The organism is Azospirillum sp. A29, from assembly GCF_042604625.1.
Classification (GTDB): Bacteria; Pseudomonadota; Alphaproteobacteria; order Azospirillales; family Azospirillaceae; genus Azospirillum; species Azospirillum palustre.
The window spans coordinates 282,157-337,805 of the sequence record NZ_CP170469.1 but is presented as its reverse complement, the minus strand read 5'-3'; the positions used below and the strand labels follow the sequence as shown (position 1 = coordinate 337,805).

Below are 55,649 nucleotides of genomic sequence, written 5' to 3'. Positions count from 1 at the left end.
TCGACATGGACCGCCAGAACCTTGTAGGCGGCGAACTCCTCCACCGCGTGGCGCTGGTAGAAGTCCCAGGCCGCCCGGCTGCCCGACAGGCCGTCGCGCACGACGAAGGGCAGCTCCATCGTCTCGATGACCGGGAAGCGGCCGGCCGAATAGCCGGGGGCGGTCCAGACGATGTCGGCGACGCCGTTCTTCGCCAGATCGACCAGCTGTGCCGGCGTGCCGCCGAGCTGCATCGCCGGATAGAACTGGCAGGTGATGCGTCCGCCCGACTGCTCGCCCAGGGCCTTGCACCAGGGCTCCATCACCTGCTTCTGCGCCGGCGCGCCCGGCGGCAGGAAATGCGTGATCTTCAGCGAGACGCCGTCGGCGGCTGTGGCGGGGTTGGCGACGGCAAGCGGCAGCAGCGTGGCCAGGGCGAGCGCCGCCGGCCGGATCGTTTTCAGCATGGGGTTTCCTCCACCGATGCGCGGGGGGACTGGGCGGACCGAAGGGTCTGCCCGTCCTCTTGTCGGCGCGTTGTTCATTGATGGTGTGTGATGCTGTTAACGAGTTAAACATTAACATGTTAAACAGTCAAGCGCGTTGTGCGTGGCTTGGGCGCACTGGTTGCCTCATACCAGGGCACGCTTGAACTGACCTCTTCAAGCGTGCCCTGGCCGCCGCGACTGCGGCGGCGCGCCCCCATGGGCGCGGAAAAGCCTGCGTGGCGTCTGAACGCAATACGGCAAGTCAGGTCATTGGCTTGCCGGTATCGGACGCTTAGTCCATTGCCGGGTAGAGACCGCGGGTGCCCGCCATCAGCCGCGTCAGGCCGAGAAGGGCATCGAGGCTGGGGGTCGCCTGTCCCAGCCGCCCGGCGATCTCCTTCACCGCCCCCAGCAGCGCGTCGATCTCCAGCGGCTTGCCGGCTTCGGCATCCTGGAGCATCGACGTCTTGAAGGCGCCGAGCCGGCGGGTCACCGCGTTGCGGTCCTCGCCGCTCTGCTCGACCGGGCAGCCGATCAGGCGGCCCAGTTCGGCGGCCTCCGCCATCACCGACAGGCAGAAGCCGCTGACCAGCGGATCGTCGAGAATCCGGTCGCAGGTGGCGCCGGTCAGTGCCGACACCGGATTCATCGTCATGTTGCCCCACAGCTTGTACCAGATGTCGGTCTGGATCCGTGGGGAGGACTGGACCTCGAACCCCGCCGCGGTCAGGAGATCCGCCAGCCTGCCGAGGCGGGGCGACGGGCTGCCGTCCAGCTCGCCGACGATCAGCCGGTTGCCGAAGCCGTGGCGCACCAGACCGGGTTCGGCAACCGAGCAGGTGGCATGGACGACGCAGCCGACGACCGCCTCATCCGGGATGGCGGCGGCGATCCGTCGGCCGGGATCGACGCTGTCGAGCGGCATCCCGGCGAGCGGCCCGCCGAAGCGGTGGAAGAACCACCAGGGCACGCCGTTCATCGCCGGCAGAACGATGGTCTGCGGCCCGATCAGGGGCGTCAGCGACGGGGCGAGGCCGGGCAGCGACTGCCCCTTCACGGCGATGACGACGAGATCCTGCGGCCCCAGCGCCGTCAGATCGTCGGCCACCCGGACGGACGCCGCGACCTCCCCGTCCGCGGTGGCGAGCCTCCAGGGACCGGCGCGGAGCGCATCGGCGGTGGCGCCGCGCGCCAGGACCGACACGTCGCAGCCGGCCTGGGCCAGACGGATGCCGATGAGGCCGCCGATGGCGCCGGCCCCGATGATGCAGGTCTTCATCGACGTCCTGTCTCCGCGGTCTATAGGGATGATCAGCGCCGCCGCAGCGTTTCCGACGGCGTCTCGCCATAGCGGCGGCGGTAGTCGCCGGCGAAGCGTCCGAAATTGCCGAAACCCCAGCGCAGGGCGATGTCCGCCACGCTTCCGGTTCCCCGGCCTCCGGTTCCTGTTCCTTGCAGCAGATCGTCCCGCGCGGCGGCCATGCGGATGTCCCGCAACTGCTGCATGGGGGACTGGTCGCGGAAATTGCGGAAGCCGGCGGTCAGGGTCCGGATGCTGACGCCGGCCGCCTCCGCGATCTCCGCCAGGGTCAGCGGCTCCCCGGCGTTGGCGCGCATGAACTCCTCGGCCGCCCGGACATGGCGCGGGGCAGGGGCGGCGGGCGTGCCCGCCATCTGCTCCGCCCCGCTATGCTCATGCCCGGTCAGCAGCATCAGCATCGCGGTCTCTTCCAGCTGTCTCCGCAGAAGGTCGGGCAGGGCCGGGGTCGGGGCCGGCTCGGGTCCGGCAGAAGGTGCGGTGCAGGACAGCACCATCCGCACCACCGACTGCCAGCGCGCATGCATGGCGGTTTCCGGCCGGATGCAGGGTGCGAATTCCAGCGGCCGGACGGGGGCCTTGCCGGTCAGCCGCTCGTACAGGCCGTCCAGCGCCGCGGTGCCGAGGCGGAGATGCAGCCGCTCGCTGTCGGCGCTGAAGCGCTTCCTCACCGGCGATCTCGCGGAATCGACGACCATCAATCCCGGCCCGCCGCTGAAGCTCTGCCCCTGCGTGTCGATTTCGGACCAGCCGCTGACCTGCGTCGTCACCAGGATGAAGCGGCCGGTCGGCACCTGCGACAGTTCCACCCCGGTGTTGAAGCGCAGCAGGGCCATGCCTCCCGACCAGCCGACCCGCAGCCGCATGCGGAAATCACGCGGCGGCCCGATCACCCGCATCCGGTGCGGGGTGTAGTTGCGGAACAGACGCTCCGAGGCGCAGTCGGGGTCGCTGGTGACCCAGTCCCCCGTCCGGTCGCCGGGCTGGTCGCCCGCTTGGGAGGCCAGGGCCCGTTCCGCCTCCAGCCCCAGCAGCCGGGCTTCGGTGGCCGACCGGCTCGTTTCGTCCTGATCGCATCCGTCCCCACAGCTTCCGATCATTGTTCGCGAGCCCCTTTGTGGAGTATGCGAACAATAAAGCGGTTAACATGTTAATTAGTCAAGGGCCTTGGGCTTCGCTCTGTCAAGACCGGTAGGTCGGGTCGATGCGGTCGATGATGCGGGTGAGCGCTGCGAAGGCATCCTCGCCGGCCCCGTATTTCGGATTGAAATTCAGGCTGTCGGTAACGCATTTCTCCAGCACCGCCACCGGGATCTGCCGCGCCCGGCCCATCGAATGGGTGGCCAGCTGGATCTCGCAGGCGCGGTTGACCAGCCACATCAGCGAGAAGGCCTGGGCCAGCGTGGATCCCACCACCACCGGACCATGGTTGCGCAGCAGCAGGACCGGCTTGTCGCCGGCGCTGGCCAGGATGCGCCGCCTTTCGTCGAGATGGACGGTGATCCCTTCGAAATCATGGTAGGCGATCTTGCCGTAGAGCTGGGCGGCGTAGAAGTTGGTGAAGGCCAGCCCGTCCTCCAGGCAGCAGACCGCCTGCGTCTGGGTGGTGTGGACATGCATAACGCAATGGGCGTCCGGCAGGGTCGCGTGGATGGCGCCGTGGAAGGTGAAGCCGGCCGGATTGATCGGCCAGTCCGAATGGCCGACGATGTTTCCCTCCACATCGACCTTCACGAGATTGGAGGCGCGGACCTCCGAATAATGCAGGCCGAACGGGTTGATGAGGAAGTGGCCGGGTTCATCGGGAACCCGGAGCGAGATGTGGTTGTAGATCAGCTCCGACCAGCCGAGATGGTCGAAGATGCGGTAGGCTGCGGCCAGCTTGACGCGGGCCTGCCATTCGGCCGGGCTGAAACGGGCGGGCTGTTCGAAATAGCGGGGCGCTGTGCTCATGTCCGGTCTCGCTGTTCCTGGTTGTTACGCTGAAATCGGCAGGGCCGTCGGTGGGGCCGTCAGTTTGGCCGCGGGGCCAGTTGACGGGCCGCGGCGGCGAGGGGGGCGGCGTCGATGCCCTTGGCCGACGCCTGGGCGATCCATTCGGCGGTGACCGGCTCCAGCTTCTTCAGCACCTCGTCGTAGGCGCTGCCCGACAGCACGGTGACCGCCTGCCCCTGTGCCTTCACCCTGTCGCGCGTCGCGGTGATGGTGGCGTCCCAGGCCCGCCCGAAGCGCTCGACGAGGACCATGCCGCTGTTCTTCTCAAGGATCGCCTTGAGGTCCGCGGGCATGGCGTCGGAGCTCTTCCTGTTCATCAGCAGGGCCAGGACGGTGGCGCCCAGGACGGGCTCGTCGTGTGAGGTTTCCAGATGGAAGCGGGTGACCTCGTCCAGCTCGGTCGGGCCGATGACCTCCCAGACCGCGGACGCACCGTCGACCACGCCCTTGGAGATCGCCTCGGTCATCTGGGCGGGCGGCATCGCGACGGGGGTGGCGCCAAGCTCCGTCAGGGTGCGGGCGATGGTGCGGTTCGGCGCGCGCAGCTTCAACCCGGCGAAATCGGCCGCCTTGGCGACCTGCCTGTTCGCGGTGTGGACGGTCATGCCGCCGTCGCCATGCAGGGCGAGCAGCTTGTAGGCGGCGTATTCGTCCTGAAGATGCGCCTGATAGAAGGTCCAGATCGCCCGCCCGCCCGCGACGACGCCGACCGGCAGCATGTCCGGAAGCTCCAGCACCTCGGTCTTGGGGAAGCGGCCGGTGGAATAGCCGGGGGCCGTCCACACGATGTCGGCGACGCCGTTGCGCGCCAGATCGACCAGCTGGGCCGCGGTGCCGCCCAGTTGCAGCGCGGGATAGAACTGGCAGCGGATGCGGCCGCCGGACTCCCGGCCGAGATCGTCGCACCACGGCTCCAGAACCTGCCTTTGCACCTGCGCCACGCCGGGCAGGAAATGCGCGATTTTCAGCGTCACGGTTTCGGCCGCATGGGTGCCGGCCGACGCCATCAGTCCTGTTGCAAATACGATTGCCGACGTGAGCGTGCGCAGACTGCTCATCCCCAGACCTCCCGTTGACTTGGCTTTTCTGTCCGCCGGCGGTGTTCGCGACGGTGTTCGCCAAGGGTAGGCGGGGCTGGCGTCCTGCTCTATCCGCGCCGGGCAGGCGCTGTCCGGAACGGGCGGAAATTCTGCGATGGAACCTTGCGCGGCTGGCCCATGCTGCGACGCCATTTCCGCTTTGGACGGAACAAGGCGCTCTATTGCGGTTCCAGGCGGTTCCCGCCGCGGGCGGCGCCCGTTTCGATCCCAGGGATCTGCGTGATCCGCTCGGCAAGAAAATCGACCAGCAGCCGGACGCGCGCGATGCCCGCACGTTCCGGCACGATCAGCATGCTGAGCGGCACGGGAGGCGGCTCATAATCCGGCAGCACCCGCGCAAGCCGTCCGGCCGCGAGAAAATCCTCGACAAGCCAGAGATGGGCGGGAGCGATGCCGCGGCCGGCCGCGAGCGCCTCGCGCACGGCGAGCCCATGATCCGTCTGAAGCCGTCCGCCGAAGGGCAGTGAGTGGCGCTCCCCCCGCCCTTCGAGAACGAGAAGGTCGCTCCCGGCGATGTTCGACATCCGGATGCCTTCGTGCGTGCTCAGATCCCGCGGATGCATCGGTACCCCGCTCCCCGCGAGATACTGCGGCGCCGCCACCAGCAGGCGCCTCGATTGGCCCAACGGCTTCAGCTTCAATGAACTGTCGGTGAGCGGTCCGAGACGAAGCGCAATGTCGACGCCGTCGCGGACGAGATCGATGCGCTCGTCGCTGAGGCTGAGATCGACTGCGATGTCCGGGTACAGATCCTGGAACGCGAAGATCAGACGGCTGACATGCAGGACACCGAGTGCGGCCGTACAGGAGATGCGGATCGTGCCGGCCGGCGCGCCGCGGGTGCTGCGCGCCTCCTCGCTCGCGAGATCCACCAGCCGCAGGATCTGCACGCACTGTGCGTGGAACCGGCTGCCCTCGTCCGTCACCGTCACCCGCCGCGTCGTCCGGCTCAGCAGCGGCACGCCCACGGCCGTCTCCAGTTCCCGCAGATGGCGCGTCACCGTCGACTGGCCGATGCCCAGTTCGCGGGCGACCGCCGACAGGCTTCCCCGTTCGGCCACGCGGACGAAGGTGCGCATACGTTCGAGCGTGACGTCCAATTTATCCGCATTCCAGCATAATCATATCCATTCCCATCATATACCGGATCGCTACTCTCCATGATACCTGCTCACCGGTTGCATCACCCAGCCGGAGCCGGCCATGAAAATCCTCATTGTCTTCGCCCACCCCGAACCGCGTTCGCTCAGTGCGTCGTTGCGCGACGTCGCCATCCAGGAACTGGAAGCCCAGGGCCATGAGGTGCAGCTGTCCAACCTGTACGACATGGGTTGGAAATCGGAGGTCGATCGGGACGACTTCCCGACGCTTCCGGCCGAAGAACGGCTGAAGGTGCCCGGCTCGTCCCGCGGCGCCTTCGATGCCGCGGCGCTGACCGCGGATGTCAGGGCCGAGATCGGGAAGCTGCGCTGGGCGGACACGCTGATCCTTCAGTTTCCGCTCTGGTGGTTCTCCATGCCGGCGATCCTCAAGGGCTGGGTCGACCGGGTCTATGCCAACGGCTTCGCCTATGGTGTCGGCGAGCACAGCGACCGGCGCTGGGGCGACCGTTACGGCGAAGGCGCCCTGGCCGGCAAGCGCGCCATGCTGATCGTAACCGCAGGCGGTTGGGAGGACCATTATTCGCCGCGTGGGATCAACGGGCCGATGGACGATCTGCTCTTTCCGATCAACCACGGGATCCTCCACTATCCGGGCTACGAGGTCCTTCCGCCGTTCGTGGTCTACCGTGCCGACCGCCTGGACGAGGCCGGCTTCGAGCAGGTCGCGGAGCGGCTGCGCCGGCGGATGCGGACGCTTGCGACGACGCCGCCACTCCCCTTCCGGCGTCAGAACGGCGGCGATTATCTGATCCCGTCCATGCAGCTCCGGCCGGGCCTCGACGCTCCGGGCGCTGCCGGATTCACGCTCCATCTCAGCCACGACGGCCCGGGCAAGATCGATTGAGGCAAGGGCGCAAGGCTCCCACGGGCGACGCGGGGTTCGCGATACCCCGAATTTCTCGGGCCTACCTCCACGAGGGTGTGGTTTGTCCGGCACGCCCGCAACTACGCTGGAGAAGCAGCGATGCCGGCGCCCACCTGCGGCCGGTTTGCCCCGGATCCGTGCCTGCTCCTTGTCCATCCGGCCGATGGCGCCTTGTTCCAGTCGACGCCCTGAGAACACGGGCCCAGAACCCGTGCGACGACCAAAAGAACGATTCAATGGGAGGAATCATGAAGACCGGTCTGAACACCGCGCTTTTTCTGGCGGTTGCATGCCTGACGATGCCCGCCGGAGCCCAGGACTACCCGCAGCCGCCCGGCAACCTCGAGAAGTTGCAGCAATTCAAGACCACCGGCGACGTGACCGAAATCCCGGTCGTTCCGCAATCCGGTCCGAAGGCGGCGGCGATCAACAAGTCCCTGTCGCGGATCAAGCTGCCGCAGGGCTTCAAGATCGCGCTTTATGCCATCGTGCCCGACGCCCGTCACATGGCCGTCGGGCCGCAGGGCGTGGCTGTCTTTGTCGGAACGCGCAAGACCAAGGTCTACGCGGTCACCGATCGGGACAAGGACCGCGTCGCCGACGAAGTGAAGGTCTTTGCGCCGACGATCAATTTCTCGGTGCCGAACGGGGTCTGCTTTTCGAAGGACGGATTCCTGTTTGTCGTGGAGCAGAACCGGGTGCTGACCTTTCCCGCCGCCGAGTTCTTCTATGAGGGCGCCGACGTCGCCGCCTTCCAGGTGGCGAAGGGCGGCGAACTCATTCCCAAGGAGGAGGAAAGCTACAACCACACCGCCCGCGTGTGCCGGGTGGGTCCGGACGACAAGCTCTACATTGCGCTCGGGCAGCCCTTCAACGTGCCGGCATCCGACAAGCTCGACCTCTACAGGAAATGGGGGATCGGCGGCATCGTCCGCATGGACCGCGACGGAAAGAACCGCGAAGTCTATGCCTGGGGGGTGCGCAATTCCGTCGGCATGGATTTCAACCCCAAGGACAAGGCGCTCTGGTTCACGGACAACCAAGTGGACGGCATGGGCGACGATGTCCCGCCGGGCGAGTTGAACCGGGCGGAAAAGCCGGGCCTGAACTTCGGCTTCCCTTATTATGGGGGCGGCAAGATCCGCACAGTCGAATACAAGGATCAGCAGGCACCGGCAGACGCGGTGTCGCCGCAGGTCGAATACGACGCGCATGCGGCCGATCTCGGCATGACCTTCTACAGCGGCACCCAGTTCCCGGCGAAGTACCGCGGCGGCATCTTCGCCGCCGAACACGGGTCGTGGAACCGCACCAAGCCCATCGGGGCGCGGATCATGTTCACCTCGCTCAAGCCGGACGGCACCGCGGACAAGACCGAGGTCTTCGCCGAAGGCTGGCTCACCTCGGACGGCGAATATCTGGGGCGGCCGGTCGATGTGGCGGTGATGGCCGACGGCTCGCTGCTGGTGTCGGACGATTTTGCAGGAGCCGTCTACCGGATCTCCTATGGGCAATGAGGGGCGGGGCGGTCGGCCGGGAGGATGAGGATGCGATACCGGTGGAGCGTGCCGATCCTGCTGGGACTGGCCGGCTATGCGGCCAGTGCCCATGCCGGAGATCCCGGGGCGGGAAGAAAGAAGGCCATCCAGTGCCAGACCTGCCACGGGCTGGACGGGCTCTCCAGGATTCCGGAAGCGCCCAATCTGGCCGGGCAACCGGAAATCTACCTCCGCAAAGCGCTCACCGATTACAAGACGGGGGCCCGCAGGAACGAGATGATGTCGGTGGTCGCCCCGTCGCTGAGCGAGGCGGACATCGACGATCTCGCATCCTATTTCAGCGCCATCCGGATCGAGGTGACGCCGCCATAGCGCCGCAGGACCGGTGCGGGACCTGACAAAACCCTTCCGGGATCAGGGCGACCGGTCGATGACTCCGCTCAGGTGAATGGCGAGTTCGACCGAGAAGCGACGATCCGGGCTTTCGACATCGATGCCGAACAGCTCCTCGATGCGTGTCAGCCGATAGCGCAGGGTGGTGACGTGCACGCCGAGCTGGTCGGAGCAGGCCTTGGTGCGGCACCCCGTCTTCAGATAGGCGGACAGCGTCTCCAGATAGGGCGTCCCATGCTGACGGTCGTACTCGATGAGGGCGCCGATGCTGTCGGCGACATAGCCGCGCACCTCGTGGGTGTTCGCGGCAGCCAGCAGCATGGGCAGTGGGCCGAACTGCCGGGCATCGAGGACGCCGGGGCGGCCGAACTCCTCGGCGATACGGATCATCCGCCAGGACCGGTCCCACGCCTCCGCATAGTCCGGCGGGGCCATGCAGCGACTCGTCAGCACGACGAACGGCTCGGCATGCAGGATGTCGGCGACGGACCGTGCGATCTGCGCCATCAGCCGCTTGACCGGTCCGTGGCTCCGCTCGTCGACGGCGGGAATGAGGCAGACCAGTCCGGCCGGAACGGTGACGAGCGTGCCGGCGATCCCGTGCAGCGACAGCAGCCGCTGGACCGGGAGGTGGAGGTCGGCCGCGGCACTCACTGCCCGCGGACTGCGGCCGGGCAATCCGACCAGGATCATCTGGGTCGGCAGATCGAGGTTGAGGCCGAGCCGCAGCGCGCGCTGTCCGATGTCCAGCGGATCCCGCCATCGCCGCTCCACCAGCTCCAGGAACAGCTCGGTCAATGTCCGGTTCTCGTAGCGGAAGCGGATGACGTTGCGCAGCATCTGGATGCCGAGGGCGTGCTTGATGCCGTCGAGCAGGAGCTGATCGGCCTGACCGTAAGGCTGCGGTCCCGGAAAGATCATCAGCACGCCGACCACCTCGCCGTCGGCGGTCAGCGGGTCGATGCGCGGCGCCGTGCGGATGCGCTTGCCGTTGACCTCCCAGAACAGGGTCGCCCCGGTGGCGGCGGGCCCGGTGGCAACGGGATGGTCGATGGCATCGCGCGCCGCCTTCATGATCGAGGGGCCGAGGTCGGCCGCGACCGCCGCCTGCCAGTCGGCGTCGCCGATGTCGCTGCCGCAGGGCGCCCGGTCGGCGGTGACGAGGTTGGCGGTGAAGTCGACGATGACGATGGAGTAGGGCAGCAGGTCGCGGATGCGGGGCAGCAGGGTCGCCATCGCCCCGTCCTCCAGCGCCTGGCGCAGCAGCGAGGTGTTCACTTCCAGCGCCCGTTGCAGGCGTTCGGCGGCCAGGGTCTCGGCACGCAGCCGGTGCTGGCGCTCCACTGCGATCTCGCCGAGCTGGACGATCATGCCGATGAAGGCCAGATCCTCCTCGCTCACCTCGATGATGCCGCGGGACACGACGCTCAGCACCAGCGGCCGGCCGCTGTCGTCGGTGCAGTTCATCGGCACGACCAGCACGCTGTGATAGTCGCGCTCGAAGGCCTCCCGGCGATAGCCGGGGAACTCCTCCGATACGCGGGCGTCGGGGATGAAGATCGGCTCGTTCCGCCGCAGGGCGACCAGGGACGGGCTGGTCGCCAGCTCCCAGCGGTCGGGCAGCGGGCGCTGGATCAGCGTCGGGTCGTGGCGGACGACGACCAGGGCGTAGCCATGCTCGACGTCGACCGCCATGATCGACCCCATCGACCAGTTGGCATGGCGGCAGGCGGCCAGGACCAGGCGCTGGAGCACCGTCGCCAGATCCCCGCCCGAATTGATCAGGCTCGCCACCACGCGCAGCGACTGGATGCGCGACGTCTCGACCATGTTCCTCCGGCGAAAGGATGGGCCCAGGCCCGGTTTCGACCGACTCTAACCCGATGACGGCACTCGGAAAAAGCGGAACGTCAGCGCCCTTCCGGCGGCCCGCTGCCTGAGGGGTCAATAGCCCTCCGGGGGCCGGAAATCGCCGCTCCCGTCAGGCTGTCGGGCGGCAGCGGGCGGAAGGCAGGCGGGCCGGGTGCCCGCTCCCGCTCCCGCACGGCGCGGCGGATCAGGACGAAGGCGGCCAGCGCGGTGCAGCCGGCGGCGGCGTAGACGAACAGTCCCGACGGGCCGAGCCTGTCCATCAGCAGGGCGCCCGGCACCGGACCGACCATCGCTCCGGCGGCCCAAACCACCAGCAGGCCGCTGACCGTGGGGACGATGCGGCCCGGCGGCACCACGTCGCAGGCGTGGGCGACGCACAGGGCGTAGATGCACAGGACCTGGCTGCCCCACAGCGCGAACCCCGTCCACACCAGCCAGGCCGGGCTGCCGGCCGGCAGCAGCGCCAGCCCGGCGGACAGCACGGCGCCGGTCGCGGCCACGGCGGCGATCACGACGCGGCGGTCCCGCCGGTCCGACAGCGCGCCGAGCGGCCATTGGGCGAGAAGGCTGCCGCCCTGGAGGGCGACGAGCAGGGCGGCGGCGGCCGGTTCCGACAGGCCGATGCGCAAGCCATACAGCGGGGCGAACGCGATCATCGTGCCGGTCACCACGCCGACCGCGAAGCAGCCGACCAGGGCCGACGGCGCCAGCTTGAACAGCCCGCTGAGGTCGAGCGAGACGGCGGTCGGCAGGGCCGGGCGGACCGGCCGGGTGACGGCGACCGGCAGGACCGACAGCAGGATCAGCAAAATCAGCAGCCGGAAGGGCTGGTCGCCGCCGGGGTCGAGCAGGAGGGGGCCGGCCATCAGCGCCAGCTTGGTGGTGACCATGTAGACCGCCAGGATCCGCCCGCGATTGCCGTCCTGCGCTCCGGCGCCGATCCACCCCTCGATCACCGTGAACAGCCCGGCGAAGCCGACGCCGGTCAGCGCGCGCAGCAGGACCCAGCCGACGCTGCCGCCGGCCAGCGGCAGGGCGAGCGCGAGGATCGCCATCAGCGCCGCCAGCCCGGCATAGGCGCGGACGAAGCCGAGCTTGCGGACGACCCTCGGCGCCGCCAGACAGCCGGCGGCGAAGCCGACGCCGTAGGCGGACGCCACCATGCCGATGTCGGCCGCCGACAGCCCCTGCGCCTGCATGCGCAGCGGCAGCAGGGCCTGGAGCAGCCCGTTGCCGGCCTGCATCAGGACGGCGGCCGCCATCACCGGCAGCAAGGGCGGCATCAATAGCCGCGCCCCCGCTCGACCCGGTTGGCCAGCGGCCGTCCGTCGCGGAAGGCCGCCAGGGTCGCCGCCACCTGTTCCACCGCCTGCGCCGGGTGGGTGGCGGCGGCGCTGTGGGGGGAGACGCGGATGCACGGATGCCGCCAGAAGGGATGGCCGGCCGGCAGCGGCTCCTCGCTGAACACGTCCAGGCTGGCGCCGCCCAGCCGGCCGCTATCGAGGGCGTCGAGCAGGTCCGCCTCGACCAGATGGTCGCCGCGCCCGGCATTGACCAGCACGGCCCCGGCCGGCAGGCGGGCGAACAGGCGCCGGTCCAGGATGCCGCGGGTGTCGGCGGTCAGCGGCAACAGGCAGACCAGCTGGTCGCACCGCGGCAGCATCGCCTCCAGCCCGTCGGGGCCGGCGAAGCACTCCACGCCGTCCAGCCGCTTCGGCGACCGGCTCCAGCCGAGGACGCGGTATCCCAGCGCCCCCAGGACGACGGCGGCGGCCCGTCCCAGCTCCCCCAGCCCGAGCAGCCCGATTGTGACCTCGCGGGCCGGCCGGTAGGGCAGCCACCGCCAGACCCCCGCCGCCTGCGCGGCGTCGAATTCGTCGGAATGGCGATGCCAGCGCAGCACCTGGAGGGCGACGAAGCCGGCCATGTCGTCGCTCAGGCTGTCCGCCACCATGCGGACGAGCGGCACGTCGGGAAGCGATGGGTCGGCCAGCAGCGTCTCGACCCCGGCGCCGAGCGACATCACCAGCCGCAGCTTGGCCAGTCCGGCGAAGATGCCGGGCGGAGGCTGCCACACCAGCGCCATGTTGATGTCGTCCGGGTCGCCGACCTCCGGCCAGACCCGCAGCGTCACGTCGGGAAGGCGGCGGCGCAGGGCCTCCCGCCACAGGCCGGCATTGTCGATGCCCGAACAGAACAGCAGCGTCATCGGGCGGCGTTGCAGCGGCATGTCGGTATAGCCTCGATCCATTCGAAAAGCCGGGCGTGGGCGGGAGCGGGCGCGCTGGAGCCTCAACGGGTGCCGGCCTTTTCCGCGTCCATCTCCTCCATGTCGAGGAAGCGGTCGCCGATGCGCGGATGGGCGCGGCTGCCGTCCGATGCGCCGATGGCGACCAGCAGCTCGTCGGGACCGGGGGAGTCGGGAACCTGGAAATTGGCGGTCAGGAAATGCGCCCGCTTGCCGGTCTCCGTCTTGTGGATCATCGGCAGGGCGAGCAGGGCGCCGGGGGCGTTGCGGGTGTTGGTGAAGCTGAGGAAGGTGGTTCCCTGCGCCGCTTCGCGGAACATGTTGCCGAAGCGCAGCGTGTGGATCAGGGCGGAGGCGTGCTCGATCTCGCCGTTGACGCCGACCGACGCGGCCTTGCCATAGGCCTCGATGCGCGCGGCCGGCATCAGGGCGACCAGGCGCCGCGTCATCTCGGCCCCCAGCACCGGGGCCACCCGCAGGATTTCCGGCCGCAAATTCTCGACGAAGCCCTGGCCGGCCCAGGGGTTGCGCAGCACGGCGGCGACGACGACCGACGTGATCGGCCGTTCGGCCGGCTTGCCGCCCTCGACGATGGTCTCCTCGATGAAGGTGGAGATCTTGCGCAGTCCGATGTCCATCATGTCCTGTCCGATTCTCTGATGTCCGGTCCCGGAGCCGGCCGGACCGGGGGCGGCCGGCGGCTTCGGGGAGTGGAAACTGGGGAGCGTTGGATGTCGAGTCAGCTCGCCGCCCTGGCGCTGGCGACCCACTGCTCGAAGGTCGGCTTGTTGGCGGCGAGCCACTCCTGGGCGAGCGCGCGGATATGGCTTTCGCTGGCGCCCTTCTCGCTGATGCTGCGCTCCCAGGCGGCCCACATCTGCAACGGGAAGCCGATGTTCTCGACCAGCGCCTTTACCGCCGGGTTGGCGGCGATGAAGTCCCGGTTGGCGACGGTGTTCCAGTTCCAGGAGGCCATGGCCATCCGGCAGGGATCGGCGCCGCCGGCGCAGCCCGACACGCCGCTGACCAGTGCCGTGCCCTTGTTGGGCACCGACGGGGGCAGGGCATCGAACGGGGTGGGCAGCCAGACCACGTCCTTGCCGGGGACCAGCGTGTTGGTGACCCAGGACGGGCTCCAGGCGTAGAAGAAGGCGGGCTCGCCGCGGCGGACGCGGGCGACCGCCTCCACCATCAGCGGCTCGTACTTGCCGCGCACCGAGGTCACCGTGTCCTTCAGGCCGAACTTGTCGAGCTGGAAGTCGACCACGTCGCCGCAGCTCCAGCCGGGATCGCAGTTGACCAGATCCGCCTTGCCGCCCTTGCCGAACAGCGCGGCGATCTTCGGGTCCTTCATCTGCTCCAGCGAGGTGATGTGGTGGGCGTCGGCCGTCTTCTTGTCGATCAGGTAGCCGTTGACCCCGCCCTCCTTGATCAGGCCGCCGCCGACGATGGTCGCCTGCTGCTCCACCTTGCGGAAGGCGGGCTCGCGCTGCGGGAAGTTGATGTCGGTGGCGATGTCGAGGTCGCCCTGTGCCGCCGCCTGGAAGAACAGGGTCGTGCTCAGCGTGCTGAGCTTGACCGAATAGCCGAGTTCCTTGAAGGCGGCGGTGACGATCTGGGCGGTGACGTAGTTGGCGCCGAGGCTGTCCGACTGGGCGTAGCGGATGGTCTTGCCCTTGCCGGGCTGGTCGGCGGCCAGGGACGGCTGGACGCAGGCCGCGGCGAGGAAGGCGGCGACGGAGAGGGACTTGGCGACCGACTTTGTGAAGAAGGGCATGGCGGTTTCCTCGAACGGGGTCGGGACGGGATTCGGGTGGAATGGGGCTTGCGGTCTGGGATCTGGATCACTGGTCCGGACTGGAGATCGCCGGCTTGGAGGTGGCCGGGCCGGCGGCCGTCTTGCCGTCGGCCGGACGGCCGGAACGGACGAGGGCACGCAGGCTGCGGAGCAGCGGGCGCCCGCCGGGGCCGCCGGGCTGGGCCATCTTCTGGGTGATGCGGTCGAGCATCATCGCCAGCAGGACGATGGCGATGCCGCCCACCGCGGCGCGGCCGACGTCGAGCCGCCCGAGGCCCTGGAGCACCACCAGCCCGAGACCTTCCGCCCCGATCATGGCGACGACGACCGACATCACCATCGCGGTCAGCACCGTCTGGTTCAGGCCGCCGAGGATGGTCGGCACGGCCAGCGGAAGCTGGACCTCCCACAGCAGCTGCCGCCTGGTGGCGCCGAAGGCAAGGCCGGCCTCGACCATCTCGGTCTCGACCATGCGGATGCCGAGGTTGGTGAAGCGGATCAGCGGCGGGGCCGCCGCCGTCACCACCGCCACCTCGCCCGGCACCGTGCCGACGCCGAACAGCATCACCACCGGCACCAGATACACGAAGGTCGGGGTGGTCTGCATGATGTCGAGGATCGGGCGGACGACGCCCCACATCCGGTCGCTGCGGGCGCAGCCGATGCCGATGGGGATGCCGACGGCCGCGCAGATGACGATGGCGGTGGTGATCAGCGACAGGGTGGTCATCGCCTCCGACCAGACGCCCAGCGCGGCGATGGCGACCAGGGCGACGGCGCTGAAGCAGGCGACCCCCAGGCTGGCCAGCCGCCAGGCCAGCAGCACCGCCACCGCCACGATGGCGAGGAAGGGGATCTCCTGGAGCAGGAAGATGTTGAGGTTCAGCACATACTCGACCGGCCATTTGATGGCGAGGAAGAGCGGGCGAAGGTTCAGCGCGATCCACGCGACGCCGTCCTGGATCCAGGCGTCGACCGGGAAGACGTTGAGGTCGTTTGCGTCAAGCATGCAGGCCTCCCGCTGGGTGAGGAGGGGCGGAGGCGATGCCCGCCAGGATGCGGTCGGCGGCGAGCGTGCCGGTCAGCCGGCCGTCCTCGTCGACCACCGCCATCGGCCGTCCGGCCCGGTGGGCGCGGGCGGCGTCGAGAAGGCTGTCGCACTCGCGCACCGTGACGAAGTCCTTGCGCAGGGCGCCGATGCTGTTATTTCCGAGGCTGCCAGTCCTGAAGCCGGCTGTTTCGCGCAGGCCCCGCAGCGTGTCGGCGTCGAGCGCGCCGACGACATGGCCGCCGTCGTCGAGCACCAGCCCGCCGCCGTCGCCCGTCTCGGCGAGGCACAGGCCGGCGGCAAGCGGGACGGGCTGCACCGGGGTCATCGCCCAGCGGGCGTCGAACAGGCGCGAGCGGTCGACCTCGCGGGTGAAGGCGGCGACATAGTCGCTGCCCGGCTCCAGTACAATCGACTGGGGGGTGCCTTCGCGGACCAGCTCGCCGTCGGCCATGATGGCGATCCGCGTGCCGAGCTTCAGCGCCTCCTGGAAATCGTGGGTGATGAACAGGATGGTCTTCTTCAGCGTGCGCTGGAGGCGCAGCAGCTCGTCCTGCATCTCGGTGCGGATCAGCGGGTCGAGCGCGCTGAACGCCTCGTCCATGATCAGCACGTCGGCATCGGTGGCGAGCGCGCGGGCGAGCCCGACCCGCTGGCGCATGCCGCCGCTCAGCTCGTGGGGGTAATGGTTGCCCCAGCGCGCCAGCCCGACGATCGACAGCACCTCCTCCGCCCGGCGCCGCCGGGCCTGGGGGGAGACCCCCTGGAGCTTCAGGCCGAATTCGGTGTTCTCGGCGACGGTGCGGTTGGGCAGCAGGGCGAAATGCTGGAACACCATGGAGATGCGCTTGCGACGGATGTCGCGGAGTTCCGCCTCGCCGGCGGCGACGATGTCGCGGCCGTCCAGCAGGATGCGGCCGGCGCTCGGCTCGTTCAGCCGGTTGATGCAGCGGGCCAGGGTGGACTTTCCCGATCCCGACAGCCCCATCACCATATAGATGGCACCGCTCGGAACCGACAATGAAACGTCGTTCAACCCTACAACCGTTCCGGTTTTAGCCAGAACATCGGCTTTTTTTGCACCTGCGGCCAACATCCGCAGGGCCGGATCGGGAGATTTGGAGAAAACTTTATAGAGATTCTCTACCCTCAGTCGTTCTGTCACAACCGTCTCCCATCGTTGTGTTCGGTGGGCTTTCCCTGTCTTTAAGATTTTTACTTGTGCCCATTAGGAAGACTTGCGCGTCTTCCTGTCTTCCTGCGAAACAGAGGAAAAGTAGCCCTATCGTTCCTGCGAAACGGAGCGTGACGCTGCCGGTTCGTCACTTCAGGGGTGAGAAGGCGGTCGGCAGCAGGATGCGGTTTTCCGCCGTCTCGATCAGCGCCGCCAGCTTCGGGATGAAGGCCTGCCAGCGCGGATCCTCGGAAAGCTGCTGGCGGCGGGCGGTGCGGTCCTCGAAATCGGCATAGCCCCACATGTGGACGACATGGTTGAGCGGGCCGATCTCGCTGACGAAGTAACCGATCAGATTGCCGAGGATCGGTTGCTGGATCGCCAGCCCTTCGGTCTGCACCAGCGCCAGATACTCGCGCAGCTTGCCAGAACGGATGCGGTAGATGCGTTCCTCGACGATCATGGCGTGCCTCCCGTGCCGTCCCCGGCGATCTCCTGGCGGATTTTGCGGGCGATGCGGAAGCACTCGACCCCGGCGGGAATGCCGCAATAGACCGCGATCTGGATCAGCGCCGCCTGCAACTCGGCATCGGACAGGCCGTTGCGGATGGCGCCGCGCAGGTGCAGCTCGAACTCGTGCATGCGGCCCAGCGCCGCGATCATGCCGAGGTTGAGCAGGCTGCGCTGGCGGCGGTCGAGCGCGTCGTCGGCCCAGCACTGCCCCCAGCAATATTCGTTGACCATCTGCTGGAAGGGCCGGGAGAAATCGTCGGCCGCCGCCATCGCGCGGTCGACATAGGCGTCGCCGAGCACGTCGCGCCGGACGCGTTCGCCCGCCCGTTGCAGGGGTTCATCCATGGCTTGCGCCCTCCTTCGGCTGCTCGGTGGACGTCAGGAAACGCCCCATCAGCCCCGCCACCGCGTCCGGCGCCTCGATCAGGATCGAATGGCGCAGGCCCGGCAGGATGTGCAGAGCCGAACCGGGGATGCTGTCGTGCATGGTCTGCGCCATGCGCGGGTTGGAGCCGATGTCCTCCTCCCCGGTGGCGATCAGGGTCGGGCAGCGGATCTGGTCGAGGAAGCCGCCGAAATCGGTTTCCGCCAGGACGCGGTAGGCGGCGGCGTAGCAGTCGGGATCGTTCCCGGCGTTGCGTTCGCGCAGGCCCCGGATCAGCTCCGGGTTCCGCTCCTGGAAGTCCTCGGTCAGCCAGCGCGACAGCGAGGCGTCGTAGTGCGAGCCCGGCTGTCCGGCCTGCAAGGCCGCCAGACGGTCCAGCACCCGCCGGCGCTCCTCCGGATTGCGGCCGGCGACGGTGGACAGCAGCACCAGCCGCTTGACGCGCTCCGGATGGGTCAGGGTCAGGCGCTGGGCGATCAGCCCGCCCAGCGAGAATCCCGCCAGGTTGAAGCGGCCGAACCCGACATGATCGGCCAGCGCCAGCGTCTCGCCGACGAAATCGTCGATCTCGTAGCGGCCCTTGATCCTGGTGGAGCCGCCATGGCCGCGCAGGTCGAAGGTCAGGATGGTGAAGCGGTCGGCGAGCCGCTCCACCACACCGCTCCAGGCCTCCAGATAGGAGCCGACGCCATGGATGCAGACCAGCGGCTCCGGCCCCCGGCCGTCGAGCCGGTAGTTCAGCGTCACCGGCCCGACCGTGAAGTGACGGGAATCGGCCATGGTCAGCGCCCCGCCGTGGCCAGGCGCGGCTCTGCCGCGGCAAGGCGGCGCTCCTCCTCGAACCGGCGGTCGCGTTCGCGTTCGGCGAAGACCGGCAGCACCTCGCGGGTGAAAAGGTCGAGCGTCTTGCGCTGGAGTTCGACCGGCAGGTTGAAGGACAGGCCGAGCGAGAACTGGTCGACGCCCGCGGCCTCGTAGTCCAGCAGCTTTTCGATCACCTCGTCCGGCGTGCCGAACATCAGGTTCTTCAGGACGTTCTCCGGCTTGTAGTTGTCGCGGCCGGCGACGCTTTCGTACGACACCGCGGTCGGGAAGCCGTTGGTCACCGTCCCGATGTTCTGGAACAGATTCTCGAAACTGCGGCCGTAGTCGATGCTGTGCCGCACCGCCAGCTCGGCCTCCTCCGGCCGCTCGTAGCAGCATGTGCGGCGCTGCATCATGAAGCGCGGGCGCGGCACCTCCGGATGGTCGGCCACCGCCTTGCGGAACTTTTCGCCCAGCACGGCGATCTCGGCCGCCGGGGCGGCCAGCGGCGTCGACAGGATGCTGGCGCCGATGCCGACGGCCCAGTCGAAGGTGCCGGGGTCGCGGGCCGCCACCCAGATGCGCGGGTGCGGCGCCTGCAACGGCTTGGGCACCGAGGTCGCCAGCGGGAACTTCCAGTAATGGCCGTCATGGGCGTAGTCGCCGGCCCACAGCTTCTGCACCGCCGGCACCAGCTCCTTCATGTAGGCGACGCCCTCCTGCTGGGGCATGCCGCCGGCCATGCGGTCGAACTCGTACTGGTAGGCGCCGCGGGCGATGCCGAACTCCAGCCGGCCGCCGGTCAGGTGGTCGCACAGCGCCGCCTCGCCGGCCAGCCGGATCGGGCTCCAGTAGGGGGCGACGATGGTGGCGGTGCCGAGCCGGATGCGCTCGGTGTGCTGGCCGAGCCAGGTCAGGATGGTGAAGGGGTTGGGGGAGATCGTGCACTCGATGGTGTGGTGCTCGGCGGTCCACAGGGTCTCGAAACCGCCCTGGTCGGCCATCTTCACCAGTTCCAGCATGGTGCCGGTCACGTCGCTCATCGGCGTGTCGGGTGAGAAGCGCTCCATGGAAAGCGCGACGGCGAACTTCATGTCCTTGTCCTTTTCTCGGGGGAGGAGAAGCCCGGTCGGGGCGGATCAGCGCAGCCGGATGACGAAGGGGTCCTGCATGGCGCCGGAATAATCGATGACGACGTTCTTCGACCGCGAGAACTCGCGCATCACGTCGAAGCCGCCGCGCCGGCCGTAGCCGCTCTGCTTGAAGCCGCCGTTCGACGACATGTAGGCGGCGGCGCGGTAGGTGTTGATCCAGACGGTGCCGGCGTCGATCCGGGTGGCGAAGCGCATGGCGCGGTCGATGTCGCTGGTCCAGATGCCCGACGCGAGGCCGTAGCGGGTGTCGTTCGCCATGGCGATCATCTCGTCCTCCGAGGCGAAGGGCACCACGCCGACGACCGGGCCGAAGATCTCGTCCTGCATGAAGCCCATGTCGTTGCGCGCGTCGGCCAGCACCGTCGGCTCGAAGTACCAGCCCTTCTCCAGCCCCGCCGCCTGGGGCCGCCGTCCGCCGGCGGCCAGCCGGGCGCCGTCGCGCTGGCCCGAGGCGACATAGTCCTCCACCTTGGCGAGCTGTGCCGACAGGGCGAGCGGGCCGATGTCGGTGGTCTCCTCCATCGGGTGGTTGACGGTGATGCGCCCGGTGCGGGCGACCAGCGCCTCGACGAAGCGGTCGTAAATGGCGGCCTCGACGAAGCAGCGCGACCCGGCGACGCAGGTCTGCCCGGCTGCGGCGAAGACCCCGGCGACCACGCCGTTCACCGCCCGCTCGATGTCGACGTCGCCGAACACCACGTGGGGCGACTTGCCGCCCAGCTCCATCTGGCAGGGCACGAGGTTGGCGGCGGCGGTGGCGGCGATGCGGCTGCCGGTCTGGGTGCTGCCGGTGAAGACGATCTTGGCGATGCCGGGGTGGCGGGTCAGTGCCTCTCCGGCGGTGGCGCCGCCGCCGGTCACCACATTGACGACGCCGTCCGGGAAACCGGCCTCGGTGACCAGCTCGGCCAGCGCCAGGGTGGAGGCGGTGGCGTGTTCCGACGGCTTGATCACCACCGTATTGCCGATGGCAAGGCAGGGCGCCAGCGTGCCGGTCAGCAGCATCAGCGGCGAGTTCCACGGCGTGATCATGCCGACGACGCCCAGCGGTTCGCGCAGGTTGAAGTTCAGCATGTCCAGCTTGTTCACCGGGATGGTGTCGCCCTGGAGCTTGTCGGCCATTCCGGCGAAATAGACATAGCTGTCGGGGATGGCGCGCATCTGGGCGCGCATCTCCTTGATCAGCTTGCCGTTGTCGCGGGTCTCCATCAACGCCAGCTCCTCGGCGTTGGCGAGGATCAGCTCGGCCAGGCGGCGCACCAGCTTGCCGCGGTCGCTCTGGGTCATCCGCCGCCAAGCCGGATCGGCGAAGGCAGCCCGCGCCGCGGCGACGGCGGCATCGACATCCTCGGCACCGGCGTCGGCCAGCTCGTACCAGGGCTCGGCGGTGGTGGGGTCGTAGCTCGGGATGTAGCGGCCGCTTTTCGGTTCGACGAACCGTCCGCCGATATAGAGGGCGCGGCGGGTGCCTTCGAGCGACCTGCAGGTGGTGTGCATCGCGGTCTCGTATTTCTTGTGAAGGGGCGGCGGGGGAGATCAGCCGTTTTCGGCGAAAGCACCGGGCCAGGGGGAGGGGCGGCCGTCGACCATCACCAGCCGTCCGCCGTCGCTTGAGTCGATGTAGATGCCGAAGCGGTCTGCTTGCCGTTCCCGGACGTAGCGGCGCAGCATCGCCCGGGTCTCGCGTGTCGGCATGGCCTCGAAGGGCAGGGCGTCGAGCGCGAAGAAGCGGAGGCCCGGCGGCAGGGTCATGGTGGCCGCATCGGCGGCGAGGCGGGTGCGATAGACCAGACAGCCGGCGTCCTGCCCGGCCACGTCGAAGACCGAATAGAGGAAGCTGTCGTCCGGCCGCAGCGGCAGCGTGCTCCCGTCCGCCAGCGGCAGCGCCCGTTCGGCCTTGCGGCTGCGGCCGCCCGGCAGGCGCCAGCCGCCCGCTCCGTCGGATTGCAGCAGGATGCCGTCGTCCGCTTCGACGAGATAGCCGACCTGCATGCCGTGCGGCGCCTCGGCACCGGCGTCCTGCGCTTCGCGCACCGTCGCGTACCTGCCCCGGCAGAAGCCGAGCGGAGCTGCCCGGCCTGCAGTCCCGCCGGAAGTCTCGCTTGGGCCGAAGGCCTGCACGCGGCCGATGAGAACCAGATGGTCGCCGGCCATCACGCGGTCGTGCACCGTGCAATCGAACCAAGTGAGGCAATCGGTCAGGACCGGCGCGCCGGTGTGTTTCGGGCCGAAGGCGGTCGACTGGAATTTCTCGGGCGAACGGGAGGCGAAAAGGCTGGAGACATCGGCCTGTCCCGCGTGCAGCAGATTCACGGCGAAGGACGGTGTGCTGCAAAAGATCGGAAAGCTGAAGGATCGGTTTCCGATGCAGACAAGGACCAGCGGCGGATCGAGCGATACGGACGTAAAGGAATTCGCCGTTATCCCGCGGGGATTTCCGTCTTCGTCGAGCACGGTGACGACCGTAACCCCGGTCGGGAACATGCCGAAGGCGTTTCGAAGGTCTCTTTGATTGATGGGCGATGGTTCATTCGAAGAGAATGTCACGTCTGCCTCCCTTCCATAACGAAGACGAGGCTACGCCGGGCGGAGACCGCCATCTTCCTCCTCTACAGAGGAATGTGCGACATTTTGTCCCATCGATTCCAAGGAACGGGTCCTGCCGCGGCGGCGCCGTCGCTGGCGGACAGGAACTATCGGCAGATGGAAATGCAGCTGGGGCGAGGCAGATTTCCTGCCCTGCCCCAGCTCAAGCCAACGTCAGACTTTAATCCATGCGCCGCTGCTTGCCCGGCCCGATCAGTTGGACGCGGCGCAGAGCTTCTCGCGGGAGGTCTGCTTCGCAGCCTCGGCGGAAAAGCCGTAGGGCTCGATGATCTTGGCGAACTCGCCGGACGCCTTCATCTCGGCCAGCACCTTGTCGAAGGCGTCGCGCAGCGCGGTGTCCTGCTTGCGGAAGGCGGCGCCGTCGCAATAGACCGGGGCCCCCTTGACCGGGGCGACCACCTCGATGTTCGGGTCGTTGGCCTTGCCGACCAGATCGTGGATCGACAGGACCGGCAGCGAATAGACGTCGATGCGGCCGTCCTGCAGCATCTTCATGCCGCTCTGCGGGTCCGGCACCACGATCACGCGGTCGCGCGGCACGCCGGCCTGCAACGCCAGCTTCTCCTCGGTGCCGCCGCCGGGAGCGCCGATTTTGGCGTTCGGGTTCTTGGCGATGTCCTCGTAGGAGGTCAGCTTCAGCGGGTTGCCCTTCTTCAAAGCGAAGGATTCGGCATCGCAGAGGATCGGTTCGGAATAGGCGACGGCCTTACAGCGCTCCGGCTTCATGAACAGGCCGGCGGTGACGGCGTCGAAGCGGCGGGCCTGCAAGCCGGGGATCATCGCGCCATATTCGGAGATCGAGGCGACGACGTCGTTGACCCCCAGCTTCTTCATCACCGCGCGGGCGACGTCGGGGGCGGCACCCGACACGGTGCCGTCCGGCTTGACGGCGGTGTAGGGCGGTTCGTTGGCGATGCCGATGCGGGCGAAGCCCTGTTCGCGCAACGTCTCCAGCGTGTCGGCGGCGAAGGCCGGCGCGGCAAGCGTGAGGAGCGTAGCGGCGATGCCGAAGCCTTTGGCGATCTTGTCCTGTTTCATATCGGCCGTCCCTTTTTCGTGATTCGGTGATTGCCCGGCCGGCGCTCCTGTCGGCGCGCCGGCCCCTGTCCGGTCGGTGTCGATACCGTTCTTCACACGCCCGCCTTCTGCCGAGGCGGGTTTCAACAGGCGGCGGTCAGCTCTCGACCGTTCCGACCACCGCGATGCAGTCGCCGGCCTTCACCAGGCCGGGGAAATGCCGGGCCGCCAGGATGCCGTCCAGCGCCGCCCGGTATTCGGCCGGCGCCAGCCCCGTGCGGCCGATGGGGTGGATGCGGGCGAGCAGGTCGCCCGCCCGCACCGGTTGGCCGAGATCGACGCAGGCCTCGATCAGCCCACTGTCCTCGGCGAAGCGGAAACAGTCGGCAGACGGCATGTCGAGCCAGCGGCTCGCTTCCACCGGTTGGCCATCCGCCGCCTGACCATCCTTGAGGATCCCGGCGTGGCGCAGGACGTTGCGGACGCCGCGCTTGGCGATGGCGATGGTCTCCGCCCGCCCGGTGCCGCCGCCGCCGAGTTCGGTGGTGACGAAGGTCTTGCCCAGCTCCTCCGCCGCCGTGTCGTACATGCCGACCGCGTCGATCTCCAGCATGCGCATGGAGTAGGGCGCGGCGAAGGCGGCCACGGCAGCGAAGCAGCGCGCCTCCTGGTCCTTGTCGGGCAGGATGTGGGCGGCGGCGAAGGGCACGAAGTCCAGCGTCCGGCCGCCGGAATGGATGTCCATCACCAGATCGGCCAGCGGCAGGAGTTCGCGGGCGAAGTAATCGGCGATCTTCTGCGTCACCGTGCCATCGGGGCGGCCGGGAAAGCTGCGGTTCAGGTTGCCCTTGTCGATGGGCGAGGTTCGGGTTCCCGCCTGGAAGGCCGGGTAGTTCATCGCCGGGACGATGATGACGCGGCCGGCGACCCGGTCGGCGGTGAGGGTCTGGGCGAGGTCGAACAGGGCGACGGCGCCCTCATACTCGTCGCCATGGTTGGCGCCGGTCAGCAGGGCGGTCGGCCCGCTGCCGTTACGCACCACGGTGACCGGGATCATCACAGACCCCCAGGCGGAATCGTCGCGGCTGTAGGGCAGGCGCAGGAAGCCGTGCTGCACGCCGTCGCGGTCGAAATCGACCGTCGGGGTTATGGGTGAGGGGGCAAGTGCAACGGGCGCCATGGTCAGGACTTCACGAACAGCTTGCGCGGCACATTGGCCAGGCATTCGACGCCGGTGTCGGTGATGGCGATGCTCTCGGTGATCTCCAGCCCCATATCCTCCAGCCAAAGGCCGGTCATGAAGTGGAAGGTCATTCCGGGCTTCAGTTCGGTGCGGTCGCCGGGGCGCAGGCTCATGGTGCGCTCGCCCCAGTCCGGCGGATAACTGAGGCCGATGGGGTAGCCGGTGCGGTTGTCCTTGGTGATGCCGTAGCGCTTCAGCACGGCGAAGAAGGCGTTGGCGATGTCCTCGCAACTGTTGCCCGGCCTGGCGGCGGCAAGCCCGGCCTCCATTCCCTCCAGCGTCGCCTTCTCGGCATCGAGGAAGGCCTGGGTCGGCGTGCCGAGGAAGACGGTGCGCGACAGCGGGCAGTGATAGCGTTTGTAGCAGCCGGCGATCTCGAAGAAGGTGCCCTCGCCCAGCTTCATCGGCCGGTCGTCCCAGGTCAGGTGCGGGGCCGAGGCGTCGGCGCCCGACGGCAGAAGCGGGACGATGGCCGGATAGTCGCCGCCGAAGCCGTCCGCCCCCCCGATGCCCCGGATGCCGGCGTCGTAGATCTCGGCCACGAGGTCGCATTTGCGCATGCCCGGCTCGACGCGCTCGACGATGCGGGCGTGCATCGCCTCGACGATGCGGGCGGCCTTGCGCATGTAGTCGAGTTCCTGCGGGCTCTTCACCGCGCGCTGCCAGTTGACCAGCGCCGTCGCGTTCTTGAAGCGGGCGTTGGGCAGGTGGGTGGTCAGCGACTGGAAGGCGGCGGCGGTGAACCAGTAATTGTCCATCTCGACGCCGATGGCGAGATTGCCCCAGCCGCGATCCGCCAGGATCGTCGACAGCAGATCCATCGGATGGCGCTCGGTCGACTGCACGTAATGGTCGGGATAGCCGACGATGCTGTCATGGGCCAGATAGGCGGTGCGCTTGGCGCCGTTTGCGTCCTGTCCGCGTCCGTACCAGATCGGCTCGCCGTGCGGCGGCACGATCACGCATTGGTGGACGTAGAAGGACCAGCCGTCATAGCCGGTCAGCCAGGCCATGTTCGACGGATCGGTGACGATCAGCAGCTCGATGCCGGCCTTGTCCATGGCGGCACGGGTCTTGTCGAGCCGGGCGGCATATTCGGCCCGGCTGAAGTTCAGCGTCGGTTCCAGCATGTCGGGGTCTCTCTCGTAAGAGGAGGGATGTTCAGGCGTCGAAGACGGTGCCGGCACCGGCCGCCAGGGCCCGGCCGCGCGCCAGCGTGGCGATGGCGGTGTCCTGCACCCCGGTTCCGGTGAGGTCGCAGACGGTGATGGCATCGGTGGACGGGCGGCCTGCAGCCTGCCCGGCGATGACGGCGCCCAGTTCGGGAAACTCCCGGTCGGCGGCGACCGCGCCGGCGGCAATCGCGTGGTGCAGTTCGCCCAGCCGGCGGGTCTGCGTCAGGCGGTCGGCGACATAGAGGTCGGCAAGGGACAGGATGGCGGGATCGAGTTCGTTCTTGTGCTCGGCGTCCGACCCCATGGCGGTGACGTGCTGGCCGGGTTCGAGCCAGTCCGCCATCAGGATCGGCCGGTCGGTCGGGGTGGTGGTGACGACGATGTCGGCGCCGACGACCGCCGCCCTGCTCTCCGTCGTGGCATGCACGGGGAAGCCCAGCCGTTCCGACAGGCGAGCGGCGATGGCGGCGGCGCGCTCGGGCTGGCGCGCCCAGATGCGAGCCTCGCGGATCGGGCGGACCAGGGTCAGAGCCTCCAGCTGCAACGCCGCCTGCACCCCGGCGCCGAAGACGGCGGCGACGGCGCTGTCGGGACGCGACAGATGCCTGGCGGCGACCGCCCCCGCCGCCGCAGTCCGCACGTCGGTCAGATAGCCGTTGTCGAGAAGCAGGGCTTCGACCAGACCGGTCCGGCTGCTCAGCAGCACCATCAGCCCGTTGACGCTGGGCAGGCCGAGCGCCGGGTTGCCGAAGAAGCCGGGGCTGATCTTGATGGCGAAGCCGTCGAGGCCGGGGACATAGGCGGTCTTGACGTCGACCTCGCCCCCGCTGCCGCCGGCGAATTCCGGGATGTCGAGCCGCAGGATCGGCGGCATCGCCACCGGGCGGGTGGCCAGCGCCAGGAAGGCGTCCTCGACGCAGGCGACGGCATCGCGGTCGAGCGGAACGATCCGCCGCAGCTCCGCCTCGGTCAGGATGGTCATGCGGGGCATGGCAGGCCTCCGGTGATGATGCGGCGGTGCAGGTCCATGGCGATGTTGCGTCCGGACAGCAGCGCGATTGCCGGGCCGCGCGGCGTCGCCTTGCCGGCGAGCAATGCTGCGATGCCGACGGCGCCGGCGCCTTCGACGATTTCCTGCTCGGCGGAATAGGCATGTTCGATGCCGGCGGCGATCTCCGTCTCGGTCAGCAGGATCACGTCGTCGAGCAGACTGGCGGCAAGGCGGTGGGTGTGGCGGTTGTCGAGCCCGATGCCGCCGCCGAGCGAATCCGCCAGCGTCTCCAGTTCCTCGACCTGGACCGGGCGTCCGGCCTTCAGGCTGGCATGCATCGCGGCGCCGCGTTCCATCGACACGCCGATCACCCGCAGGCGTGGCCGCAGGGCCTTGGCCGCCAGCGCCACGCCGCCGATCAGGCCGCCGCCCGACAGCGGCACCAGCAGCAGCTCGGCGTCGGGCACCGCCTCGATGATCTCCAGCCCCAGCGTGCCCTGTCCGGCAATGACCTCGGCATGGTCGAAGGGCGGGACGGTGGCGAAGCGCTCCTCGCGGACCAGCCGGTCGACCTCGACCTGCGCGTCGTCCTGGGAGCGGCCGACGATGCGGATCTCCGCCCCCAGCGCGCGGATGCCCTCGATTTTGTTGGATGGGACCAGCGCCGACATGCAGACGACGCAGCGGATGCCCGCCTGTGCGGCGGCATGGGCGAGCGCCCGGCCATGATTGCCGGTGGAGGCCGCAGCGACCCCCGTCGCCAGTGCCTCGCGCGGCAAGGCCGACAGCGCGTTGGTGGCGCCGCGCAGCTTGAAGCTGCCGGTGGTCTGGCGGGTCTCCAGCTTCAGGAAGACCGGAGCGCCGCAGCGGGCGGTCAGGCTGGGCGAGGCGACGGTCGGCGTCGCGACAATCCGCCCGGCCAGCCGCGCGCGGGCGCGGAAGACGTCCTCCAGGCCGATGTCCTGCCCGCTCATGACCATGCATCCTGCGGCAGCGGCAAGGTCATCAGCCGCCCGCCTTCGGGACGGGGCCGGTCGTCGCCGCACAGGCGCAGCGTGGCCCAGGCGGTGGCTTGGTTGCTGGTGACGACGGGGCGGCCGATTGCGGCTTCGATCTCGGCGGCGACGACGGCCGAGCGCAGGGCGGTGCAGGAGATGAACAGCGCCTCGGCGTCCGGCGCCATCACCTCGACGGCGGCACGGACCAGACTGGCCGGTGCGATGCGGGCCATCTCGCGGTCGTCGTCCAGCCCGAAGCAGGTGAAGCGTGCGATGTCGAACCCGTGTTCCGCAAAATAGGCGGCCATCGGCCGGCTGGTCTGTTCGGTGTACGGGGTCAGCACGGCGATGCGGCGGGCGCCGAAAGCATGCAGGCCGTGGCGGGCGGCGGCGGGCGGGGTGATGACGGGAACACCCGGCTTGGCCGAGGCGATGGCCTGCTCGATGGCGTCGTCGCCCATCACGACGCTGGCTGAGGTGCAGGAATAGCAAATGGCGTCGAGCGGCTCGTCGGGCAGGATCAGCGCCGCCCCTTCGGCAAGGCGCGGCTGCATGCGGCGCAGATTGTCCGGCGTCGTCGGGTTGGCGTAGGCGATGCGTGCGGTGTAGACGCCGATGCGGTCGCTGGCAACCATGCGGCGGAAGTCCGGTTCGGTCGTGTGGTCGGTCGCCAGCACGACCAGACCGACGCGCTTTTCGACCGGACGGTCGTCGAAGGCCAGCATGGTGTCCGAGCGCAGGATGGGGAGGGAGGACATGGCTGGAAAACTCCAGAGATCGGCTTGCTGCAATCAGCGGGGTGGCCGGAACCGGCGTTCCAGCAGGTGCAGGGCGGGCACGGCGATCAGGCTGATGCACAGGAACAGGACGCCGACCATCGTCATCGGCTCCAGATAGCGGTAATTGCTGTTGGCGACGCCGCGGGCCTCGCTCATCAGCTCGATCACGGTGATGGCCGAGAGCAGCGGGGTTTCCTTGAACATCGCGACGAAATAATTCGCCAGCGCCGGGATCATCGGCGGGATCGCCTGCGGCAGGATGATGTGGCGCCATGTCTGGTAGGGCGTGAGGTTGCAGGCTTTCGCCGCCTCCCACTGGCCGCGCGGCGTGTTGTCGATGCCGGCGCGGAAGACCTCCGACGTGTAGGTGGCGTAATGGAGGCCCAGGCCCACCACGCCGGCGGTCAGCGGCGACAGCAGCAGGCCCAGCTCCGGCAGCACGTAGAACAGGAAATACAGCTGCACCAGCAGCGGCGTGCCGCGGATGAACTCCACCACGAAGCCGGTGATGCGCGCCACCGGCCGGCTTTTCGAGCGGCGCAGCAGGGCGAAGCCCAGCCCGGCGGCGGCGGCCAGGATGGAGCCGAGCAGCGTGGCCAGCAGCGTGATGCGCAGGCCGTCCAGCAGCATCGGCATGATCGCGCGGACGAACTCCCAATCCCATTCCATGGCCGGTTTCCTTAAGTGCGCAGCCCGTCGAGGCCGCGGGTCATGCGGCGCTCCAGGGCTTTCATGCCGAACGAGATCAGGCTGGCGTAGGCGAAGTAGATGACCAGCACGGTCAGGAAGGGCAGCGCGGTGCTGCCGGTCTGCGAGCGGACGACCTGTGCCTGGAAGGTGAGGTCGCTGAGCGAGATCAGCGAGACGACCGAGGTCGCCTTCAGCAGTTCGATGGCGTTGTTGCAGAAGGTCGGCACCATCACCACCGCCGCCTGCGGCAGCAGCACGTGACGCAGGCTTTGCCAGCGCGTCAGGTTCAGGGCGACGCAGGCCTCGTGCTGTTCGCGGCCGATGGACTGCACCGCCGCCCGCACCACCTCGGCGCCATAGGCGCCGACATTCAGCCCGAGCGCCAGCACGCCGGCCTGCAACGGCGTCAGCGTCACCCCGATCAGCGGCAGGACGAAATAGGCCCAGAACAGCTGGACGAAGATCGACGTGCCGCGAAAGAACTCGATATAGGCGACCGACACGGCGCGCACCGTGGAATAGCGCGACAGCCGGCCCAGCCCGGCGAGGAAGGCGGCCGGCAGGGCCAGCGCGCAGCCGAGCACGGTCAGTTTCGCCGTCACCAGCGCGCCGTCCAGCATCAAGCCCAGATAGCCGGCCCAATCAGCCATGAAGCCGAGACCTCCTGCGTTCGGGGAAAAAGCGGAAACGGACGCAGTCGAATGCGCCGAGCCGTCGAATGCGCTGAACTGTCAGATGCGCTGAACTTTTAGATCCGCTGTCCGGCAGCGATGATCTTTTTCAAGAAGGCCTGGGTCCGCTCGTGCGTCGGATTGGTGAAGAGCACGTCGGGCGGCCCTTCCTCCACGATGCGGCCGCGGTCGAAGAACAGCACGCGGTCGGCGAAATCATGGGCGAAGCTCATCTCGTGGGTCACCAGCAACATGGTCATGTCGGTGGACGACCCCAGCATCCGCATGACGCTCAGCACCTCTTCCACCAGTTCGGGGTCGAGGGCCGAGGTCACCTCGTCGAACAGCATGATCCTGGGCTGCAAGGCCAGGGCGCGGGCGATGGCCACCCGCTGCTTCTGGCCGCCGGACAGTTGGGCCGGCATGGCGCGGGCCTTGTCGGCGAGGCCGACGAGGTCCAGCAGTTCCATCGCCCGGCGTTCGGCATCCGCCTTCCTGACACCCTTGGTCAGCATCGGCGCCAGCGTGACGTTGTCCAGCACGCATTTGTGCGGGAACAGGTTGAACAGCTGGAACACCATGCCGATCTTGGTCCGCATCCGGTGCAGGTGCGCCTCGTCGGCGGGGACCAGACTGCCGTTGCGCTCCATCTGGAACAGATGCTCGCCATCGATGCGGATGGTGCCGCTTTCGATGGTTTCCAGGGTCATCAGCGTCCGCAGGATCGTCGTCTTGCCGGAGCCGGACGGCCCGATCAGCGCCAGCTTCTCACCCGGCCGGACTGAAAAACACAGGTCCTGCAGCACGGTGTGCGAGCCGTAGCGCTTCGTGACCCGGTCGATGTCGATGATTGCGTCGGTCACACCGGTCTTCCCTTGCAATGGTTGGCGACCGTGGATGTGCGCAAACGATGCGGGACCGCTTAAATCATGTCAATCCGGAAAATAAAATCATGACAATTCCGGAGGAGGTAGCCTCGGGACGGTCACATGGCGAGCAGAACCGGCTCCGGGTCGCTGTTCAGCAGATTGACGATCACGCGCAGGCCGGCGTGCAACTCCGCCTCGGTGGTGGAGCCGATGGAGACGCGCAACGCGTCGGGGCGCGTTCCGGGACCGATGGCAAAGGCCGAGCCCGGCGCCAGCGCCACCCCCTGATGGCGGGCATGCGACACGAAGGTCGCCTCCGGCCGTCCTTCCCCCAGCGGCAGCCACAGATGCAGCCCTTCGGCATGGCTGCGATGGGGAATGCCCTTCAGGATCTCGGCGGCCAGCGCGTGGCGGCGGTGCAGGGCCTTGCGTTGCCACTCCACCATCTCCATCGCGAAGCCGCTCTCGACCCAGCGGGTGGCGATCTCGGCGACGATGGGCGTCGCGATCCAGTTGGTCACCAGATGGCGATTGGTGACGGCGGCGAGCAGCCGGTCCGGAACCACCAGATAGCCGGTGCGCAGGCCCGGCATCACCGTCTTGGTGAAGCTGGTGACGTAGAGGGTCCGTTCCGGTGCCAGGGCCGCCAGCGGCGGACGCCGGTCGCTCAGCAGGGGCCCGAGCGGATCGTTCTCGACGATGGAGAGATTGTGCCGTTGGGCCAGGCGCGCGATCTCCCGCCGCCGGTCCTCGCCCATGTGGGTCGCGGTGGCGTTGATCGGGTTCGGCATGACGAACAGGGCCTTGGCCGTGCCGTCGCGGCAGGCGGCATCGAGGGCGTCGGGCCGGATCCCGTCCTCGTCGATGGCGACGCCGCGCAGCTTGATGCCGAGATAGGAGGCGAGCGGCAGCAGGGTATGGTGCCCGACCTCCTCCGTCACCACGGTCGATCCGGGAGGGGCGGCGGCCATCAGGGCGATGGTCATGCCGGCGGTGGCGCCGTTGGTCAGGGTGACGTTCGCCGCCGTCGTCTCCACCCCGCACCGGCGCAGCCAGGACACCGCCGTCGCCCGGTGGCGGGCGAACAGGGTGTTGGGGCGGAAGGACAGCACCACGGCCGGCGGCAGGCTGGCGGCAAGCTCCACCAGCGCCCCCCGCATCGCCTCCACATGCAGAGGCTCGCACACCGGCTTCAGGATCGACAGGTCGATCACCTCGTCGGTGCGTTGCGGGATGTAGGGCGGGTCGACCTCGGTCTGGGCGGCGCGGATGAAGGTGCCGCGCCCGGTCTCCCCGCTGATCAGACCGCGCCGGATCAGCTCCTCATAGGCGCGGCTGACGGTCTGGACGGAAATGCCCAATTCGTCGGCAAGCTGCCGGTGGGTGGGCAGCTGGTCGCCGACCGCCAGTTGGCCTTGCGTGATCGCCCGCTGCACCTGATCGGCCAGCGAGAGATAGACGGGCCTGCTCAAAGCCGATGCATCGGGGTGCCACTTTGTCATGCAACATTTCTGCTGGAAATCACCACATTTGACAATGGCGGAAAGCGCGGACATCGTCGGGTCGTCATTTTCCAGAGGCACGCCGCCCCATGCCCGACCTGAAGCTCGATTCCATCGACCTGCGCATCCTTTCGGAAATCCAGCGGGACGGCCGCATCACCAAGCTGGCTCTGGCCGACAGGGTGGGGCTGTCGCCGACGCCGTGCTGGGTGCGGCTGCGCCGGCTGGAGGAGGGCGGCATCGTCACCGGCTATCACGCGCGGCTGGCGCTGCGGCAGGTGACGCCCTTCGCGATGGCGCTGGTCGAGGTGACGCTGGGCAGCCACCGGCAGGTGGATTTCGACCGCTTCGAACGGGCGGTCAAGGCCGAGCCCGGCATCGTCTCCTGCTGGTCGGTCGGCGGCGGGGTCGATTATGTCCTGCGGGTGGTGGCGCGCGACGTCGATGCCTATCAGCGGATCATCGACCGGCTGCTGGACGGCGACGCCGGGATCGACCGCTATTTCACCTACATCGTCACGCGGACGGTGAAGGACGATGCGGCGATGCCGCTGGAGGCGCTGATGGAGGAGCCGGGCGGCTCCGTCCCACCCTGATAGAGACTTTCTCTTCCTGCCCACCGCGGGAAAGAGACACTCTCCGCCACACAGGCCCAGTTCGGACACAGTCTCCACCGCACCCCCGCTAGACTCCGGAACACCGGCGCTTCGGCGCCGCCCCTTTATTCCGGAGGTGTCCATGACCGCGCAGCTGTCCCGCCTGGACCGTCACGACGCCGTCGGCCGCCTGAGCGACCGCCGGCTGCTGCGTGAACTCGCCTATGTCGGCGGACGCTGGACCGCGGCGCCCGACGGCGCCACCTTCGCGGTGACCGACCCGGCCAGCGGGCGGACCCTCGCCCAGGTCGCGGCGCTGGACGCCGCCCAGGCGACCGCCGCCGTCACCGCCGCTTCCGTCGCCTTCCCGGCCTGGAGCGCCCGGCTGCCGCAGGACCGCGCCGCCCGCCTGCGCGACTGGTTCGACCGCATCGCCGCGGCCAGGGAGGATCTGGCCCTCCTGATGACCTTGGAGCAGGGCAAGCCGCTCGCCGAAGCGCGGGGTGAGATCGACTACGCCGCCTCCTTCGTCGAATGGTACGCGGAGGAAGCCAAGCGGGTTAGCGTCGAGAGCATCGCCAGCCATTTGCCCGGCGCCGAAATGCTGCTGCGGCGGGAGGCGCTGGGTGTGGTCGGCATGGCGACGCCGTGGAACTTCCCGTCGGCGATGCTGACGCGCAAGGCGGCGGCGGCTTTGGCCGCCGGCTGCACCGTGGTGGCACATGCGTCGTCCGAGACGCCGCTGTCGGCGCTGGCACTGGCCGAACTGGCGGAGCGGGCGGGCATCCCCGCCGGCGTGTTCAACGTCCTGACCGGCGATCCGGAGCCGCTGGTCGGCGCGCTGTGCGACGACGCTCGCGTCCGCGCCATGAGCTTCACCGGCTCCACCGAAATCGGCAGCCGCATCGCCGCGCGCTGCGCCCCGACCATGAAGCGGCTGGCGATGGAGCTGGGCGGCCATGCGCCGCTGCTGGTCTTCGCCGACGCCGATCTGCAACGGGCGGTGGACATCGCCATCGACGCGAAGTTCGCCACCTCCGGCCAGGACTGCCTCGCCGCCAACCGCATCTATGTGCAGCGCCCGCTCTACGACAGCTTCTGCGCCGCCTTCACCGCCCGGAGTGCCGCGTTGCGCGTCGGGCCGGGGCTGGAGCCGGAGGTGCAGATCGGCCCGCTGATGAACGGGCGGGCGGTCGACAAATGCGCCCGCCATGTCCGCGATGCGCTGGACCGCGGCGCCCGCTGCCTGACCGGCGGCGAGGTCCATCCCGCCGGTCCGCTGTTCTACCGTCCGACTGTGCTGGCCGACGTGGCGCCGGACTCGCTGATCTTGCGCGAGGAGACCTTCGGCCCGGTCGCCGCGATCCTGCCCTTCGATGACGAGGCGGAAGCGGTGGCCCGTGCCAACGACACCGACTACGGCCTCGTCGCCTATCTGGTGACCCGTGACTCCGGCCGGATCCTCCGCCTGTCGCGGGCGCTGCACTACGGCATGGTGGCGGTCAACCGGGTGAAGATCACCGGCGCGCCGGTTCCCTTCGGCGGGGTCAAGCAATCCGGCCTCGGCCGCGAAGGCTCGCGCCATGGGATGGAGGCCTTCACCGAACTGAAATACGTCTGCCTCGATGCCGCCTGAACCCGCCGCCTGAACCGAAATTCCTGTTTGGGAAAACACGCCATGACCGACCTGACCAACGAGCTGACCGCCTGGGACCGCGACCATTTCTTCCACCCGTCGACCCACATGGCGGCGCATGCCCGCGGCGACACGCCGACCCGCGTCGTCACCGGCGGCGACGGCGTCTACATCACCGACCGTGACGGCCGGCGCAGCCTGGATGCCTTCGCCGGCCTCTATTGCGTCAATGTCGGCTATGGCCGCCGCGAGATCGCCGACGCCATCGCCGAGCAGGCCAGCAAGCTCGCCTATTATCACGCCTATGTCGGGCATGGCAGCGAACCGTCGATCACGCTGGCCAAGATGATCGTCGACCGGGCGCCCGCCGGGATGTCGCGCGTCTATTTCGGCCTGTCGGGATCGGACGCGAACGAAACCAACATCAAGCTGGTCTGGTATTACAACAACATCCTCGGCCGGCCCGAGAAGAAGAAGATCATCTCGCGCTGGCGCGGCTATCACGGGTCGGGGGTGATGACCGGCAGCCTGACCGGGCTGGAACTGTTCCACAAGGCCTTCGACCTGCCGCGCCCGCCGGTGCTGCACACCGAAGCCCCCTATTACTTCCGCCGGGCCGACCGCAGCATGAGCGAGGAGCAGTTCTCCCAGCACTGCGCCGACCGGCTGGAGGCGTTGATCCAGGCGGAAGGGCCGGAGACCATCGCCGCCTTCATCGGCGAACCGGTGCTGGGCACCGGCGGCATCGTTCCGCCGCCCGCCGGCTATTGGGAGAAGATCCAGGCCGTCCTGGACAAGCACGACATCCTGCTGATCGCCGACGAGGTGGTGACCGGGTTCGGCCGGCTCGGCAGCATGTTCGGGTCCGACCATTACGGCATCAAGCCGGACCTCATCACCATCGCCAAGGGGCTGACCTCCGCCTATGCGCCGCTGTCGGGGGTGATCGTCGGCGACCGGGTGTGGAAGGTGCTGGAGCAGGGCTCCGACCAGCTCGGCCCCATCGGCCACGGCTGGACCTATTCGGCGCATCCGCTCTGCGCCGCCGCCGGGGTGGCGAATCTGGAGCTGATCGACACGCTCGATCTGGTGACCAACGCGCGCGAGACCGGAGGCTATTTCCGTGCGGCGCTGACCGACGCGCTGGGCGGGCATCCGATGGTCGGTGAGGTGCGCGGCGAGGGCATGCTGGCGGCGGTGGAGTTCGTCGCCGACCGGGACGAGCGCCGCTTCTTCCCCGCCGAGGCGAAGGTCGGGCCGCGCCTGTCCGCGGCGCTTCTGGAGCGGGGAGTGATCGCCCGCGCCATGCCCCAGGGCGACATCCTCGGCTTCGCACCGCCGCTCTGCCTGACGCGGGAGGAGGCCGACATTGTGGTGGCGGCGACGGCGAAGGCGGTGAAGGCGGTCGCGGCCGAACTCTGAACGCCGAGCTCTGAGCGGGGTTCCGTCAGCCCTCGCGCCAGTCCTGGCGACTGGCGCGATATGGCCGGCCATCGTCAGGGGCGGACGGTCATGGCATCATCGCCGTCGAGACGGCCTAGCAGGGCTGATCGGCGTGCTGACGCGAGACCGACTGCCCGGTGAACCGCTCGACGCAGGCCGAGAGGCTCGCCAGGGTGGTCTCCTGGTAGACCCAGGGACCGAGCCCCGCACGCGCAACGGTGATTTCCCGGCGATCCCCAAGGTCGGTGATGGTCGCCGTGAAGCCGCCGACCGCGACACTCTGCTGGGAACAGGTCATTTGGACGCCCTCCTCGACATCATGCCGCAGGGTGGACCGCCGCGCTTAACGAGGCATGAACATATGGCAGTATGTGAACCGCCTACCCACAAATAGCCCGGTTCGTTGGCTCGCGGAATCATCACTCAACCGGTGGATCAGGCCACCCGCATCCGGTCGGCGTCGATGTCCAGCGTGTCGAGCCAGGTCGGGTCCAGCTTCGGAACCGACGAGAACAGCAGTTTCGAATAGGGGTGCTGCGGCTGCTGCCGGTCGGCGGGGATGATGGTCTCCACCGTCTGTCCGCGATACATCACGACGATCTCGTCGCAGATCGCCTCGATCACCGACAGGTCGTGGCTGATGAAGACATAGGACAGGCCAAGTTCGCGTTGCAGTTCCTTCAGCAGGTCGATGACCGCCGCCGCAACCACGGTGTCGAGGGCCGAGGTGATCTCGTCGCACAGGATCAGCTTCGGCTCGGCGGCGAGCGCACGGGCGAAGTTCACCCGCTGCTTCTGGCCGCCCGACAATTCGGCCGGGCGGCGGTGGCGCAGGGCGCGGGGCAGGCGGACCATGTCCAGCAGCGCATCGACCCGCGCATCGCGGGCCTTGCCGCGCAGGCCGTGATAGAAGGTCAGCGGACGGCCGAGGATGTCCTCGATGGACTTGGCCGGGTTGAGCGCGGTGTCGGCGTGCTGGAAGACGATCTGCAGGTCGCGCAACTGGTCGTGGCTGCGCTGGCGGGCGCTGTGCCACAGCTCCTTGCCGTTGAACTGGATGTCGCCCTTGCAGGCCGGCAGGATCCCGGCGATGGCGCGCGCCAAGGTCGATTTCCCGCAGCCGGACTCCCCGATGATGCCGAGGTTGGTGCCCCGCTTCACCTGCAGGCTCACCCCCTTGACGGCGAGCACCAGCGGCTGCCCGTTCGACTGCGGCGGACCGTAGCCGGCGCTCAGCGTGTTGATCTCCAGCAGGGGAGCGCCGCTGTCGGCGACTGGCAGCGCCTCGCGCCCGCCGGTGTCGGGGTGGAAGGCGTGCAGCAATTCCTGGGTGTAGGGGTGGGCCGGGCGCGTCAGGATGTCGTGGACGCTGCCGGTTTCCTGCACCGCGCCGTTGCGCAGCACCATGATGCGGTCGGCGATCTGCGCGACCACGGCCAGATCGTGGGAGACATAGACGCAGGCGATCCGGTGCTGGGCGGTCACCGCCTTGAAGGCGCGCAGGACCTCGACCTGGGTGGTGACGTCCAGCGCCGTCGTCGGCTCGTCGAAGATCACCACCTTGGGATCGCCGATCAGCGCCATCGCCGCCGCCAGCCGTTGCAGCTGGCCGCCCGACACCTGATGCGGGTACCGGTCGCCGATGCTGTCGGGATCGGGCAGGGACAGGGCGCGGAACAGGGCGACCGCCCGGCGGCGGGCCTCGTCCGGCGGCATCAGGCGATGGATCCGCGTCACCTCGATGACCTGCTCCATGACGGTCGAGGCCGGGTTGAAGGCGGCGGCGGCACTCTGCGGCACATAGGCCACGGTGGTGCCGCGCAGTGCGGCCCGGTCCTTTTCCGACAGCGTCACCATGTCATGGCCGTCGACCTTCACCGTTCCGCCGGAAATTCGGCAGCCCGGACGGGCGTAGCCGAGCAGCGTCATGGCGGCGGTGGTCTTGCCGGAGCCGCTTTCGCCGATGAAGGCGACGGTCTCGCCGGCGGCGATGTCCAGGTCGATGCCCTTCAGGATCTGGATCCAGCGGCCGGAATCGGTGGTGGCCTCGACCGTCAGGCCGCGGATTTCGACAAGATTCGTCATCAGGAAGCACTCCGGTCCCGGATCTTCTGCGGAAGATTGTCGATCAGCAGATTGACGCTGATGGTCAGGGTGGCGATGGCCAGCGACGGCACGATCACCGCCGGAGCGGCGAAGGGCAGGCCGCCGATGTTCTCGCGCACCAGCGCCCCCCAGTCGGCATAGGGCGGCTGGACGCCCAGCCCCAGGAAGGACAGGCCCGACAGCAGCAGGACGATGAAGACGAAGCGCAGGCCAAGGTCGGCCAGCACCGGGCCGATGATATTGGGCAGAATCTCCGATGCGATCAGATAGGGCAGCCTTTCGCCCCGGATGCGGGCGACCATGATGAAATCCATCGTGTCGATGTTGATCGCCAGCGCCCGGCTGAAGCGGTAGGCGCCGGGGACATAGATGACCGACAGGGTCAGGATCAGCACGGGGATGGACGAGCCCACCGCCGCGACCACCATCAGGCCGAACAGCTTGCTGGGGATGGAGTTCATGGCGTCGAGGATGCGGCTGACCACCATGTCCACCGGCCCGCGCAGCACCGCCGAGGTCATGCCCAGCACCACGCCGGTGAAGCAGGCGATGGACACCGCGGCCAACGAGATGCCGACGGTGTAGCGGGCGCCGTAGATGATGCGGGACAGCATGTCGCGGCCGAGATAGTCCGACCCCAGCCACAGGCCGGGCCGCATCGGGCCGAAATAGTCGAGGTCGATCATCTCGCCCACCGAATGGGGCGTGATGTAGGGGGCGAAGAGGGCGACCAGCGCCCAGAACAGGACGACTGAGAAGGCGGCGAGGCCGACCAGGTTGATGCGGTAGCCCGACCATGCCGCCAGCGAGCCGATGGAAGCCCTGGAGCCGGTGGAGGCCCTCGGTTCAGTGGAAGAGTGTGTCTTCATCGGAGCCTCGGGTTCGACAGGATGGCGACGATGTCGGCGGTGGTGATCAGGATCAGATACCCGAAGCAGAAGATCATCGCGCAGGACTGGATCAGCGGCAGGTCGCGGGTGGACACCGCATCGACCATCAGCTTGGCGATCCCCGGATAGTTGAAGATCGTCTCGACGATGATCACGCCGCCCAGCAGGTAGGAGAGCGACAGCGCCACCGCGTTGGAGATGGGCCCGAGCGCGTTGGGCAGGGCGTGGCGCAGGACCATGCGGGGCCGCGACGCCCCTTTCAGCAGCGCCATCTCGACATAGGGCGTGTTCAGCGTTTCGATCACGGCGGCTCTGGTCATGCGGATCATCTGCGCCGACACCCCGAAGGTCAGGGTGATGACCGGCATGGCGTAGGCCCGCAGCAGGCCGGAGAAACTGTCGACATTGTAGGTGAAGGACAGGGCCGGCAGCCATTTCAGGTAGACGGCGAACACCAGCACGGCCAGGGTCGCCAGCACGAATTCCGGCACCGAGATGACGCCGATGGTGGCGATGGTGACGATGCGGTCATAGAGCGTGCGCCGCCACATGGCGGCGGTGATGCCAAGCGTCAGCGCCAGCGGCACCGACACCAGGGTGGTCAGCCCGGCCAGCTTCAGGGTGTTGGCGAGCCGGCCGGAGATCAGCGTGGCCACCGGCATATGGTTGGCATAGGAGGTGCCGAGATCGCCCTGGAACAGGCCGCCGATCCAGTAGACGAAGCGCAGCAGGGCCGGATCGTCCAGATGCATGGCCGTGCGCAGGCCGGCGATGGCTTCCGGCGTCGCCGCCTGCCCCAGCAGGATGGTCGCCGTGTCGCCGGGCAGCAGGGTGGTGGCGAAGAACACGGCGAAGGACACGATCGTCAGCGTGACCAGTGCGATGAGCAGCCGACCAAGGATGAGGGACGGAACGCGTGATGTCATGCTTGGCCTCCGCAAGGCGAGGCGCCCCCGGAGGGGTTGCCCGAATGGGCCGCGACGGGCCGGAACGGCCGGCCCTGCGGCCGTCCCGTTCCGCCCGCCCACTGTATCAGGCGGCCAGCCAGACATACTCGGCGAAAGCGTAGCCCATCATGCCGCCCAGCGGGCTGGGGGCGAGGCCCTTCAGCTTGTCGTTGATGGCGTCGACGTTGGAGATGTAGGCGGGGATGATGGTGCCGGCCTCTTCGGCGATCATCACCTGCATGTCGTTGTAGATCTCCTTGCGCTTGGCCTGGTCGAGCATGCCGCGCGCTTCGATCATCATCTTGTCGAACTTCTCGGACTTGTACTTGCTCTCGTTCCACGGCGCTTCGGAGGCGTAGAGCAGGGAGAACAGGATGTCCGGCGTCGGCCGCGGGTTGATGTTGCCGAAATGGATCGGCGACTTCAGCCAGTAGTTGCTCCAATAGCCGTCGGACGGCACGCGCTGGACGTCGAGCTTCATGCCGATCTCGGCGGCGGAGGCCTGGATCACCATCGCCATGTCGATGGCCGACGATGCGGCATCCGACGTGATCACCGGGATCGACTGACCCAGGACGCCGGCCTTCTTGAACAGCGCCTTCGCCTTTTCCGGGTCGAACGCCTTCGGCTTCAGGGCGGCGTTGTGGTACGGGTTCACGGGCGAGACCGGCTGGTCGTTGCCCACCTCGCCGAAGCCGCGCAGGGCCGATTTGACGATCTGCTCGCGATTGACGATGTACTTCATCCCATCGACGAAGTCCTTGCGGCTGCCGGGCTCCATATCCAGGCGGATGTTCAGGTCGGTGTAGTTGCCGGACGTCGTCTTCGACAGGGCGAAGCCCTTCTGCCCGTCCACCAGACGGGTGGAGCGCGGGTTGATCGACGCGGCGAGATGGATGTCGCCGGACAGCAGCGCGTTGACGCGGGCATTGTCGTCGCTGATCGCGAAGAACTCGAAGGAGTCGACGTTCGGTCCGCCCTTCCAGTAATTCTGGTTGCGCAGGCCGATGGAGCGCACGCCCGGCTCGAAGCTCTTGCAGGTGAAGGCGCCGGTGCCGTTGCCCTTGGAGAAGTCGGTGGTGCCGTCGGCCACGATCATGAAATGGTGGGTGGCCAGGATGGTCGGCAGATCGGCGTTGGGGCTGGCCAGCGTGATCTCGACGGTGGTCTTGTCGACCGCCTTGAACTCCGTCATCTGCGCGGCGATCTTCGCGACCTTGGAACCGACGGCCGGATCGAGGTGGCGCTTCAGCGAATACACCACGTCGTCGGCGGTCAGCGACTTGCCGTCGTGGAAGGTGACGCCCTTGCGCAGCTTGACCGTCCAGGTCTTGGCGTCGCCCGATTCCACGCTCTCCGCCAGCTCCATCTGCGGGATGCCGTTCTGGTCCAGCGTGGTCAGGCGGTTGTAGAAGGCGCAGCAGCGGACATAATCGGTGGACAGCGACGCCTTGGCCGGATCCAGCGTGTCGGCGGTCGAGGACGACCAGCCGGCAGCCTTCAGCGCGCCGCCCTTCACCGGCGTGGCGGCCAGCGCCATGCCGGCGCGGCCCAGAACGAGGTCGGCGGCAGCCAGCGACACCCCGCCGGCCAGCAGCATCTTCATCAGGTCGCGGCGCGTGGCCCCGCGCCGGATGGCGCTTTCGACCATGCTGTCGTCAGTCCGGGTCCAGCTTTTGGGAGTCCGGGTTTCAGGCGTCTTGGTCATGTCTGCCTCACTCTGTTCAGGATTGTTCGTTCGTTTCTTTATTCAGCGCGCTCCGGTTTGGCCCGGTTACGCGGAAGCCGTCTTCGGCTCTGCGGCCGCTGCTTCGACGGCATCGGCCAGTTCCGCCATCGAGCGGAAATGGAAATCCGGTTCGGTGAACTCGGCGGGCTCGATGGTGCCGCCATAGCCCTTCTGGGCATGCCGCCGCTGGATCCAGCAGTTGGTCATGCCGAGGCGGCGGGACACGCCGATGTCGTGATACTGGCTCTGCGCGACGTGCAGGATGTCGTCCTTGCTGCCGCCGTCGCGCTCGACGAACTCGAACACCTGCTGGAAAAAGGCGGGGTTGGGCTTTTCGACGCCGGTGTCGTCGGCGGTGAAGCCGGCAAAGAACGGATCGCCCAGCTCGCGGGAGAAATGGGTGAAGGCCCAGCGCCGCGCGTTGGTCATCGCGATCAGCTTGTAGCGCTTGGCCAGACGCGCCATGGCCTCCCGGCTGTCGGGGAAGCCGGCCCAGGCCGCCGCGGAATCCCGCAGGCGTTCGCCGTACTGCGTACCGGCGGGCAGCCCCAGCCTGGGCGCGATCACCGAATAGACGCGCGCCAGATCGTCGGGGAACAGGTCGGCATTGTCGGCATAGCGCGCCTCGCGGTAGAGGGTCAGCGCCGCCTCGCCGTCCACGTCGGTACCGGCCTCCGCCGCGATTGCGGCGAGGCAGTCCTTGATGCCGGATTCGAAGTCGATCAGGGTGCCGACGACGTCGAAGGTCAGATACTTGAAGCTCAGCAGACTCTTGGTCAACGCACCATCTCCTCATCAAGGACCGCAGGGGAACCGTTCCGGTCCGGCGGGGCGTTTCAGGTCCGGCGGCAACCTCCGCCGGGATGTCTTTTGGAGGTGGTCCCTCTTGAGCTGGCCTGGAGATTCGGTCTTCTTCCCCTCCAGTGTGGTCCAAGGGTTGGGTGAGGGTCTCCGAATCTTCGGTGCTGGACAGCAGAAAATGCTGGATACGGAGGTATCCGCGGTTTTTTCCACGGACACCCCCTTTTTCGCCTAGCGCATCGCCCGGCGGACGTCGGGATCGTCCAGGGTCTGGTCGAGTGTTTGGGCCGTCCGCTCCAGGATCGCGTCGATGTCGTCGTCGGTGCAGCAGAGCGGCGGGGCATAGCCCAGCACGCCGTTGGCGAAGGCGCGGATCACCAGACCGTTGGACCAAGCCCGGTCGAAAATCCGGCGCGACGGTTCGGCGGCGGCGGGCAGGGGGGTCTTGCGCTCCTTGTCCACCACCAGTTCGATGGCGGCCAGCATGCCGCGCCCGCGCACGTCGCCGACCAGCGGGTGGTCGCGCAGAGCGTGCAGCCCGGCCATCAGCCGCGCCCCGGCCCTGGCGCCGTTGGCGAGCAGGCTGTCCTCGTACAGGCGCAAGGCCGCCAGCCCCACCGCGGCGCTGACGGGGTGGGCGGAGTAGGTGTAGCCATGGCCGACCGCGCTGCTGCCGGCGGCGTCCGCGATGGTATCGTACACCGCGTCCGACAGGAAAACCGCGCCCATCGGCACATAGCCGGAGGTCAGGCCCTTCGCCGTGGTCATCATGTCGGGGACCACGCCATCGTCGGTGCAGGCGAACAGCGGTCCGGTGCGGCCGAAGCCGGTGATGACCTCGTCGGCGACGAACAGGATGCCCAGGCTGCGGCAGCGGTCGCACATCGCCTTCATCCAGCCGTCGGGTGGCACCAGAACGCCGCCCGATCCCTGGATCGGTTCGGCATAGAAGGCGGCGACCCGCTCCGGTCCGCCGATTTGGGCGATCTTCGCGTCGAGGGCGGCGAGCGAGGCGGCGATGATCGCATCGGCATCGTCGCCCACCGGGTTGCGGTAGGCGTAGTGTGACGGAATCTTGTGCTGCCAGTCGAAGGGCACACCGAAGCCGGCATGGAAGGCGGGCAGCGCGGTCAGCCCCGACCCGACGGTGGAGGAGCCGTGATAGCCCTGCTCGATGGAGATGAACTGGTCGCGCTGCGGCTGCCCCTTGGCCAGCCAGTAATAACGGATGAAGCGGATGGTGCTGTCCACCGCATCCGACCCGCCCAGCGTGAAATAGACATGGTTCAGGTCGCCGGGCGCCCGTTCGGCGAGTGCCGCGGCCAGCCGGATCGCCGGTTCGCTGCCAAGTCCGAAATAGCCCGTGGCGTAGGGCAGTTCCTGCATCTGGCGGGTGGCGGCGTCGATGAGGCTCTGCTGGCCGTAGCCGGCGTTGACGCACCACAGGCCGGCGAAACCGTCGACCAGTTGGCGGCCGGCGGCGTCGGTGACCGTCGCCCCGGCGCCGGAGGCGATGATCCGCACCCCGGCCTTCTCATGGCCGCGATATGACGCGACGGGATGGACCAGATGGGCACGGTCGAGTTCGATCAGGGAATTGCTGAGCATGGTCCTCTCCGGATCAGCCGAGTGCCTGGCTGGCGAGCGCGAAAGTCGAAACGGGGGCGGGCGACGCGGGAGCTGCCGCTGGCGCCGGGCGGCGCATGGCGATGCCGCCGCCGACAGGACGCAGACCGCAATCGGCCAGCCATAGGGCGAGGCCGGTGTCGGCGGTGGTGTCCACCCGCAGGAATTTTCCCGGATGCGCGGCGACGAGCGGGCCGATCAGCGCCTTGGCGCCGTCCGCGTCGGGGGCGACCACCGGGCCGACGACCTGACCGCGGCCGAAGTCGCGCAGAGCGGCGAAGCCGGCGGGGACACCGTTCCGGCGCAGCAGCGTGAAGGACCCGACCCCGGCGATGCGCTCCAGCAGCAGGCGGCGGTCGGCGCCGAAGGCTTGGCGGTCCAGCGCGGCGATGGCCGCAAGATCCTCCGCGCCGGCCGGGGCGACCTCCTCCGCCGCCACCGGCGGAACCGGACCGGCTTCGCCCTGGTGCTGGAGGACGGTGCCGACCTCGCGGAAGCCCAGCTTTTCGTAGAGCGGCAACCCCTCGCTGGTGGCGACGAGGCGCAGGGGGCGGTCGTCCGCCAGCGCCATCGCCTCGTCCATCAGACGGCGGCCGAGGCCCTGCCCGCGCCAGTCCTCGTCGACGATGACCATGTTGATGGTGGCGGCATCCTCGCCATAGGGCGTCGTCAGCACGGTGCCGACCAGCCGGCCCGATCCGGCGTCCACGGCGACCAGCCCCCGGCTCAGCGACAGGAGCAGCGACCAGTCTTCCAGCCGGTGCGGCCATTGCGCCTGCCGCGACAGGGCAAGCGCATCGTCCAGATGCTTCGGCTCGAAAGCCGCACAGTCGATCGCTCTCTTGGGAACCGTATTCTTGTTCATGGGCAGTCCTTTCACCCTCTGCCTCCAAGAGTGTGCGCAGCGGCCCCGGACGTTTGTCTGAAGGCGACACCCGCCGCGACATCTTTCACCTTTGCTCCGGCAGCCCGCCGCATCTTATGCCGCGACGATGACGGGCGAACCCGCGGGCGGGGCGTCCATCCCCTGTTCCGGGCGCCCTGGCGCCGTTTCCCTCCCAACCAAATGCTGAGTGCCGAGACGGAAACGGAACTTTGTGCTTTCGCGCCCGGTAATTCGGTCAGGCCCGGCTTCGCGGCGACGTTAGGATCGTGGGGCAGGGCCGGCAGCGCCCCATTCCCAATTCGCCCCTCCCACGTCGTTCCATCTCAAGGAAGCAGCCATGAGCCAGTTCCGGCCGAAATACGTCACCTTCGATTGCCACGGCACGCTGATCAACTTTCAGATGGCCGAAGCGGCGCGCGACCTGTACGGGTCGATCCTCGACGAAGCGCGGATGACGGAGTTCATCAAGAACTTCGCCGCCTACCGTCTCGACGAGATCATGGGCGACTGGAAGCCCTATGCCGAGGTCGTGCACAATGCGCTGGAGCGCAGCTGCAAGCGCAACAACGTCGTCTTCCGCGACGAGGATGCGCGCATGGTCTACGAGCGGGTTCCCACCTGGGGGCCGCACCCGGACGTGCCGGCCGGTCTGGCCAAGGTCGCCAAGGAAATCCCGCTGGTCATCCTGTCGAACGCGATGAATGACCAGATCCCGTCGAACGTGGCGAAGCTCGGCGCGCCCTTCCACGCCGTCTACACCGCCGAACAGGCGCAGGCCTACAAGCCGCGCTTCCAGGCGTTCGAATACATGTTCGACATGCTCGGCTGCGGGCCGGAGGACATCCTGCACTGCTCCTCCTCCTTCCGCTACGACCTGATGTCGGCGCACGATCTGGGGATCCGCAACAAGGTGTGGGTCAACCGCGGCCACGAACCGGCCAACCCCTATTACGGCTATACCGAGATCCGCAGCATCGCCGACCTGCCCGGCGTGGTCGGGCTTTAAGGGACGCGTTTCACGGTTCAGGCTGCAACGGGAAGGACCCAGGTCATGAAATTCGTCTCCTACTGGCATGACACCGCTTCCGCTTTCACCGGCGGGGCCGAGGGGCCGGTCGATGGCCATTACGACGTTGCCGTCGTCGGGGGAGGATTCACCGGCCTGGGTGCCGCCCGCCAGCTCGCCAAGGCCGGAGCGCGGGTGATCGTGCTGGAAGCCGGTCATGTCGGCGGCGGGGCTTCGGGACGCAACGGCGGGCACCTCAACAACGGTCTGGCCCACAGCTTCATCGCCGCCAAGACCGCGCTGGGGACGGAGCGCGCCGTCGCGCTCTACCGGGCCTTCGACCAGTCCATCGACACGCTGGAGGCGCTGATCGCCGAAGAGGGCATCGATTGCAGCTTCCGCCGCGCCGGCAAGCTGAAGCTGGCCTCCAAGCCGGCGCATTTCGACGCCATCGCCCGCAACTTCGAGGTGGTGCACCGCGAGGTCGATCCCGACACGGCGCTGCTGACCGCCGAAGAGCTGAAGGAAGAGGTCGGCTCGCCGTTCTTCGGTGCGATGCTGTCGCGCAAGAGCGCCATGATGCATATGGGCCGCTTCGTGGTCGGGCTGGCCGCCGCCGCCAGGCGCCATGGCGCGGTTCTGGTCGAAAACGCGCCGGTCGGCGCCATCGCCCGCACGGGCGACCGCCACACGCTGACCACGCCGCGCGGCACGGTCACCGCCAAGGAGGTGCTGGTCGCCACCGGCGCCTACACCACACCGAACTTCAGCCATTTCCGCCGCCGGATCATCTCGGTCGGCAGCTTCATCATCGCCACCCGCCCGCTCAGCGACGGTGAGATCGCATCGGTGGTGCCGGGCAACCGCACCTACGTCACCTCGATGAACATCGGCAACTACTTCCGCCTGTCGCCCGACCGGCGGCTGATCTTCGGCGGCCGGGCCCGCTTCTCGGCGACGTCCGACCAGCAGTCCGACGCCAAGAGCGGGGCGATCCTGCGCGCGAGCCTCGCAAGGATTTTCCCGCAGATCGCCAGCATCGACATCGATTACTGCTGGGGCGGGCTGGTGGACATGACCAGCGACCGCTATCCGCGCGCCGGTTACCAGGACGGGCTGTGGTACGCCATGGGCTATTCCGGCCACGGGGCGCAGCTGTCGACCCATCTCGGCATGACCATGGCCGACGCGATCCTGGGACGCGAGGACCGGAACCCGCTGAAGGATATGTCCTGGCCCGCCGTCCCCGGCCATTTCGGCAAGCCCTGGTTCCTGCCGCTGGTCGGGCTGTATTACAAGGCGCTCGACCGCATTCAGTGATCGGCGGGAAGCGTCAAAAAAAGCCCGGCGGGTGCGAACTGCTCCCGCCGGGCTTTTGCTGTTTATCGAGTGTCAGCCCAGCCCGCCGATGTGGAAGGTCTTCAGCTCCAGATACTCCTCGATGCCCACCTGTGCGCCTTCTCGGCCCAGGCCGGACTGCTTGACGCCGCCGAAGGGGGCGACTTCGGTGGAAATCGCGCCGGTGTTCAGCCCGATCATGCCGGCCTCCAGCGCTTCGCCCACCCGCCAGGACCGCGCGAGGTTCTGCGTGTAGAAATAGGCGGCCAGCCCGAAAGGCGTCGCGTTGGCGAGGGCGATGGCCTCCTCCTCCGTCTCGAAGCGGAACAGCGGGGCCACCGGGCCGAAGGTCTCCTCATGCGCAAGCAGCATGTCGGTGGTGGCGTCGGTCAGCACCACCGGGGCGACATACTGCGCACCCGCCGCCGCGACGGCGGAAGAGGCGATGGTGGCCCCCTTGGACACCGCGTCGGCGACGTGGCGCTCGATCTTGGCGACGGCGGCGGCGTTGATCATCGGGCCGATGGCGACCCCCGGTTCCAGCCCGGACCCCACCCGCATGGCATTGACGCGGGCGACCAGCCGGTCGCGGAACGCCTCGTAGACGCCCGACTGCACCAGGATACGGTTGGCGCAGACGCATGTCTGTCCGCCGTTGCGGAACTTGGAGAGGAGGACACCCTCCACCGCCTGATCCAGATCGGCGTCGTCGAACACGATGAAGGGCGCGTTGCCGCCCAGTTCCAGGCTCAGCCGCTTGATGCCGTCGGCGGCACCGCGCATCAGCAGCGAGCCGACGCGGGTGGAGCCGGTGAAGGAGATCTTGCGGACGGTCTCGTTCGCCAGGAGTTCCTCACCGATGGCTTCGGGACGGCCGGTCAGGATGTTGACCACGCCGGCCGGGATGCCCGCCCGCTCGGCCAGCACGCCGAGAGCCAGCGCCGAATAGGGGGTGAAGTCCGACGGCTTGATGACCACGGTGCAGCCGGCGGCCAGCGCCGGGGCGACCTTGCGGGTGATCATGGCGTTGGGGAAGTTCCACGGCGTGATGATGCCGCAGACCCCGACCGGCTCCTTCAGCACGACGATGCGGCGGTCGGGGGTGGGGGAAGGGATGGTGGTCCCGCCGATCCGGCGCGCCTCTTCGGCGAACCATTTGACGAAGGAGGCGCCATAGCGGATCTCGCCGCGCGCCTCGTCCAGCGGCTTGCCCTGCTCCAGCGTCAGGATGCGCGCCAGATCCTCCAGATTCTCGATCATCAGCGCGTGCCAGCGCTCCAGCTGCGCGGCACGGTCGGCATGGGTGCGCCGCCTCCAGGCGGGATAGGCTTCGGCCGCGGCGGCGATGGCGTCGCGGGCGTCGGTGCCGTCCATGTCGGGAACACTGCCCAGGGTGCTGCCGGTCGCCGGGTTCTGGACGCCGATGGTCCGGCCGGCCACCCCGTCGCACCAGCGACCGCCGATCAGCCCCTGTTCGCGGAATAGGGAGGGGTCCGTCAGATGATGGCTCATGGTCGTGTCTTTTTCGCTGCGGTTGGGTTCAAGGCGATGGGGATCAAGACAGCGCCGACAGCACGGCGGCGGTGATCGCGTCCGTGCTGTCCTTGCCGGGCACCGTGCCGATGCCGCGGCCCGTGGTGTCGCCCAGTGCCGCCATGACGCGGTCGGCAGCGGCCTTTTCCCCCAGATGCTCCAGCATCATGGCACCCGACCAGATGGCGGCGATGGGATTGGCGATGCCGAGATGGGCGATGTCGGGGGCCGATCCGTGCACCGGCTCGAACATCGACGGCGCCTTGCGGTCGGGGTTCAGGTTGGCCGAGGCGGCGAAGCCCAGCCCGCCCTGGATCGCCGCCCCCAGATCGGTGAGGATGTCGCCGAACAGGTTGGAGGCGACGACCACGTCCAGGCTTTCCGGCGCCGTCACCATGCGCGCCGCCATGGCGTCGACGTGATAGCTGGTGACCTCGACGTCCGGATGCTCGGCGGCCAGCTGGCGGGTGATCTCGTCCCAGAACACCATCGAGTATTTCTGCGCGTTCGATTTGGTGACGGAGGCCAGCTTGCCGCGCCGGGCGCGGGCCTGGGCGAAGGCGAAGCGCAGGATCCGCTCCACCCCCATGCGGGTGAAGATGCCGGTCTCCACCGCCACCTCCTGCGGCGTCCCCTGATGGATGCGCCCGCCGGCGCCGGCATATTCGCCTTCGGTGTTCTCGCGGATGCACAGGATGTCGAAGCCGCCGCGGCGCAGCGGCCCCTCGACTCCCGGCAGCAGCCGGTGCGGGCGGACATTGGCATACTGGTCGAAGGCCTTGCGGATCGGCAGCAGCAGCCCGTGCAGCGACACCGCGTCCGGCACCTCCGCCGGCCAGCCGACGGCCCCCAGCAGGATAGCGTCGTACTTGCGCAAGCTGTCGATGCCGTCGGTCGGCATCATCACGCCGGTTTCCTTGTAATGGGCGCAGGACCAGGGCAGTTCGGTGCCGGTCAGCGCGAAGCCCGACTGCGTCGCCACGGCCTGCAACACCTCCCAGGCCGCGTCGACCACGGGATGCCCGATGCCGTCGCCCTTGATGATCGCAATGTTGTGGGTCTTCATCGAACGTCCCCTGTCTTTTTCATTGGATTACAGGCCGATCAGCACGCTTTTGCTGCGGCGGTTGGCGAGATAGGCCTCGCGTCCCAGATCCTTGCCGATGCCGGAGCGCTTGTAGCCGCCGGTCGGCAGGATGTGGTCGCGGGAGCGGCCATAGCGGTTGACCCACACCGTTCCGGCCTGGAGCCGCCGGGTCAGGCGGATGGCGCGCGACAGGTCGCGGGTGTAGAGGCCGGCGGCCAGCCCGTAGGTGGGATGGTCGGCCAGCGCCATCGCCTCCTCCTCGCTGTCGAAGCTCTGCACGGTCAGCACCGGGCCGAAAATCTCCTCCACCACGGCGGGGGAGGTCTGATCGACCCCGGCCAGCAGGGTCGGCGCGTAGAAATACCCCTCGGCGTCCATCGGGCCGCCGCCGGTCAGGCACTCCACCGATCCGGTTAGCGACGCCGATACGATGGCGTGGATGCGGGCGCGCTGCCGTTCGGAGATGATGGGGGAATAGCGCGTCTCCGCGTCCCAGGTCGGGCCGGGACGGACGGCGCGCATGTGGCCCAGAATCCGCTCGACCAGCGGCCCGGCTACGCCGGCTTCGACCAGCAGGCGCGACCCGGCGACGCAGGCCTGTCCGGCGTTGGACAGGACGCTGGTGGCGATGGCCGCCGCCGCCTTGTCGAGGTCGGCGTCGGCGAAGACGATCTGCGGGCTCTTGCCGCCCAGCTCCAGCGTCATCGGCTTGACGCCGCTGCGGGCGATGTCGGCCATGATCGCCGAGCCCGCCGCCGTCGATCCGGTGAAGCTGACCTTGGCGATGCCGGGATGGCTGGTGATGGCGGCACCCGTGGTCGGGCCGTCACCCTGGACGATGTTGATCAGCCCGGCGGGAAGCCCCGCCTTCACCGCCAGCTGCGCCAGCAGGACGGTGGAGAAGGGCGTCATCTCCGACGGCTTCAGCACCACCGCGTTGCCGGCGGCCAGCGCCGGGGCGAGCTTCCATCCCGCCATCGACAGCGGGAAGTTCCAGGGCGTGATGGCGCCGACGACGCCGTAGGGCTCCGTCATCACCATGCCGAGGCTGCCGTCGTCGGTGGGAACGAGGTCGCCGCCCTCCTTGTCGGCGAATTCGGCGAAGAAGCGGATCTGCTCGGCGGTGACCGCCACGTCGCCGGCCACCAGCTGGCCGACCGGGCGAGTGGAGGACAGCGCCTCCACCTTCGCCAGGGTTTCCGCCTCCTCCTCGATCAGGGTGGCCCAGCGCTGGAGCACGGCGGTGCGGTCCCGCGGGCGCAGGCCGCCCCAGTTGCTGGATTTCAGCGCCGCCTGCGCGGTGGCGACCGCTTGGTCGACGAGGTCGGCCGAGGCGACTGGGCAGTCGGCATAGGCCCGGCCGTCCGAGGGGCGGCGCATCGGCAGCCGGGGCAGTCCGTCCTCTGCCGGGATCAGGCGGTCACCGATGAAATGACCGTTCGGCAGCGGCAGGCGGTCCGGATCGAAGGACAGGCTCATGATGCGCCCTCAGTCGATGATGACGTAGATCTTGCGGACCGTCTCGATGGTCTTCCACACGCCGGTGAAGCCCGGCTTCAGGACGAAGCTGTCGCCGGCCCGGTAGACCACCGGCTCACCGGCGTCCGGGGTGATTTCGACGATTCCGGACAGGATGTGGCAGAACTCGAAGGTCTCGCCCTTGATCGACCGGGTTTCGCCCGGCGTGGCTTCCCAGACGCCGGTCCTGACGGTGTCGCCCTTGGCGGCGTCGGCGTCCTGTGCCCAGGTCTTGAAAGCGGGCGCCCCGGCGATCAGCCGGTCCGGCATCGGGGTCGATTCACGCGGGGCGAAGGGCGGGGCGGTGTCGATGGTCTTCAGCAGCGACATGGAAGCGTCCTTGGTCGATGAGCGGCCGTGCCGCGGAAGGGGTGTCGGACAACTGCGTCAGTAGCCGCGCCGCCGGTCGACCAGACCGACCGGGTCCTGCCCGGCGAAATGCCGGTTCAGGTTGGCGATGACCGCCTGGGCGGCGCTTTCCGGCTGGGTGATGCTGGCAATGTGCGGGGTGAGCACGATGTTGGGATGGGTCCAGAAGGGATGGTCGGCCGGCAGCGGCTCGGGCTCGGTCACATCGACCATCGCGGCGGACAGCTGGCCGGTGTCGAGCGCGTCCAGCAGGGCGGCGTGGTCCAGCTGCGGACCGCGCCCGGTGTGGATCAGCGCGGCACCGCGGGGCAGCTTCGCCAGCAGGGGCGCGTCAAGGAAGCCGCGGGTGTCGGGCGTCAACGGCAGCAGAACGATCAGGATGTCGGTTTCGCCCAGCATCGCGTCGAGGCCGTCCGCGCCATGGCGGCAGGTCACGCCGTCCAGTTGGCGTGGCGAGCGGCTCCATCCCGACAGCGGGAAGCCGAAGGGCTTCAGCCGCTCCAGCACCGCCTGCGCCAGCACCCCCAGCCCGAGCACGCCGATCCGGCGCTGTGCCGCCTGCGGCTGGGGCAGGGGGCGCCAGAGGCAGTCCCTCTGCTGCGCGCGGTAGGCCGGCATCTGGCGATGCAGGGTCAGCACGGCCAGCGTGGCGTATTCCTGCATCATGCGGACGATGCCGTCATCCACCATGCGGACGACCTTCACATGGTCGGGCAGGGCGGTCATGGTGAACTGGTCGACCCCGGCGCCGATGGAGAAGACGATCTCCAGATTGCGGTAGCGGGCGAGGTTTGCCGGAATGGTCCAGGTGATCAGGTAGCGCACCGCGTCGGGATCGACGCTGGCCGGGTCCATCGAAAAGGGCAGTTCCGGCAGCGCGCGGGCGAAGGCGTCCGCGAAGATCGCGCCGCGCACGGCATCGGAATTGAACAGGAAGGTCATTGAAACCCCTTTGGGATGGTCAGAGGCGGCAGCGCTGGCCCAGCGCCTCGATCATCGACTGGCAGGCGTGCAGCTCCTCGACGAGGATGTGCTCGTCGGGTCGGTGGGCCCGTGCGATGTCGCCAGGACCGCAGATGATCGCGTCGATCCCGGCGGTCTGGTACAGGCCGGCCTCCGTGCCATAGCTGACGGCGGCCTGCGGTTCGCGGCCGGTCAGCTCCTCCAGCAGGCGGGCCAGCGGCGAACGGGCGGCCAGGAACAGGGCGGGATAGGCGCTGGTCTGCGTCCAGTCGACGGCGAAGCCGCGCTCCTCCAGCCGCAGCGCCGCCTCGCGCACCGGCTCCAGCAGGGAGACGGGATCGACCCCGGCGATGGCGCGGGCTTCGAACTCAGCGGTGCAGGTGTCGGGGATGACGTTCACCGCCAGCCCGCCCTGGATGGTGCCGGCCTGAAGCGAGGAATAGGGCGGTTCGAAGACCGAATCCAGCGGGCCTTCGCTCAGGCGGCCGGCCTGGGCGACGGCGGCGGTCAGCGCGTCGGTCATGGCATGGATGGCGTTCAGCCCCTGGTCGGGGCGGGAGGAATGGCCGGACCGCCCGCGGACGGTCAGCCGCGCCGACGCCTTGCCCTTGTGGGCGCGGACGGCGCGCAGGCCGCTCGGTTCGCCGACGATGACGCCCAGCGGCGGTGCGCACAGGTCGGGCAGATGCGGTAGAAGATGCGGCGCGCCCTGGCAGCCGGCCTCCTCGTCGTAGGTGAAGGCCAGATGGATCGGCCGGGCGAGCGGGGCGGCGGTCAGGGCCGGCAGGGCCGCCAGCGCCGCCGCGATGAAGCCCTTCATGTCCGAGGTGCCGCGCCCGTAAAGCCGGTTGCCGTCGGTGCGCAGCCGGAACGGGTCGCCGGTCCATTCGGGTTCGGTGGCCGGCACCACATCCATGTGACCGGACAGGACATAGCCTGGAACCATCGCCGGGCCGATGGTGGCGAACAGGTTGAAGCGGTCGCCTTCTGGTCCCGGCAGAACCCGGACGCGGACCCCCGCAGCCTCCAGAATGCCGCGGATGCCGTCGACGATGGCGCCGTTGGGGGTTCCGACGACGGAGGGAAAGGCGATCAGATCCTTCAGGATGTCGGTCACGGTCATGACGGCCTCACCTTGTCCTCATGCTGCGCGCTTCGAGGCGCGGGGGGCGTTGCGGGTTCGCTGCTGTGTGCGGAGAGGGGTGCGGGCCCTGGCGGTTGTGGCAGGTACGATCTTATCCGGCCGCCGCTCCATTCCGTGCCGAATGCATGGGCGATTTGGTTGATTGTTGTGCCGACCCGGTGCTTTGCGGTGAATTGTGCGGCGGCTGCTCAGGTAATCTCGGGGAGCGCTGGATGGTTCAGGCGTGCCGGTTGACCCAATGGAGCACTGCCTCACGTTATGGAAAATCCGGGGAGGGGAAAGCGTTGAGCGAGAGCGGCATAGAGGACAGCGTTGGCGATGGGGTGGGGGACGGTGCGTTACCGGGCTCCCGGACCGTCGACGCCTTCGACGTGCGGGTGGCCGACATCGCCGACATCGACCTTGAGCGCCTGCAGGCTCTGTCGATCTCGGTCGGCTGGCCGCATCGCGCGGAGGACTGGCAGTTCGTGCGCGAGGTCGGCCATGGCTTCGTCGCGCTGGACGAGATCGACCGCGTTCTGGCATCGGCGATGTGGTTTCCCCACGGCGACGATTTCGCCACCATCGGCATGGTCATGACCTCGCCCCGGCTGCAAGCGCTGGGGGTCGGCGACTGGCTGATGAAACGGGTGCTGTCGGCGTCGGCGGGGCGGACCTACCGGCTCAACGCCACCCGTGCGGCGCTGGCGCTGTACCGTTCGCTCGGCTTCATCGGCCACCGGACCGTGTTCCAGTGCCAGGGCGAGGCGCGACGGAGCGACCGTGCCGCGCCGATGCCAGCACCCATGCCAGCGCCCGTACCGGCGGTGCGGCGGTTGGAGGCGGCGGATCTCGCGGCGGTGACGGCGCTGGACGAACGTGCCTTCGGAATTTCGCGGGCCGGGCTGATGGCGCGGCTGTTCGGGCAGTCGGTCGGCTATGGCCTGGAACGTGACGGGGCTCTGGTGGCCTTCGCGCTTTGCCGTCCCTTCGGCCGCGGGCATGTCGTCGGTCCGGCGGTCGCCGGGACGGACGAGGATGCGATTGCCGTGGTCCAGCCCCTTGTGGACGAGCATGACGGACGTTTCCTGCGCCTGGACACCCATCTGGACGAAGGGCCCTTCCCGCTGTTCGTCGCCCGGTCGGGCTTGAGGATTCATGACACGGTGCTGACCATGTCGCTGGGTGCGCCGCTGACCGATCCATCGACGCGGGCGCCGGACCGTCCCGTCACCTACGCACTCGCCACCCAGGCCCTGGGCTGAGCCGCCAACTTCTAAAAGCCGCCAGCTCCCATAATAAGGATGCGCCGATCATGCCGGGACAGACGCCGGAACCCTCCGCCGGCTCTCAAGCTGACTCCGTGCCCGACCCTTCTCCCGTTCCATCCTACTCCGCCAGCCGCGGCGGGATCATGCTTCGGCTGGTGTCGGCCGGGCTGTTCGTCGTCATGTCGCTGTTCGTCCGGCTGGCCTCCCTCGAGGCCCCGATCGGGCAGATCGTCTTCTTCCGTAGCGCCTTCGCGCTGCCGCCGATCATCGCCTACCTGATGTGGCGCCGGCAGTTTCCGTCGGCCCTCTGGACGCGGCAGCCGGTCGGGCATCTGAAGCGCAATCTCTATGGCGGCCTGGCGATGGTGCTCTCCTTCGTCTCGCTGGCCTATCTGCCGCTGGCGCTGGCGACCGCGCTGGGCTTCCTGGCTCCGCTGCTGGCG

Annotated in this window: 53 protein-coding genes (2 of these 53 only partly in view); 10 read left to right on the top strand and 43 right to left on the bottom strand. The window is 68.5% G+C overall.

Annotated features, from left to right (window positions below; all coding sequences use genetic code 11):
- From ABNQ38_RS35665 to ABNQ38_RS35640, 6 genes are all read right to left on the bottom strand, one after another.
- Positions 1-446: the start of a TRAP transporter substrate-binding protein gene (locus tag ABNQ38_RS35665; RefSeq protein ID WP_377811302.1), read on the bottom strand. The gene continues 589 nt to the left of window position 1, outside the view; only the first 446 of its 1,035 coding nucleotides appear in the window; it begins with the start codon at positions 444-446; the stop codon falls past the left edge of the window.
- A 313-nt stretch (positions 447-759) separates the two neighbouring features.
- Positions 760-1,746, bottom strand: a complete 987-nt coding sequence (locus tag ABNQ38_RS35660; protein WP_377811301.1) for a 2-dehydropantoate 2-reductase — start codon at positions 1,744-1,746, stop codon at positions 760-762.
- A gap of 32 nt (positions 1,747-1,778) precedes the next feature.
- On the bottom strand, positions 1,779-2,885 hold the full coding sequence (locus ABNQ38_RS35655) for an AraC family transcriptional regulator (protein ID WP_377811300.1): 1,107 nt from the start codon (positions 2,883-2,885) through the stop codon (positions 1,779-1,781).
- An 82-nt stretch (positions 2,886-2,967) separates the two neighbouring features.
- Positions 2,968-3,738, bottom strand: coding sequence for a class II aldolase/adducin family protein (locus tag ABNQ38_RS35650; RefSeq protein WP_377811299.1), 771 nt, complete (start codon positions 3,736-3,738; stop codon positions 2,968-2,970).
- A gap of 59 nt (positions 3,739-3,797) precedes the next feature.
- Positions 3,798-4,838, bottom strand: a complete 1,041-nt coding sequence (locus ABNQ38_RS35645) for a TRAP transporter substrate-binding protein (RefSeq protein ID WP_377811298.1) — start codon at positions 4,836-4,838, stop codon at positions 3,798-3,800.
- 200 nt (positions 4,839-5,038) lie between these two features.
- Positions 5,039-5,959: a LysR family transcriptional regulator gene (locus tag ABNQ38_RS35640; RefSeq protein ID WP_377811466.1), complete on the bottom strand. Its 921-nt coding sequence runs from the start codon at positions 5,957-5,959 to the stop codon at positions 5,039-5,041.
- A gap of 124 nt (positions 5,960-6,083) precedes the next feature.
- On the opposite strand from ABNQ38_RS35640, the gene ABNQ38_RS35635 reads away from it, so the two are divergent.
- The 3 genes from ABNQ38_RS35635 to ABNQ38_RS35625 all read left to right on the top strand — a co-directional run bounded on the left by ABNQ38_RS35635 (position 6,084) and on the right by ABNQ38_RS35625 (position 8,779).
- Positions 6,084-6,887 (top strand): NAD(P)H-dependent oxidoreductase, encoded by an 804-nt coding sequence (locus ABNQ38_RS35635; protein WP_377811297.1) that lies wholly within the window; start codon positions 6,084-6,086, stop codon positions 6,885-6,887.
- Positions 6,888-7,207: 320 nt separating this feature from the next.
- On the top strand, positions 7,208-8,425 hold the full coding sequence (locus ABNQ38_RS35630) for a PQQ-dependent sugar dehydrogenase (RefSeq protein ID WP_377811465.1): 1,218 nt from the start codon (positions 7,208-7,210) through the stop codon (positions 8,423-8,425).
- 30 nt (positions 8,426-8,455) lie between these two features.
- Positions 8,456-8,779, top strand: coding sequence for a c-type cytochrome (locus tag ABNQ38_RS35625; RefSeq protein ID WP_377811296.1), 324 nt, complete (start codon positions 8,456-8,458; stop codon positions 8,777-8,779).
- 42 nt (positions 8,780-8,821) lie between these two features.
- Here ABNQ38_RS35625 and ABNQ38_RS35620 read toward each other — a convergent pair whose 3' ends face one another.
- The 23 genes from ABNQ38_RS35620 to ABNQ38_RS35510 all read right to left on the bottom strand — a co-directional run bounded on the left by ABNQ38_RS35620 (position 8,822) and on the right by ABNQ38_RS35510 (position 32,338).
- The gene (locus ABNQ38_RS35620; protein WP_377811295.1) at positions 8,822-10,630 is read right to left on the bottom strand and encodes a helix-turn-helix domain-containing protein; all 1,809 of its coding nucleotides are present in this window, start codon (positions 10,628-10,630) and stop codon (positions 8,822-8,824) included.
- Positions 10,631-10,710: 80 nt separating this feature from the next.
- Positions 10,711-11,955, bottom strand: a complete 1,245-nt coding sequence (locus ABNQ38_RS35615; RefSeq protein WP_377811294.1) for an MFS transporter — start codon at positions 11,953-11,955, stop codon at positions 10,711-10,713.
- On the bottom strand, positions 11,955-12,923 hold the full coding sequence (locus ABNQ38_RS35610; RefSeq protein ID WP_377811293.1) for a 2-hydroxyacid dehydrogenase: 969 nt from the start codon (positions 12,921-12,923) through the stop codon (positions 11,955-11,957). Before ABNQ38_RS35610 ends, ABNQ38_RS35615 begins: the two co-directional genes overlap by 1 nt.
- Before the next feature lie 41 nt (positions 12,924-12,964).
- A complete protein-coding gene (locus ABNQ38_RS35605) occupies positions 12,965-13,558 on the bottom strand; it encodes an amino acid synthesis family protein (protein WP_377811464.1) in 594 nt (197 codons plus the stop codon).
- 101 nt (positions 13,559-13,659) lie between these two features.
- On the bottom strand, positions 13,660-14,697 hold the full coding sequence (proX, locus tag ABNQ38_RS35600) for a glycine betaine/L-proline ABC transporter substrate-binding protein ProX (protein WP_174471334.1): 1,038 nt from the start codon (positions 14,695-14,697) through the stop codon (positions 13,660-13,662).
- A 67-nt stretch (positions 14,698-14,764) separates the two neighbouring features.
- On the bottom strand, positions 14,765-15,727 hold the full coding sequence (locus ABNQ38_RS35595; RefSeq protein WP_377811292.1) for an ABC transporter permease: 963 nt from the start codon (positions 15,725-15,727) through the stop codon (positions 14,765-14,767).
- A complete protein-coding gene (locus tag ABNQ38_RS35590; protein WP_377811291.1) occupies positions 15,720-16,931 on the bottom strand; it encodes a glycine betaine/L-proline ABC transporter ATP-binding protein in 1,212 nt (403 codons plus the stop codon). The genes ABNQ38_RS35595 and ABNQ38_RS35590 overlap by 8 nt, the downstream gene beginning before the upstream one ends.
- A gap of 157 nt (positions 16,932-17,088) precedes the next feature.
- Positions 17,089-17,403, bottom strand: a complete 315-nt coding sequence (locus tag ABNQ38_RS35585; RefSeq protein WP_377811290.1) for an NIPSNAP family protein — start codon at positions 17,401-17,403, stop codon at positions 17,089-17,091.
- Positions 17,400-17,798, bottom strand: a complete 399-nt coding sequence (locus tag ABNQ38_RS35580) for a carboxymuconolactone decarboxylase family protein (protein WP_174471331.1) — start codon at positions 17,796-17,798, stop codon at positions 17,400-17,402. The genes ABNQ38_RS35585 and ABNQ38_RS35580 overlap by 4 nt, the downstream gene beginning before the upstream one ends.
- Positions 17,791-18,618 carry an alpha/beta fold hydrolase gene (locus ABNQ38_RS35575; protein ID WP_377811289.1) on the bottom strand — a complete coding sequence of 276 codons (828 nt, stop codon included), beginning with the start codon at positions 18,616-18,618 and terminating at the stop codon, positions 17,791-17,793. The genes ABNQ38_RS35580 and ABNQ38_RS35575 overlap by 8 nt, the downstream gene beginning before the upstream one ends.
- A gap of 2 nt (positions 18,619-18,620) precedes the next feature.
- Positions 18,621-19,736, bottom strand: coding sequence for an LLM class flavin-dependent oxidoreductase (locus ABNQ38_RS35570; RefSeq protein ID WP_377811288.1), 1,116 nt, complete (start codon positions 19,734-19,736; stop codon positions 18,621-18,623).
- A gap of 45 nt (positions 19,737-19,781) precedes the next feature.
- Positions 19,782-21,293 carry an aldehyde dehydrogenase gene (locus ABNQ38_RS35565; protein ID WP_377811287.1) on the bottom strand — a complete coding sequence of 504 codons (1,512 nt, stop codon included), beginning with the start codon at positions 21,291-21,293 and terminating at the stop codon, positions 19,782-19,784.
- 39 nt (positions 21,294-21,332) lie between these two features.
- Positions 21,333-22,280 carry a flavin reductase family protein gene (locus ABNQ38_RS35560; RefSeq protein WP_377811286.1) on the bottom strand — a complete coding sequence of 316 codons (948 nt, stop codon included), beginning with the start codon at positions 22,278-22,280 and terminating at the stop codon, positions 21,333-21,335.
- Between the two features lie 315 nt (positions 22,281-22,595).
- The gene (gene ehuB, locus ABNQ38_RS35555; RefSeq protein WP_377811285.1) at positions 22,596-23,441 is read right to left on the bottom strand and encodes an ectoine/hydroxyectoine ABC transporter substrate-binding protein EhuB; all 846 of its coding nucleotides are present in this window, start codon (positions 23,439-23,441) and stop codon (positions 22,596-22,598) included.
- Between the two features lie 136 nt (positions 23,442-23,577).
- Positions 23,578-24,600, bottom strand: coding sequence for a N(2)-acetyl-L-2,4-diaminobutanoate deacetylase DoeB (doeB, locus tag ABNQ38_RS35550; protein ID WP_377811284.1), 1,023 nt, complete (start codon positions 24,598-24,600; stop codon positions 23,578-23,580).
- A gap of 2 nt (positions 24,601-24,602) precedes the next feature.
- Positions 24,603-25,790: an ectoine hydrolase DoeA gene (doeA, locus tag ABNQ38_RS35545; RefSeq protein ID WP_377811463.1), complete on the bottom strand. Its 1,188-nt coding sequence runs from the start codon at positions 25,788-25,790 to the stop codon at positions 24,603-24,605.
- Positions 25,791-25,824: 34 nt separating this feature from the next.
- Entirely contained in the window at positions 25,825-26,829 is a 1,005-nt protein-coding gene (eutC, locus tag ABNQ38_RS35540; protein WP_377811283.1) for an ectoine utilization protein EutC, read from the bottom strand.
- The gene (gene eutB, locus ABNQ38_RS35535) at positions 26,817-27,809 is read right to left on the bottom strand and encodes a hydroxyectoine utilization dehydratase EutB (RefSeq protein ID WP_377811282.1); all 993 of its coding nucleotides are present in this window, start codon (positions 27,807-27,809) and stop codon (positions 26,817-26,819) included. The genes eutC and eutB overlap by 13 nt, the downstream gene beginning before the upstream one ends.
- On the bottom strand, positions 27,800-28,585 hold the full coding sequence (gene eutA, locus ABNQ38_RS35530) for an ectoine utilization protein EutA (RefSeq protein ID WP_377811281.1): 786 nt from the start codon (positions 28,583-28,585) through the stop codon (positions 27,800-27,802). The genes eutB and eutA overlap by 10 nt, the downstream gene beginning before the upstream one ends.
- A 33-nt stretch (positions 28,586-28,618) precedes the next feature.
- Entirely contained in the window at positions 28,619-29,275 is a 657-nt protein-coding gene (gene ehuD, locus ABNQ38_RS35525) for an ectoine/hydroxyectoine ABC transporter permease subunit EhuD (RefSeq protein ID WP_377811280.1), read from the bottom strand.
- 11 nt (positions 29,276-29,286) lie between these two features.
- The gene (ehuC, locus tag ABNQ38_RS35520; RefSeq protein ID WP_377811279.1) at positions 29,287-29,946 is read right to left on the bottom strand and encodes an ectoine/hydroxyectoine ABC transporter permease subunit EhuC; all 660 of its coding nucleotides are present in this window, start codon (positions 29,944-29,946) and stop codon (positions 29,287-29,289) included.
- A gap of 98 nt (positions 29,947-30,044) precedes the next feature.
- Entirely contained in the window at positions 30,045-30,830 is a 786-nt protein-coding gene (ehuA, locus tag ABNQ38_RS35515) for an ectoine/hydroxyectoine ABC transporter ATP-binding protein EhuA (protein ID WP_377811278.1), read from the bottom strand.
- A gap of 122 nt (positions 30,831-30,952) precedes the next feature.
- On the bottom strand, positions 30,953-32,338 hold the full coding sequence (locus tag ABNQ38_RS35510; RefSeq protein WP_377811277.1) for a PLP-dependent aminotransferase family protein: 1,386 nt from the start codon (positions 32,336-32,338) through the stop codon (positions 30,953-30,955).
- An 89-nt stretch (positions 32,339-32,427) separates the two neighbouring features.
- On the opposite strand from ABNQ38_RS35510, the gene ABNQ38_RS35505 reads away from it, so the two are divergent.
- From ABNQ38_RS35505 to ABNQ38_RS35495, 3 genes are all read left to right on the top strand, one after another.
- Positions 32,428-32,934, top strand: a complete 507-nt coding sequence (locus ABNQ38_RS35505; protein ID WP_377811276.1) for an Lrp/AsnC family transcriptional regulator — start codon at positions 32,428-32,430, stop codon at positions 32,932-32,934.
- Positions 32,935-33,076: 142 nt separating this feature from the next.
- Entirely contained in the window at positions 33,077-34,570 is a 1,494-nt protein-coding gene (locus ABNQ38_RS35500) for an NAD-dependent succinate-semialdehyde dehydrogenase (protein ID WP_377811275.1), read from the top strand.
- 42 nt (positions 34,571-34,612) lie between these two features.
- Positions 34,613-35,992, top strand: coding sequence for an aspartate aminotransferase family protein (locus ABNQ38_RS35495; RefSeq protein WP_377811274.1), 1,380 nt, complete (start codon positions 34,613-34,615; stop codon positions 35,990-35,992).
- A 115-nt stretch (positions 35,993-36,107) separates the two neighbouring features.
- Here ABNQ38_RS35495 and ABNQ38_RS35490 read toward each other — a convergent pair whose 3' ends face one another.
- The 8 genes from ABNQ38_RS35490 to ABNQ38_RS35455 all read right to left on the bottom strand — a co-directional run bounded on the left by ABNQ38_RS35490 (position 36,108) and on the right by ABNQ38_RS35455 (position 44,977).
- On the bottom strand, positions 36,108-36,311 hold the full coding sequence (locus tag ABNQ38_RS35490) for a hypothetical protein (RefSeq protein WP_377811273.1): 204 nt from the start codon (positions 36,309-36,311) through the stop codon (positions 36,108-36,110).
- Between the two features lie 137 nt (positions 36,312-36,448).
- Positions 36,449-38,098 (bottom strand): ABC transporter ATP-binding protein, encoded by a 1,650-nt coding sequence (locus tag ABNQ38_RS35485; protein ID WP_377811272.1) that lies wholly within the window; start codon positions 38,096-38,098, stop codon positions 36,449-36,451.
- Complete coding sequence (locus tag ABNQ38_RS35480; RefSeq protein ID WP_377811271.1) at positions 38,098-38,988, bottom strand: ABC transporter permease; 891 nt, start codon at positions 38,986-38,988, stop codon at positions 38,098-38,100. The genes ABNQ38_RS35485 and ABNQ38_RS35480 overlap by 1 nt, the downstream gene beginning before the upstream one ends.
- On the bottom strand, positions 38,985-39,935 hold the full coding sequence (locus tag ABNQ38_RS35475) for an ABC transporter permease (protein WP_377811270.1): 951 nt from the start codon (positions 39,933-39,935) through the stop codon (positions 38,985-38,987). Before ABNQ38_RS35475 ends, ABNQ38_RS35480 begins: the two co-directional genes overlap by 4 nt.
- Positions 39,936-40,041: 106 nt before the next feature.
- The gene (locus tag ABNQ38_RS35470) at positions 40,042-41,664 is read right to left on the bottom strand and encodes an ABC transporter substrate-binding protein (RefSeq protein ID WP_377811269.1); all 1,623 of its coding nucleotides are present in this window, start codon (positions 41,662-41,664) and stop codon (positions 40,042-40,044) included.
- 66 nt (positions 41,665-41,730) lie between these two features.
- Positions 41,731-42,465: an HAD-IA family hydrolase gene (locus tag ABNQ38_RS35465; RefSeq protein WP_377811268.1), complete on the bottom strand. Its 735-nt coding sequence runs from the start codon at positions 42,463-42,465 to the stop codon at positions 41,731-41,733.
- 252 nt (positions 42,466-42,717) lie between these two features.
- Positions 42,718-44,094 (bottom strand): aspartate aminotransferase family protein, encoded by a 1,377-nt coding sequence (locus ABNQ38_RS35460; RefSeq protein WP_377811267.1) that lies wholly within the window; start codon positions 44,092-44,094, stop codon positions 42,718-42,720.
- A 13-nt stretch (positions 44,095-44,107) separates the two neighbouring features.
- Positions 44,108-44,977, bottom strand: a complete 870-nt coding sequence (locus tag ABNQ38_RS35455) for a GNAT family N-acetyltransferase (RefSeq protein WP_377811266.1) — start codon at positions 44,975-44,977, stop codon at positions 44,108-44,110.
- Positions 44,978-45,335: 358 nt separating this feature from the next.
- On the opposite strand from ABNQ38_RS35455, the gene ABNQ38_RS35450 reads away from it, so the two are divergent.
- Together ABNQ38_RS35450 and ABNQ38_RS35445 are read left to right on the top strand one after the other, a co-directional pair.
- Positions 45,336-46,004, top strand: coding sequence for a haloacid dehalogenase type II (locus ABNQ38_RS35450; protein ID WP_377811265.1), 669 nt, complete (start codon positions 45,336-45,338; stop codon positions 46,002-46,004).
- Positions 46,005-46,049: 45 nt separating this feature from the next.
- Complete coding sequence (locus tag ABNQ38_RS35445; protein WP_377811264.1) at positions 46,050-47,324, top strand: NAD(P)/FAD-dependent oxidoreductase; 1,275 nt, start codon at positions 46,050-46,052, stop codon at positions 47,322-47,324.
- 72 nt (positions 47,325-47,396) lie between these two features.
- Here ABNQ38_RS35445 and ABNQ38_RS35440 read toward each other — a convergent pair whose 3' ends face one another.
- Genes ABNQ38_RS35440 through argE form a run of 6 tightly spaced genes read right to left on the bottom strand, consistent with a single transcriptional unit; the run spans position 47,397 to position 53,935 of the window.
- Complete coding sequence (locus tag ABNQ38_RS35440) at positions 47,397-48,854, bottom strand: NAD-dependent succinate-semialdehyde dehydrogenase (protein WP_377811263.1); 1,458 nt, start codon at positions 48,852-48,854, stop codon at positions 47,397-47,399.
- 43 nt (positions 48,855-48,897) lie between these two features.
- A complete protein-coding gene (locus ABNQ38_RS35435; protein WP_377811262.1) occupies positions 48,898-49,941 on the bottom strand; it encodes a tartrate dehydrogenase in 1,044 nt (347 codons plus the stop codon).
- A 27-nt stretch (positions 49,942-49,968) separates the two neighbouring features.
- The gene (locus ABNQ38_RS35430; RefSeq protein WP_377811261.1) at positions 49,969-51,441 is read right to left on the bottom strand and encodes an aldehyde dehydrogenase family protein; all 1,473 of its coding nucleotides are present in this window, start codon (positions 51,439-51,441) and stop codon (positions 49,969-49,971) included.
- 9 nt (positions 51,442-51,450) lie between these two features.
- The gene (locus ABNQ38_RS35425) at positions 51,451-51,810 is read right to left on the bottom strand and encodes a cupin domain-containing protein (RefSeq protein WP_377811260.1); all 360 of its coding nucleotides are present in this window, start codon (positions 51,808-51,810) and stop codon (positions 51,451-51,453) included.
- A gap of 57 nt (positions 51,811-51,867) precedes the next feature.
- Entirely contained in the window at positions 51,868-52,791 is a 924-nt protein-coding gene (locus tag ABNQ38_RS35420; RefSeq protein WP_377811259.1) for a 2-hydroxyacid dehydrogenase, read from the bottom strand.
- 19 nt (positions 52,792-52,810) lie between these two features.
- A complete protein-coding gene (gene argE / locus ABNQ38_RS35415) occupies positions 52,811-53,935 on the bottom strand; it encodes an acetylornithine deacetylase (RefSeq protein WP_377811258.1) in 1,125 nt (374 codons plus the stop codon).
- Between the two features lie 305 nt (positions 53,936-54,240).
- On the opposite strand from argE, the gene ABNQ38_RS35410 reads away from it, so the two are divergent.
- Together ABNQ38_RS35410 and ABNQ38_RS35405 are read left to right on the top strand one after the other, a co-directional pair.
- Positions 54,241-55,200, top strand: coding sequence for a GNAT family N-acetyltransferase (locus ABNQ38_RS35410; protein WP_377811257.1), 960 nt, complete (start codon positions 54,241-54,243; stop codon positions 55,198-55,200).
- Positions 55,201-55,250: 50 nt separating this feature from the next.
- Positions 55,251-55,649: the beginning of a DMT family transporter gene (locus tag ABNQ38_RS35405; RefSeq protein ID WP_377811256.1), read on the top strand. 579 nt of this gene lie beyond the right edge of the window; the window shows 399 of its 978 coding nt (coding positions 1-399); its start codon is at positions 55,251-55,253; its stop codon lies beyond the right edge, outside the window.

What these genes read in the sequence shown, in the direction of transcription:
- ABNQ38_RS35660 (WP_377811301.1), bottom strand. Translation starts at nt 1,746, where the DNA reads ATGAAGACCTGCATCATCGGGGCCGGCGCCATCGGCGGCCTCATCGGC.
- ABNQ38_RS35655 (WP_377811300.1), bottom strand. Translation starts at nt 2,885, where the DNA reads ATGATCGGAAGCTGTGGGGACGGATGCGATCAGGACGAAACGAGCCGG.
- ABNQ38_RS35650 (WP_377811299.1), bottom strand. Translation starts at nt 3,738, where the DNA reads ATGAGCACAGCGCCCCGCTATTTCGAACAGCCCGCCCGTTTCAGCCCG.
- ABNQ38_RS35645 (WP_377811298.1), bottom strand. Translation starts at nt 4,838, where the DNA reads ATGAGCAGTCTGCGCACGCTCACGTCGGCAATCGTATTTGCAACAGGA.
- ABNQ38_RS35640 (WP_377811466.1), bottom strand. Translation starts at nt 5,959, where the DNA reads ATGCGCACCTTCGTCCGCGTGGCCGAACGGGGAAGCCTGTCGGCGGTC.
- ABNQ38_RS35635 (WP_377811297.1), top strand. Translation starts at nt 6,084, where the DNA reads ATGAAAATCCTCATTGTCTTCGCCCACCCCGAACCGCGTTCGCTCAGT.
- ABNQ38_RS35630 (WP_377811465.1), top strand. Translation starts at nt 7,208, where the DNA reads ATGCCCGCCGGAGCCCAGGACTACCCGCAGCCGCCCGGCAACCTCGAG.
- ABNQ38_RS35625 (WP_377811296.1), top strand. Translation starts at nt 8,456, where the DNA reads ATGCGATACCGGTGGAGCGTGCCGATCCTGCTGGGACTGGCCGGCTAT.
- ABNQ38_RS35620 (WP_377811295.1), bottom strand. Translation starts at nt 10,630, where the DNA reads ATGGTCGAGACGTCGCGCATCCAGTCGCTGCGCGTGGTGGCGAGCCTG.
- ABNQ38_RS35615 (WP_377811294.1), bottom strand. Translation starts at nt 11,955, where the DNA reads ATGCCGCCCTTGCTGCCGGTGATGGCGGCCGCCGTCCTGATGCAGGCC.
- ABNQ38_RS35610 (WP_377811293.1), bottom strand. Translation starts at nt 12,923, where the DNA reads ATGGATCGAGGCTATACCGACATGCCGCTGCAACGCCGCCCGATGACG.
- ABNQ38_RS35605 (WP_377811464.1), bottom strand. Translation starts at nt 13,558, where the DNA reads ATGGACATCGGACTGCGCAAGATCTCCACCTTCATCGAGGAGACCATC.
- proX (WP_174471334.1), bottom strand. Translation starts at nt 14,697, where the DNA reads ATGCCCTTCTTCACAAAGTCGGTCGCCAAGTCCCTCTCCGTCGCCGCC.
- ABNQ38_RS35595 (WP_377811292.1), bottom strand. Translation starts at nt 15,727, where the DNA reads ATGCTTGACGCAAACGACCTCAACGTCTTCCCGGTCGACGCCTGGATC.
- ABNQ38_RS35585 (WP_377811290.1), bottom strand. Translation starts at nt 17,403, where the DNA reads ATGATCGTCGAGGAACGCATCTACCGCATCCGTTCTGGCAAGCTGCGC.
- ABNQ38_RS35580 (WP_174471331.1), bottom strand. Translation starts at nt 17,798, where the DNA reads ATGGATGAACCCCTGCAACGGGCGGGCGAACGCGTCCGGCGCGACGTG.
- ABNQ38_RS35575 (WP_377811289.1), bottom strand. Translation starts at nt 18,618, where the DNA reads ATGGCCGATTCCCGTCACTTCACGGTCGGGCCGGTGACGCTGAACTAC.
- ABNQ38_RS35570 (WP_377811288.1), bottom strand. Translation starts at nt 19,736, where the DNA reads ATGAAGTTCGCCGTCGCGCTTTCCATGGAGCGCTTCTCACCCGACACG.
- ABNQ38_RS35565 (WP_377811287.1), bottom strand. Translation starts at nt 21,293, where the DNA reads ATGCACACCACCTGCAGGTCGCTCGAAGGCACCCGCCGCGCCCTCTAT.
- ABNQ38_RS35560 (WP_377811286.1), bottom strand. Translation starts at nt 22,280, where the DNA reads ATGTTCCCGACCGGGGTTACGGTCGTCACCGTGCTCGACGAAGACGGA.
- ehuB (WP_377811285.1), bottom strand. Translation starts at nt 23,441, where the DNA reads ATGAAACAGGACAAGATCGCCAAAGGCTTCGGCATCGCCGCTACGCTC.
- doeB (WP_377811284.1), bottom strand. Translation starts at nt 24,600, where the DNA reads ATGGCGCCCGTTGCACTTGCCCCCTCACCCATAACCCCGACGGTCGAT.
- eutC (WP_377811283.1), bottom strand. Translation starts at nt 26,829, where the DNA reads ATGCCCCGCATGACCATCCTGACCGAGGCGGAGCTGCGGCGGATCGTT.
- eutB (WP_377811282.1), bottom strand. Translation starts at nt 27,809, where the DNA reads ATGGTCATGAGCGGGCAGGACATCGGCCTGGAGGACGTCTTCCGCGCC.
- eutA (WP_377811281.1), bottom strand. Translation starts at nt 28,585, where the DNA reads ATGTCCTCCCTCCCCATCCTGCGCTCGGACACCATGCTGGCCTTCGAC.
- ehuD (WP_377811280.1), bottom strand. Translation starts at nt 29,275, where the DNA reads ATGGAATGGGATTGGGAGTTCGTCCGCGCGATCATGCCGATGCTGCTG.
- ehuC (WP_377811279.1), bottom strand. Translation starts at nt 29,946, where the DNA reads ATGGCTGATTGGGCCGGCTATCTGGGCTTGATGCTGGACGGCGCGCTG.
- ABNQ38_RS35510 (WP_377811277.1), bottom strand. Translation starts at nt 32,338, where the DNA reads ATGACAAAGTGGCACCCCGATGCATCGGCTTTGAGCAGGCCCGTCTAT.
- ABNQ38_RS35505 (WP_377811276.1), top strand. Translation starts at nt 32,428, where the DNA reads ATGCCCGACCTGAAGCTCGATTCCATCGACCTGCGCATCCTTTCGGAA.
- ABNQ38_RS35500 (WP_377811275.1), top strand. Translation starts at nt 33,077, where the DNA reads ATGACCGCGCAGCTGTCCCGCCTGGACCGTCACGACGCCGTCGGCCGC.
- ABNQ38_RS35495 (WP_377811274.1), top strand. Translation starts at nt 34,613, where the DNA reads ATGACCGACCTGACCAACGAGCTGACCGCCTGGGACCGCGACCATTTC.
- ABNQ38_RS35490 (WP_377811273.1), bottom strand. Translation starts at nt 36,311, where the DNA reads ATGACCTGTTCCCAGCAGAGTGTCGCGGTCGGCGGCTTCACGGCGACC.
- ABNQ38_RS35485 (WP_377811272.1), bottom strand. Translation starts at nt 38,098, where the DNA reads ATGACGAATCTTGTCGAAATCCGCGGCCTGACGGTCGAGGCCACCACC.
- ABNQ38_RS35480 (WP_377811271.1), bottom strand. Translation starts at nt 38,988, where the DNA reads ATGAAGACACACTCTTCCACTGAACCGAGGGCCTCCACCGGCTCCAGG.
- ABNQ38_RS35475 (WP_377811270.1), bottom strand. Translation starts at nt 39,935, where the DNA reads ATGACATCACGCGTTCCGTCCCTCATCCTTGGTCGGCTGCTCATCGCA.
- ABNQ38_RS35470 (WP_377811269.1), bottom strand. Translation starts at nt 41,664, where the DNA reads ATGACCAAGACGCCTGAAACCCGGACTCCCAAAAGCTGGACCCGGACT.
- ABNQ38_RS35460 (WP_377811267.1), bottom strand. Translation starts at nt 44,094, where the DNA reads ATGCTCAGCAATTCCCTGATCGAACTCGACCGTGCCCATCTGGTCCAT.
- ABNQ38_RS35455 (WP_377811266.1), bottom strand. Translation starts at nt 44,977, where the DNA reads ATGAACAAGAATACGGTTCCCAAGAGAGCGATCGACTGTGCGGCTTTC.
- ABNQ38_RS35450 (WP_377811265.1), top strand. Translation starts at nt 45,336, where the DNA reads ATGAGCCAGTTCCGGCCGAAATACGTCACCTTCGATTGCCACGGCACG.
- ABNQ38_RS35445 (WP_377811264.1), top strand. Translation starts at nt 46,050, where the DNA reads ATGAAATTCGTCTCCTACTGGCATGACACCGCTTCCGCTTTCACCGGC.
- ABNQ38_RS35440 (WP_377811263.1), bottom strand. Translation starts at nt 48,854, where the DNA reads ATGAGCCATCATCTGACGGACCCCTCCCTATTCCGCGAACAGGGGCTG.
- ABNQ38_RS35435 (WP_377811262.1), bottom strand. Translation starts at nt 49,941, where the DNA reads ATGAAGACCCACAACATTGCGATCATCAAGGGCGACGGCATCGGGCAT.
- ABNQ38_RS35430 (WP_377811261.1), bottom strand. Translation starts at nt 51,441, where the DNA reads ATGAGCCTGTCCTTCGATCCGGACCGCCTGCCGCTGCCGAACGGTCAT.
- ABNQ38_RS35425 (WP_377811260.1), bottom strand. Translation starts at nt 51,810, where the DNA reads ATGTCGCTGCTGAAGACCATCGACACCGCCCCGCCCTTCGCCCCGCGT.
- ABNQ38_RS35420 (WP_377811259.1), bottom strand. Translation starts at nt 52,791, where the DNA reads ATGACCTTCCTGTTCAATTCCGATGCCGTGCGCGGCGCGATCTTCGCG.
- argE (WP_377811258.1), bottom strand. Translation starts at nt 53,935, where the DNA reads ATGACCGTGACCGACATCCTGAAGGATCTGATCGCCTTTCCCTCCGTC.